The organism is Streptomyces sp. NBC_01525 (assembly GCF_045040405.1).
GTDB lineage: Bacteria > Actinomycetota > Actinomycetes > Streptomycetales > Streptomycetaceae > Streptomyces > Streptomyces benahoarensis.
This window is the reverse complement of sequence record NZ_CP109397.1, coordinates 3676997-3733095: the sequence shown is the minus strand read 5'-3', so window position 1 is coordinate 3733095 and position 56099 is coordinate 3676997. Positions and strand designations below refer to the sequence as shown.

At 72.5% G+C, this 56099-nt stretch carries 54 protein-coding genes, 1 tRNA gene and 3 pseudogenes (1 of these 58 cut by a window edge); 33 read left to right on the top strand and 25 right to left on the bottom strand.

All coding sequences use genetic code 11. The features are described from left to right. The 7 genes from OG422_RS16755 to OG422_RS16725 all read right to left on the bottom strand — a co-directional run. Positions 1 to 1821 carry the 5' portion of a protein kinase domain-containing protein gene (locus OG422_RS16755; RefSeq protein WP_405743553.1) on the bottom strand. It extends 417 nt beyond the left edge of the window, so the window shows 1821 of its 2238 coding nt (coding positions 1-1821); the start codon lies at positions 1819 to 1821; its stop codon lies off the left edge, out of view. A gap of 281 nt (positions 1822 to 2102) precedes the next feature. Then, positions 2103 to 3728 carry a toll/interleukin-1 receptor domain-containing protein gene (locus OG422_RS16750; protein ID WP_405743552.1) on the bottom strand — a complete coding sequence of 542 codons (1626 nt, stop codon included), beginning with the start codon at positions 3726 to 3728 and terminating at the stop codon, positions 2103 to 2105. A gap of 172 nt (positions 3729 to 3900) precedes the next feature. Continuing rightward, a complete protein-coding gene (locus OG422_RS16745; RefSeq protein ID WP_405743551.1) occupies positions 3901 to 4569 on the bottom strand; it encodes a potassium-transporting ATPase subunit C in 669 nt (222 codons plus the stop codon). A gap of 8 nt (positions 4570 to 4577) precedes the next feature. Then, a complete protein-coding gene (kdpB, locus tag OG422_RS16740) occupies positions 4578 to 6698 on the bottom strand; it encodes a potassium-transporting ATPase subunit KdpB (RefSeq protein WP_405747830.1) in 2121 nt (706 codons plus the stop codon). A gap of 86 nt (positions 6699 to 6784) precedes the next feature. Beyond that, on the bottom strand, positions 6785 to 8449 hold the full coding sequence (kdpA, locus tag OG422_RS16735) for a potassium-transporting ATPase subunit KdpA (protein WP_143943812.1): 1665 nt from the start codon (positions 8447 to 8449) through the stop codon (positions 6785 to 6787). 32 nt (positions 8450 to 8481) lie between these two features. Next, positions 8482 to 8580 (bottom strand): K(+)-transporting ATPase subunit F, encoded by a 99-nt coding sequence (gene kdpF, locus OG422_RS16730; protein ID WP_030285908.1) that lies wholly within the window; start codon positions 8578 to 8580, stop codon positions 8482 to 8484. Beyond that, the gene (locus OG422_RS16725; protein WP_285421855.1) at positions 8577 to 8705 is read right to left on the bottom strand and encodes a hypothetical protein; all 129 of its coding nucleotides are present in this window, start codon (positions 8703 to 8705) and stop codon (positions 8577 to 8579) included. The genes kdpF and OG422_RS16725 overlap by 4 nt, the downstream gene beginning before the upstream one ends. A gap of 347 nt (positions 8706 to 9052) precedes the next feature. Here OG422_RS16725 and OG422_RS16720 point away from each other — a divergent pair, with 347 nt between their 5' ends. Next, complete coding sequence (locus tag OG422_RS16720; protein ID WP_405743550.1) at positions 9053 to 9613, top strand: hypothetical protein; 561 nt, start codon at positions 9053 to 9055, stop codon at positions 9611 to 9613. Here OG422_RS16720 and OG422_RS16715 read toward each other — a convergent pair. Next, positions 9591 to 11663: an APC family permease gene (locus tag OG422_RS16715; RefSeq protein WP_405743549.1), complete on the bottom strand. Its 2073-nt coding sequence runs from the start codon at positions 11661 to 11663 to the stop codon at positions 9591 to 9593. The genes OG422_RS16720 and OG422_RS16715 overlap by 23 nt on opposite strands. A 319-nt stretch (positions 11664 to 11982) precedes the next feature. Here OG422_RS16715 and OG422_RS16710 point away from each other — a divergent pair, with 319 nt between their 5' ends. Beyond that, on the top strand, positions 11983 to 14406 hold the full coding sequence (locus OG422_RS16710; protein ID WP_405743548.1) for a SpoIIE family protein phosphatase: 2424 nt from the start codon (positions 11983 to 11985) through the stop codon (positions 14404 to 14406). 430 nt (positions 14407 to 14836) lie between these two features. Here OG422_RS16710 and OG422_RS16705 read toward each other — a convergent pair whose 3' ends face one another. Continuing rightward, on the bottom strand, positions 14837 to 15895 hold the full coding sequence (locus tag OG422_RS16705) for a hypothetical protein (RefSeq protein WP_405743547.1): 1059 nt from the start codon (positions 15893 to 15895) through the stop codon (positions 14837 to 14839). Positions 15896 to 16070: 175 nt separating this feature from the next. Here OG422_RS16705 and OG422_RS16700 point away from each other — a divergent pair. Continuing rightward, positions 16071 to 16295: pseudogene (locus OG422_RS16700) on the top strand (TetR family transcriptional regulator); the annotation flags it as partial. Here the strand turns inward: OG422_RS16700 and OG422_RS16695 are convergent. Both OG422_RS16695 and OG422_RS16690 read right to left on the bottom strand, forming a co-directional pair. Then, entirely contained in the window at positions 16286 to 17305 is a 1020-nt protein-coding gene (locus OG422_RS16695) for a GDP-mannose 4,6-dehydratase (RefSeq protein ID WP_405743546.1), read from the bottom strand. The pseudogene OG422_RS16700 and the gene OG422_RS16695 sit on opposite strands and share 10 nt — an antisense overlap. A 28-nt stretch (positions 17306 to 17333) precedes the next feature. Beyond that, on the bottom strand, positions 17334 to 18461 hold the full coding sequence (locus tag OG422_RS16690) for a UDP-N-acetylglucosamine--N-acetylmuramyl-(pentapeptide) pyrophosphoryl-undecaprenol N-acetylglucosamine transferase (RefSeq protein WP_405743545.1): 1128 nt from the start codon (positions 18459 to 18461) through the stop codon (positions 17334 to 17336). Positions 18462 to 18525: 64 nt separating this feature from the next. On the opposite strand from OG422_RS16690, the gene OG422_RS16685 reads away from it, so the two are divergent. Next, positions 18526 to 19206: a response regulator transcription factor gene (locus OG422_RS16685; protein WP_405743544.1), complete on the top strand. Its 681-nt coding sequence runs from the start codon at positions 18526 to 18528 to the stop codon at positions 19204 to 19206. After that, positions 19203 to 20657, top strand: a complete 1455-nt coding sequence (locus tag OG422_RS16680; RefSeq protein WP_405743543.1) for a sensor histidine kinase — start codon at positions 19203 to 19205, stop codon at positions 20655 to 20657. Before OG422_RS16685 ends, OG422_RS16680 begins: the two co-directional genes overlap by 4 nt. Positions 20658 to 21131: 474 nt before the next feature. Here the strand turns inward: OG422_RS16680 and OG422_RS16675 are convergent, their stop codons facing one another. Then, a complete protein-coding gene (locus OG422_RS16675; RefSeq protein WP_405743542.1) occupies positions 21132 to 22211 on the bottom strand; it encodes a LysR family transcriptional regulator in 1080 nt (359 codons plus the stop codon). A gap of 66 nt (positions 22212 to 22277) precedes the next feature. On the opposite strand from OG422_RS16675, the gene OG422_RS16670 reads away from it, so the two are divergent. Then, positions 22278 to 23564, top strand: coding sequence for an MFS transporter (locus OG422_RS16670; RefSeq protein ID WP_405743541.1), 1287 nt, complete (start codon positions 22278 to 22280; stop codon positions 23562 to 23564). A 59-nt stretch (positions 23565 to 23623) separates the two neighbouring features. Here OG422_RS16670 and OG422_RS16665 read toward each other — a convergent pair whose 3' ends face one another. Next, a complete protein-coding gene (locus OG422_RS16665) occupies positions 23624 to 24424 on the bottom strand; it encodes a RimK family alpha-L-glutamate ligase (protein WP_405743540.1) in 801 nt (266 codons plus the stop codon). 716 nt (positions 24425 to 25140) lie between these two features. Between OG422_RS16665 and OG422_RS16660 the strand changes: the two genes are divergently transcribed. From OG422_RS16660 to OG422_RS16640, 5 genes are all read left to right on the top strand, one after another. Beyond that, positions 25141 to 25782, top strand: coding sequence for an Lrp/AsnC family transcriptional regulator (locus tag OG422_RS16660; protein ID WP_405743539.1), 642 nt, complete (start codon positions 25141 to 25143; stop codon positions 25780 to 25782). Between the two features lie 387 nt (positions 25783 to 26169). Next, on the top strand, positions 26170 to 26943 hold the full coding sequence (gene ddaH, locus OG422_RS16655; protein WP_405747828.1) for a dimethylargininase: 774 nt from the start codon (positions 26170 to 26172) through the stop codon (positions 26941 to 26943). After that, the gene (gene rocD, locus OG422_RS16650) at positions 26940 to 28178 is read left to right on the top strand and encodes an ornithine--oxo-acid transaminase (protein ID WP_405743538.1); all 1239 of its coding nucleotides are present in this window, start codon (positions 26940 to 26942) and stop codon (positions 28176 to 28178) included. The genes ddaH and rocD overlap by 4 nt, the downstream gene beginning before the upstream one ends. A gap of 187 nt (positions 28179 to 28365) precedes the next feature. Further along, positions 28366 to 28599: a hypothetical protein gene (locus tag OG422_RS16645; protein ID WP_143944886.1), complete on the top strand. Its 234-nt coding sequence runs from the start codon at positions 28366 to 28368 to the stop codon at positions 28597 to 28599. 73 nt (positions 28600 to 28672) lie between these two features. Continuing rightward, positions 28673 to 29851 (top strand): flotillin family protein, encoded by a 1179-nt coding sequence (locus OG422_RS16640; RefSeq protein ID WP_405743537.1) that lies wholly within the window; start codon positions 28673 to 28675, stop codon positions 29849 to 29851. A 104-nt stretch (positions 29852 to 29955) separates the two neighbouring features. Here OG422_RS16640 and OG422_RS16635 read toward each other — a convergent pair whose 3' ends face one another. After that, the gene (locus OG422_RS16635) at positions 29956 to 30432 is read right to left on the bottom strand and encodes a MarR family winged helix-turn-helix transcriptional regulator (protein ID WP_143944842.1); all 477 of its coding nucleotides are present in this window, start codon (positions 30430 to 30432) and stop codon (positions 29956 to 29958) included. A 286-nt stretch (positions 30433 to 30718) separates the two neighbouring features. Here OG422_RS16635 and OG422_RS16630 point away from each other — a divergent pair, with 286 nt between their 5' ends. From OG422_RS16630 to OG422_RS16615, 4 genes are all read left to right on the top strand, one after another. After that, positions 30719 to 31945, top strand: a complete 1227-nt coding sequence (locus OG422_RS16630; RefSeq protein ID WP_405743536.1) for a cytochrome P450 — start codon at positions 30719 to 30721, stop codon at positions 31943 to 31945. 209 nt (positions 31946 to 32154) lie between these two features. After that, positions 32155 to 32364: a ferredoxin gene (locus tag OG422_RS16625; protein ID WP_405743535.1), complete on the top strand. Its 210-nt coding sequence runs from the start codon at positions 32155 to 32157 to the stop codon at positions 32362 to 32364. A 58-nt stretch (positions 32365 to 32422) separates the two neighbouring features. Then, positions 32423 to 32995 (top strand): PadR family transcriptional regulator, encoded by a 573-nt coding sequence (locus tag OG422_RS16620; RefSeq protein ID WP_405743534.1) that lies wholly within the window; start codon positions 32423 to 32425, stop codon positions 32993 to 32995. A 271-nt stretch (positions 32996 to 33266) separates the two neighbouring features. Then, on the top strand, positions 33267 to 33617 hold the full coding sequence (locus tag OG422_RS16615; protein WP_143944320.1) for a hypothetical protein: 351 nt from the start codon (positions 33267 to 33269) through the stop codon (positions 33615 to 33617). 31 nt (positions 33618 to 33648) lie between these two features. Here OG422_RS16615 and OG422_RS16610 read toward each other — a convergent pair whose 3' ends face one another. Next, positions 33649 to 34551, bottom strand: a complete 903-nt coding sequence (locus tag OG422_RS16610) for a helix-turn-helix transcriptional regulator (RefSeq protein ID WP_405743533.1) — start codon at positions 34549 to 34551, stop codon at positions 33649 to 33651. A gap of 162 nt (positions 34552 to 34713) precedes the next feature. On the opposite strand from OG422_RS16610, the gene OG422_RS16605 reads away from it, so the two are divergent. After that, positions 34714 to 35769 carry an NAD(P)-dependent alcohol dehydrogenase gene (locus OG422_RS16605; RefSeq protein ID WP_143944322.1) on the top strand — a complete coding sequence of 352 codons (1056 nt, stop codon included), beginning with the start codon at positions 34714 to 34716 and terminating at the stop codon, positions 35767 to 35769. A gap of 76 nt (positions 35770 to 35845) precedes the next feature. On the opposite strand, the gene OG422_RS16600 is transcribed toward OG422_RS16605, so the two are convergent. The 3 genes from OG422_RS16600 to OG422_RS16590 form a co-directional block, all read right to left on the bottom strand. Next, positions 35846 to 36172 (bottom strand): DUF397 domain-containing protein, encoded by a 327-nt coding sequence (locus OG422_RS16600; RefSeq protein ID WP_405743532.1) that lies wholly within the window; start codon positions 36170 to 36172, stop codon positions 35846 to 35848. Positions 36173 to 36320: 148 nt separating this feature from the next. Next, complete coding sequence (locus tag OG422_RS16595; protein WP_405743531.1) at positions 36321 to 36527, bottom strand: DUF397 domain-containing protein; 207 nt, start codon at positions 36525 to 36527, stop codon at positions 36321 to 36323. Next, positions 36524 to 37357 carry a Scr1 family TA system antitoxin-like transcriptional regulator gene (locus tag OG422_RS16590; protein ID WP_405743530.1) on the bottom strand — a complete coding sequence of 278 codons (834 nt, stop codon included), beginning with the start codon at positions 37355 to 37357 and terminating at the stop codon, positions 36524 to 36526. Before OG422_RS16590 ends, OG422_RS16595 begins: the two co-directional genes overlap by 4 nt. A gap of 106 nt (positions 37358 to 37463) precedes the next feature. On the opposite strand from OG422_RS16590, the gene OG422_RS16585 reads away from it, so the two are divergent. From OG422_RS16585 to OG422_RS16550, 8 genes are all read left to right on the top strand, one after another. Then, entirely contained in the window at positions 37464 to 37721 is a 258-nt protein-coding gene (locus OG422_RS16585; RefSeq protein WP_405743529.1) for a hypothetical protein, read from the top strand. Then, positions 37718 to 38182, top strand: coding sequence for a hypothetical protein (locus tag OG422_RS16580; RefSeq protein WP_405743528.1), 465 nt, complete (start codon positions 37718 to 37720; stop codon positions 38180 to 38182). The genes OG422_RS16585 and OG422_RS16580 overlap by 4 nt, the downstream gene beginning before the upstream one ends. A gap of 14 nt (positions 38183 to 38196) precedes the next feature. Then, complete coding sequence (locus tag OG422_RS16575; protein WP_405743527.1) at positions 38197 to 38382, top strand: hypothetical protein; 186 nt, start codon at positions 38197 to 38199, stop codon at positions 38380 to 38382. Between the two features lie 196 nt (positions 38383 to 38578). Further along, positions 38579 to 39112 (top strand): LPXTG cell wall anchor domain-containing protein, encoded by a 534-nt coding sequence (locus OG422_RS16570; RefSeq protein ID WP_405743526.1) that lies wholly within the window; start codon positions 38579 to 38581, stop codon positions 39110 to 39112. A gap of 26 nt (positions 39113 to 39138) precedes the next feature. Next, a complete protein-coding gene (locus OG422_RS16565; protein WP_405743525.1) occupies positions 39139 to 39831 on the top strand; it encodes an RNA polymerase sigma factor in 693 nt (230 codons plus the stop codon). Next, entirely contained in the window at positions 39828 to 40385 is a 558-nt protein-coding gene (locus OG422_RS16560; RefSeq protein WP_405743524.1) for a hypothetical protein, read from the top strand. The genes OG422_RS16565 and OG422_RS16560 overlap by 4 nt, the downstream gene beginning before the upstream one ends. A gap of 172 nt (positions 40386 to 40557) precedes the next feature. Further along, positions 40558 to 40854: a type II toxin-antitoxin system VapB family antitoxin gene (locus OG422_RS16555; RefSeq protein WP_052855611.1), complete on the top strand. Its 297-nt coding sequence runs from the start codon at positions 40558 to 40560 to the stop codon at positions 40852 to 40854. A gap of 120 nt (positions 40855 to 40974) precedes the next feature. Then, the gene (locus OG422_RS16550; protein WP_405743523.1) at positions 40975 to 41613 is read left to right on the top strand and encodes a LytR C-terminal domain-containing protein; all 639 of its coding nucleotides are present in this window, start codon (positions 40975 to 40977) and stop codon (positions 41611 to 41613) included. Between the two features lie 332 nt (positions 41614 to 41945). Here the strand turns inward: OG422_RS16550 and upp are convergent, their stop codons facing one another. Then, entirely contained in the window at positions 41946 to 42581 is a 636-nt protein-coding gene (gene upp, locus OG422_RS16545) for a uracil phosphoribosyltransferase (RefSeq protein WP_143943224.1), read from the bottom strand. A 95-nt stretch (positions 42582 to 42676) separates the two neighbouring features. On the opposite strand from upp, the gene OG422_RS16540 reads away from it, so the two are divergent. The 7 genes and pseudogenes from OG422_RS16540 to OG422_RS16510 all read left to right on the top strand — a co-directional run. Beyond that, a complete protein-coding gene (locus OG422_RS16540; RefSeq protein ID WP_405743522.1) occupies positions 42677 to 42925 on the top strand; it encodes a hypothetical protein in 249 nt (82 codons plus the stop codon). A 255-nt stretch (positions 42926 to 43180) separates the two neighbouring features. Further along, positions 43181 to 43714, top strand: coding sequence for a hypothetical protein (locus OG422_RS16535; RefSeq protein ID WP_405743521.1), 534 nt, complete (start codon positions 43181 to 43183; stop codon positions 43712 to 43714). Positions 43715 to 43790: 76 nt separating this feature from the next. Next, positions 43791 to 44324: a nucleoside deaminase gene (locus OG422_RS16530; protein WP_405743520.1), complete on the top strand. Its 534-nt coding sequence runs from the start codon at positions 43791 to 43793 to the stop codon at positions 44322 to 44324. A 55-nt stretch (positions 44325 to 44379) separates the two neighbouring features. Continuing rightward, positions 44380 to 44466, top strand: a tRNA-Ser gene (locus tag OG422_RS16525). 1462 nt (positions 44467 to 45928) lie between these two features. Further along, on the top strand, positions 45929 to 46432 hold the full coding sequence (locus tag OG422_RS16520; RefSeq protein ID WP_405743519.1) for an FG-GAP-like repeat-containing protein: 504 nt from the start codon (positions 45929 to 45931) through the stop codon (positions 46430 to 46432). 570 nt (positions 46433 to 47002) lie between these two features. Next, positions 47003 to 47533, top strand: coding sequence for a hypothetical protein (locus OG422_RS16515; RefSeq protein WP_405743518.1), 531 nt, complete (start codon positions 47003 to 47005; stop codon positions 47531 to 47533). 136 nt (positions 47534 to 47669) lie between these two features. After that, positions 47670 to 47893, top strand: a pseudogene (locus tag OG422_RS16510) (IS630 family transposase); the annotation flags it as partial. A 252-nt stretch (positions 47894 to 48145) separates the two neighbouring features. On the opposite strand, the pseudogene OG422_RS16505 reads toward OG422_RS16510, so the two are convergent. Then, positions 48146 to 48376, bottom strand: a pseudogene (locus OG422_RS16505) (hypothetical protein); the annotation flags it as partial. A 176-nt stretch (positions 48377 to 48552) separates the two neighbouring features. Continuing rightward, positions 48553 to 49020, bottom strand: a complete 468-nt coding sequence (locus tag OG422_RS16500) for a hypothetical protein (RefSeq protein ID WP_143943229.1) — start codon at positions 49018 to 49020, stop codon at positions 48553 to 48555. 478 nt (positions 49021 to 49498) lie between these two features. Here OG422_RS16500 and OG422_RS16495 point away from each other — a divergent pair, with 478 nt between their 5' ends. Next, positions 49499 to 50185, top strand: a complete 687-nt coding sequence (locus OG422_RS16495) for a DUF4232 domain-containing protein (protein ID WP_405743517.1) — start codon at positions 49499 to 49501, stop codon at positions 50183 to 50185. 73 nt (positions 50186 to 50258) lie between these two features. Here the strand turns inward: OG422_RS16495 and OG422_RS16490 are convergent, their stop codons facing one another. The 3 genes from OG422_RS16490 to OG422_RS16480 form a co-directional block, all read right to left on the bottom strand. Further along, positions 50259 to 50690: a hypothetical protein gene (locus OG422_RS16490; RefSeq protein ID WP_251076777.1), complete on the bottom strand. Its 432-nt coding sequence runs from the start codon at positions 50688 to 50690 to the stop codon at positions 50259 to 50261. A gap of 262 nt (positions 50691 to 50952) precedes the next feature. Then, positions 50953 to 51651: a hypothetical protein gene (locus tag OG422_RS16485; protein WP_405743516.1), complete on the bottom strand. Its 699-nt coding sequence runs from the start codon at positions 51649 to 51651 to the stop codon at positions 50953 to 50955. 857 nt (positions 51652 to 52508) lie between these two features. Next, the gene (locus tag OG422_RS16480) at positions 52509 to 53177 is read right to left on the bottom strand and encodes a hypothetical protein (RefSeq protein ID WP_405743515.1); all 669 of its coding nucleotides are present in this window, start codon (positions 53175 to 53177) and stop codon (positions 52509 to 52511) included. A 310-nt stretch (positions 53178 to 53487) separates the two neighbouring features. On the opposite strand from OG422_RS16480, the gene OG422_RS16475 reads away from it, so the two are divergent. Then, on the top strand, positions 53488 to 53997 hold the full coding sequence (locus tag OG422_RS16475) for a hypothetical protein (RefSeq protein ID WP_405743514.1): 510 nt from the start codon (positions 53488 to 53490) through the stop codon (positions 53995 to 53997). 81 nt (positions 53998 to 54078) lie between these two features. Here OG422_RS16475 and OG422_RS16470 read toward each other — a convergent pair whose 3' ends face one another. Continuing rightward, entirely contained in the window at positions 54079 to 56049 is a 1971-nt protein-coding gene (locus tag OG422_RS16470; protein ID WP_405743513.1) for a serine/threonine-protein kinase, read from the bottom strand. Positions 56050 to 56099: the final 50 nt, after the last annotated feature.

Here is a 56099-nt window from a genome sequence, read left to right as displayed (position 1 = left end):
GTCTGCGCGGCGGACGACGAGGGCGAAGCCGGAGCGGAAGTAGTCGATCAGGTCGACGTCGCGCTGCCGTTCTGCGGTGTCGGTGAGGGCGGAAAGGACCAGGTCGTAGCGGCCCGAGGCGAGGCCGGGGAGGAGGGCGTCGAGGGCGCCGTTCACGATCTTGACGCCGACGCCCAGGTCCCGGCCGAGGGCCTGCGCCAGCGCGATGTCGAGGCCGGCGGGCCTGCCGCCCTGAAGGAACTCCATCGGCGCGTACCTGAGGTCGGATCCGACGGTGAGGCTGCCCCGGGCGCGGATGTCGGCCGGTAGCGCGACGGGCTTGGACCCGCTGGGGGACGGCTTCCGGGCGGGTGGCGTGGCGCCTACGGAGGGGTCGCGACCGCTGTCGTTCGCGTGGGGCCACAGGGTCCAGGCGAGGGCTCCGGCGCCGAGGACGGACAGGCCGGCGAGCGCCCGTCGTCGCGTCGCCCCGGTGCCGGTGCGCTCTCCGGTGGCGGTCTGCTTCCCGGGGGCGGTCTGCTTCCCGGGGGCGGTCTCCTCTGTGCCCGTGGGGTACGGGGGCGGGTGCTGCCCGGGGTCGCCCTGGGGCGGCATGACGGGTGCCGGGCCGTACTGGCCCTGTGGGGGTGTGGCCGTGGAGGGGGAGGGGGCGGATGGGGCGGTGGGTAGTGCGTGGTGGGGGACGGGGGTGCCCGGGGCAGCGCCCGGAGCAGCCGCGGGCGGGGTGGCGGCGCCCGGAGCAGCCGCGGGCGGGGTGGCGGCGCCCGGAGCAGCCGCGGGCGGGGTGGCGGCGCCCGGGGCGAGCGGGCCCGGCGTCCGCTCCGTACCGTCCGGCGAGCGGTCCGTGCCCTCCGGGCCGTCCGGCCTCGGGCCCGTACCGTCCGGAGTCCGGCCCGGGCCGTCCGCACCGCCCGGACCCCGCAGGCCCGCCCCCGGCTTCCTCGGGTCCCGCAACCGCTCGGACAGACCGCGCAGTTGCGCCGTCACCGGTTCCGGAAGCCAGTCCCCGTACGGGCCCGGTGCCCCCACCCGGGCCGCGAGGTCCGCCACCGCGGGCCGCCGCTCCGGCTCCTTCGCCAGGCATGGCGCCGCCAACGCCCGGACCGCATGCGGCAGTTCGTCGAGTCGTGGCTGCTCGTGGACGGTGCGGTACATGAGGATCTGCGGTTCGGCGTTGCCGTACGGGCCGCTGCCGGTTGCCGCGTGGACGAGTACGCCGCCGAGGGCGAAGACGTCGGCGGCGGCGGTGATGTCGCCACCGGAGAGGGTGAGCTGTTCGGGTGCCATGAAGCCCGGGGTGCCGAGGGCGGTGCCGGTGACGGTCAGGGCGGTGTCGGTGGCGGAGTGGGCGATGCCGAAGTCGATGACGCGGGGGCCCTCGGCGGTGAGCAGGATGTTCGACGGTTTGAGGTCCCGGTGGACGAGGCCCTGCGCATGGACCGCGGCGAGCGCCTGGAGCAACCCGGCCGTCAGCGCCCGCACCGTGGGCACCGGCAGCGGCCCGGTGTCGTGCACGGCGTCGCTGAGCGAGACGCCCGGCACGTACTCCGTCGCCATCCAGGGGATCTCGTCGTGCGGCGCCGCGTCGACGACGGGCGCCACGAACGGCCCGCCGACCCGCTGGGCGGCCGCCACCTCACGGGCGAACCGCTTGCGGAACCCACGGTCGTCGGCGAGTTCGGCCCGCGCGGTCTTCACCGCCACCGTCCGCCCGTCCGCCCCGCGCCCCAGATAGACCCGCCCCATCCCGCCGCCCCCGAGCAGCCCGACGATCCGGAACGGCCCGATCTGCTGCGGGTCCCCCTTGCCCAGCGGACGCACCGATTCTCCCTGCCTGTGGCGTCAGTTGCGTAGGCAGTATCGCGGACGGGGCGGGTCGGGGGCGGTGCCGGGGCGCTGACGTCTCAAGGTCCTGGCCAAGGTCCTGGCCCACGCCGGGCGGCGTGCCACGGCATGGGCCGGGACGGACGGGGACGGGCCCCACCGCAGTCGGTGGGGCCCGTCGTGGCTTCCGTCGGCCGTGGCGCCCCTTGGGGGGCACGGGTGTGGGTCATCAGAAGCCTGGGGTGTGAGCGCCGCCATCGAGGGACCGGCGGCTGGCGTCACCCGGCGCCGAACGCGCCACCTTCGGAAGCGGGAGGGGACACGGGCCCCTCCGGGTGGCCCGGTACGGGCGACGCTTCCGCCTCGGGTGAGGCCCACCGACGGGTGGCAAAACGCTGCCGGATCCGTGCCGCGGCGGCGCTCCGGCCGACCTCATCGGTGGAACGGGCGAGGCGTTCCACATAGGCCGCACGCTCCGGGGAACCCTCCGCCAGGCCGAGTTCGTCGAGCAGCCGGACGACGTGCTCGGCCGCCTCGTCGTCCGGGTCCGTCGGGGTGGGGCCCTGACGGGTCGACGGGGCCGGTGTGCCGAACGTGCCATCGACCTGCGTGCCGCCGGGGAAGGGCCGGGTGCCGGTGCGCCCGGACGGCGGGCCCTGTGGTTCCGGGGCGGGTGCCCCGTGGCCCGGGGCGGCCGTCCCGTACGGCACATCGCGCGCGCAGGCCGCGGCGGGGAAAGGCGCGCGGGCGGGACACTCGGCGCCGGGGTGCCGGAACGCTTCGGGGATCTCGGTGTCGTTGGCGGCGGCCGACAGCTGGGCGAGCGGGCCGATCATCCTCACCGCATCCTCGACCCGTTCACCGTGGCGGGCCAGCCACCACACGACGGCGCTGCCGGGGGTCTTGAGCACCTCGTCGCCCAGGTAGGCGCGCCGGTTCCGTTCGAAGTGGCGGTGACGTTCCCAGGCGTCCTCCTCCTTCCGGAGCCGGGACAGCTGCGCCAGCCGGGCGCGGTCGTCCTCGTTCAGGGTCAGGCCTATGTCCTCCGCGAGGACGGTGACCCGGGCCGAGGGGTCGGTGTACCGGCAGCCGAGCTCGCCCCGGAGCCGGAGGCGAACCGCCTCCCAGCGCTCGGGGGCCTCCTGGCCGACGACGACCTGGGCCCGGGACACCACGGTGGACACGGCGAGGTCGGCGAGGCCCGGGTGCGCGGGTTCCGCTTCGCCACGGGTGGGACGCCACCGCACGGTGGCCGAGAACAGGAACGGGTAGTCGGGCCGGGCACTGTCCAGGCGTATGCCCTCCAACCGGCGTTCCCTGAGGGGCCGTTCGGTCGGGAGCGCGGGGCCGGTCGGGAGGAGCGGGGCGGCGCACGGGCCGCTTGTCATGACGGCGGGGTGCCGCGTTCTCTCCCCGGCCCGGAGCCGGTCGACGGCGGCGAGTGACGGGACCAGCGCGGCCAGGTCGTCGGCGATGCGCCGGAGGTCGGCGTCGGCGTTGCGGTGATTGAGCCGCCGGTACTGGAGGTCCGCGAGTCCGGCAAGCGCTTCGGGCAGCTCGGCGCGACGGAGCCGGGCGGTCGGGCCGACCAGCACCGGAATGATCCGCGTGGCCGATCCGGTCGCCTCCAGGAGCTCCCGTCGCGTCCAGTCCCCGGGATCGCCCAGCGCTCTGCGGCCGTCGCCGGTGCGCGCGTCCGCCCAGCGCGGACCGATCACCGCCAGCAGGACGTGACACCGCCGGACGGCCGTGAGCAGCGCCTGCGGGAAATTCTGACCCGCTCCGATGGACTTGCTCGCGCGGAAAATCCGTTCGGTTCCGAAGCGCCGGGACAGCTCGCGTTCGAGCAGGGTGGCGGTGGCCTCCTCGTCGCCGGTGCGGTAGTTGATGAAGACGTCGGGCACGGTGGGTTCCCCTTCGTTCCGCTCAGGAGCGATCCGCTACGGGATCGGCAGATCGGAACGTGAACGGGCCGGGGGAAGCGCGGAGTTCAGACGCTCACCGCCACCCCACGAACCCCACCGCGCCCGCCCGGCACCACCTCGGCCGGACGGGCGACGCGCAACGCATAACGGCTCACCCCTTCCGCGCCGCCTCCCCCAACGCCACGTTCAGCTCCAGGACGTTCACCCGGGGCTCCCCCATGAAGCCGAGGGTGCGGCCCGTTGTGTGGGCGGCGACGAGGCGGTTGACCTCCGTCGCGGAGAGGTGGTTGCGCGCCGCGACCCGGTGGACCTGAAGGCGGGCATAGGCAGGGGAAATGTCAGGGTCCATGCCTGATGCGGAGGAGGTCACCGCGTCGGCGGGGATGTCCGACGGCTTGGGGGTGTAGCCCGGCGCGGTGTTGTCGGCGAGGACGGCGGCCTTGGCGTCCTCGACCGCCTTGATGAGGTCGGGGCTGTCCCCGGCGCGGTTGGTGGCGCCGGAGACCAGCAGCTTGTACTGCGTGTTCACGGTGTTCTCGGTGAGGCCGCCGGACGGGCGGGGCTGGAACCAGCGGAGGTCGGGGGCGGGGGTGGACTCGCCCTTCTTCAGCGGCAGGTCGTAGCGCTGGCCGATGAGGGACGAGCCGACGGCCTTGCCGTTGCTGCGGAGTTCGGAACCGTTCGCCTGGTAGGGGAAGAGGCCCTGGGCGAGGCCGGTGACGGCGAGGGGGTAGAGGACGCCGCACAGGACGGTCAGGGCGAGGAGGGCGCGGAGTGCGGCGCCGGTGAGGCGGGCGGTGTTGGTCAGGGAAGTGTTCATGGTGGGCGTCACCCGATGCCAGGAATGAGGGTCAGGAGCAGGTCGATGAGCTTGATGCCGACGAAGGGCGTGATGAGGCCGCCGAGGCCGTAGAGGGCGAGGTTGCGGCGGAGCATGCGGTCCGCGCTCATCGGGCGGTAGCGGACACCCTTCAGGGCGAGCGGGACCAGCGCGACGATGACGAGGGCGTTGAAGATGACGGCCGACAGGATCGCGGACTGCGGGGACGTCAGGCCCATGATGTTGAGCTTGTTCAGGCCCGGGTACGCCACCGCGAACATCGCGGGGATGATCGCGAAGTACTTGGCGACGTCGTTGGCGATGGAGAACGTCGTCAGGGCGCCGCGGGTGATCAGAAGCTGTTTGCCGATCTCGACGATCTCGATGAGTTTGGTGGGGTCGGAGTCGAGGTCGACCATGTTTCCGGCCTCTTTGGCGGCGGAGGTGCCGGTGTTCATGGCGACGCCGACGTCGGCCTGGGCGAGGGCCGGTGCGTCGTTGGTGCCGTCGCCGGTCATCGCGACGAGTTTGCCGCCCGCCTGCTCCCGCTTGATGAGGGCCATCTTGTCCTCGGGGGTGGCCTCGGCGAGGAAGTCGTCCACGCCCGCCTCCGCCGCGATGGCCTTGGCGGTGAGCGGGTTGTCGCCGGTGATCATGATGGTTTTGATGCCCATCCGGCGCAGCTCGTCGAAGCGCTCCCGCATGCCGTCCTTGACGACGTCCTTGAGGTGGATGACGCCCAGAACCCGGGCGCCCTCCGCATCGTCGACCGCGACGGGCAGCGGGGTGCCGCCCGCCTCCGCGATGGCGGTGGCGATCCGGTCGACGTCCGCGGCGACGGTGCCGCCGCGCTCGGCCACCCACGCGGCGACGGAGGCGGTGGCGCCCTTGCGGACCTTACGGGCGGGGCCCGCGGCGCCGTCCGCGGGGAGGTCGACGCCGGACATCCGGGTCTGGGCGGTGAACTCGATCCACTCGGCGCCGGTCAGCTGGTTCTGCTGCCGGGCGGCGAGGCCGTACTTCTCCTCGGCGAGGTCGATGACGGAACGGCCCTCGGGGGTCTCGTCGGCGAGGGAGGAGAGCTGCGCGGCGTCGGCGAGTGCGGTCTCGGTGACGCCGGGGACGGGGACGAACTCGGCGGCCCGGCGGTTGCCGTAGGTGATGGTGCCGGTCTTGTCGAGGAGGAGGGTGGAGACATCGCCCGCCGCCTCGACGGCGCGGCCGGACATCGCCAGGACGTTGCGCTGCACGAGCCGGTCCATCCCGGCGATGCCGATGGCGGAGAGCAGCGCGCCGATGGTGGTGGGGATCAGGCAGACCAGCAGCGCCGTCAGGACGATCATGGACTGTTCGGCGCCCGCGTAGACGGCGAACGGCTGGAGCGTGACCACGGCGAGCAGGAAAACAATGGTCAGGGAGGCCAACAGAATATTGAGGGCGATCTCGTTGGGCGTCTTCTGCCGGGCGGCGCCCTCCACCAGGTTGATCATCCGGTCGATGAAGGTCTCGCCGGGCTTGGTGGTGATCTTGATGACGATGCGGTCGGAGAGGACCTTGGTGCCGCCGGTGACGGCCGAGCGGTCGCCGCCCGATTCGCGGATGACCGGCGCCGATTCGCCGGTGATGGCGGACTCGTCCACGCTGGCGACGCCCTCGACCACATCGCCGTCGCCGGGTATGACGTCGCCTGCCTCGCAGACCACCAGGTCGCCGATGCGCAGGTCGGTGCCGGGGACGCTCTCCTCGGTGGTGCCGGTCAGGCGGCGGGCGACGGTGTCGGTCTTGGCCTTGCGCAGGGTGTCGGCCTGCGCCTTGCCGCGGCCCTCGGCGACCGCCTCGGCGAGGTTGGCGAAGAGGGTGGTCAGCCAGAGCCAGGCGGTGATCGCCCAGCCGAACCACGCGCCGGGGTGGAGCAGCGCCAGCACGGTGGTGAGCACCGAGCCGACCAGCACCACGAACATCACCGGGGACTTGATCATCACCCGGGGGTCGAGCTTGCGGAACGCGTCGGGCAGCGAGCGCAGCAGCTGCTTGGGGTCGAAGAGCCCGCCGCCGACGCGGCCGCCTTCGGGGTGGGCGGGGGCGGGCGCGTCCTGGTGCGGCGCCCGGTCCTGGGTGACGGTGGACATCGCATCGTCCTCGTGCTTCTCGGAGGGGGTGGGCGCCTGCGCGCCCGAGGATGGCGGCGTACCGGTGGGTCTCTTCGTACCGGTGGTCATGACGCCAGTCCTTCGGCGAGCGGGCCCAGTGCCAGGGCGGGGAAGTAGGTCAGACCGGCGACGATCAGGATCGTGCCGACCAACAGGCCGGAGAACAGCGGCTTTTCCGTACGCAGGGTCCCTGCGGTTTTCGGTACGGGCTGCTGCTCGGCGAGCGAGCCGGCGAGCGCCAGCACGAAGACCATCGGGACGAAGCGGCCCAGCAGCATCGCGAGGCCGATGGTGGTGTTGAACCACGGGGTGTCGGCGGAGAGTCCGGCGAAGGCGCTGCCGTTGTTGTTGGCACCGGAGGTGTACGCGTAGAGGATCTCGGAGAAGCCGTGCGCGCCGGAGTTGAGCATCGAGTGCGGCGGGGTGGGCAGCACCAGCGACGCGGCGGTGAAGCAGAGCACCAGCGCCGGAGTGACGAGGATGTAGCAGGCGGCGAGCTTGATCTCGCGGGTGCCGATCTTCTTGCCGAGGAACTCCGGCGTCCGGCCGACCATCAGCCCGGCGAGGAACACCGCGATGACCGCCATGATCAGCATGCCGTAGAGGCCGGAGCCGACGCCGCCGGGCGCGATCTCGCCGAGCTGCATGCCCAGCATCGTCAGCCCGCCGCCGAGCCCGGTGTACGAGGAGTGGAAGCTGTCCACGGCGCCGGTGGAGGTGAGGGTGGTGGCGACGGCGAAGAGCGACGAACCGCCGATGCCGAAGCGGGTCTCCTTACCCTCCAGGGCGCCCCCGGCCAGCTCGAACGCCCGGCCGTGGCCGCCGAATTCGGCCGCCCACATCAGCACGGTGAAGCCGATCCAGATGACGGCCATGGTGCCGAGGATCGCGTAGCCCTGCTTGAGGGAGCCGGTCAGCCGGCCGAAGGTGCGGGTCAGCGCGAACGGGATCACCAGGATCAGGAAGATCTCGAAGAGGTTGGTGAAGCCGTCGGGGTTCTCGAAGGGATGGGCGGAGTTGGCGTTGAAGTAGCCGCCGCCGTTGGTGCCCAGCTCCTTGATGACCTCCTGGGAGGCGACGGCGCCGCCGTTCATCTGCTGGTGCCCGCCGAGGAACTGGCCCACCTCGTGGATGCCGGAGAAGTTCTGGATCGCCCCGCACGCGACGAGGACCAGCGCGCCGACGACGGAGATCGGCAGCAGCACCCGGACGGTGCCGCGGACCAGGTCGGCCCAGAAGTTGCCGAGTTCGCCGGTACGGGACCTGGCGAAGCCGCGGACCAGCGCGACGGCGACGGCGATGCCGACGGCCGCGGACACGAAGTTCTGCACCGCGAGCCCGGCGGTCTGCACGACGTGGCCCATGGCCTGCTCACCGGCGTACGACTGCCAGTTGGTGTTGGCGACGAACGACGCGGCGGTGTTGAACGCCTGGTCCGGGTCGATGGAGGCGAAACCGAGGGAGCCGGGCAGGCTGCCCTGGAGGCGCTGGAGCAGGTAGAGGAAGAGGAGGCTGACGGCGGAGAAGGCGAGGACGCCGCGCAGATAGGCGGGCCAGCGCATCTCGGTGTGCGGGTCGGCTCCGATGGCCTTGTAGATCCACTTCTCGACGCGCAGATGCCGGTCGGAGGAGTAGACGCGGGCCATGTGGTCGCCGAGCGGGCGGTAGGCGAGCGCGAGCGCCGCTATGAGGGCGAGCAGCTGGAGCACCGCGGCGACGGCGGGGCTCAGCGCGCCGGAGGCGGCAGCGAGGGAGTTCACCGTCAGAACCTCTCCGGCTTGATGAGGGCGAGGACGAGATAGCCGAGCAGGGCGACGGCCACGAGCAGCCCGATCACGTTCTCGATGCTCTGGGCACTCACAGCTTCGCCACCCCCTTGGCGATGACGGCCACCAGCGCGAAGACCGCGAGCGTGGTGACGACGAAGGCCACGTCGGCCATCGTGAACTCCTGGGAGGAAGGGACAAGAGGGACGACCGGGTGCAAGGACCCGGCCGTGTGGACCCCTCGACAAAACCTCTTTTCGGCCATCCGCCGTAGTCCGTTGACGGGTCCCTTACGGCCCCGGGCTCGCTCTTTACGCGTCCCGTACGCCAGCTTCGGCCAGGGGTGGGACGGGGGCGGTCCGGGGGCGGTCCGGGGGCGCGGTAAGGGGCGCGGGCCGTGCTCCTCGGTGGGGCGCCGCGCGGCTCGGGGCGCCCGCCCCCGGCCGCGCGGCTCGGGGCGCCCGCCTCCCGGCGGCCCGTATGAGGTCCGTCAAGGCGCGCCCCCGGCCCGTCAGCACCGTGTCAACGGCCCGCCCGGCGGGCGGTGCCGGGCCTAGCGTCGGCGGCATGGGACTACGTGGCACACGCGCCGCCGCGCGCGCGGCGGCCGTCACCGTACGGCGCCCGGAGCGCACCGCATCCGACGACGACTGGCCCGCCGCGCTGCGCGAGGCGGTGGTGAGCGGGGTGCTGCTGCTGGGGGCGTTGGTCGCCCTGGACGCCGCCGCCGGGAGCCTCGACGCGCTCCGCGGCGGACTGTGGGCGGCGCTGGCGGCGGCGCTGTTCGGGCTGTTGCTGCCGCCGCGGGTGACTGCCGGTCAGGGCTGGCTGGCAGCCCGCGGGCCGCTGCGGCGGCGGACGGTCCGCACCGACCGGCTGGTGTCGGTGCGCTGGTCCGAGGGGATCGCGCAGCGGCTGGTACTGCGCGACGACGCAGGGCGGCGGGTGGTCCTCGACCCGCGGGTGCTGCTCGCCAACCCGGCGCTGTGGCACCTCTTCGCGACCGGCGCCCGCACCGCGCAGGAATCCGGCGTGTTGCTGTGCGGGGCGACGGCGCTGCGGCAGCTGACCGAGCGCGCCGAGGAACGGACCGCGCGGACGCTGCTCACGGGGAGCGGTCCGGCGTAGCCGCCGGGCCCGGTCCCGGTCCGGAGTCGCGGGGCGGGTGGACGGCGCCGGGCCCCAGGGCGGGCGCCCCGCGGCGGACCGCGCCCGCGCCCCGTACGGCGGGGCGGGCGTGCGCCGAGGACGTCAGCTGCCAGGGGACGGACGTGACCATCACGCCGGGCGTGAACAGCAGCCGGCTCTTGAGCCACAGCGCCGTCTGGTTGTGCAGCAGGTTCTCCCACCAGCGGCCCACGACGTACTCGGGGATGAAGACGCCGATGACGTCCCGGGGGCTGGTGCGGCGGGCGTGGCGGACGTACTCGATGACCGGGCCGGTGATCTCCCGGTACGGCGAGTCGATGACGGTCAGCGGGACGTCCGTGTCGAGGCGCTGCCACTGCTCCTCCAGGCGGGCGGTGGCGGCGCGGTCCACGTCGACGGTGAGGGCCTGGAGCCGGTCGGGATGGAAGGCGCGGGCGTAGGCGAGGGCGCGCAGCGTCGGCTTGTGGACGGTGGAGACGAGGACGAGCGCCAGCACCCGGGACGGCGGGGTGAGGTCGGCGCGCGGGTCGGTGACGGTCAGCTCCGCGGCGACGGCGTCGTAGTGGCGGCGGATGGCGCGCATCGTCAGCCACAGCACCACCGCCGCGAGGACGGCGAGCCAGGCGCCTTCGAGGAACTTCGTCGCCAGCACGACGACCAGCACCAGACCGGTGACGAGCGCCCCGGTGGCGTTCACCACCCGCGCCAGGTGACGGCGGCGGCGCAGCGCCGGGTCCGGGTCGGTGCGCAGCGCGCGGTTCCAGTGCCGGACCATGCCGGTCTGGGAGAGCGTGAAGGAGGTGAACACTCCGAGGATGTAGAGGTGGATGAGGCTGGTGACGTCCGCTTTGAAGCCGAACAGCAGCAGTCCGGCGACGACGGCCAGTACGAGGATGCCGTTGGAGTACACCAGCCGGTCGCCGCGGCTGTGCAGCTGGCGCGGCAGGTAGCGGTCCTGCGCCAGGATCGAGGCGAGCAGCGGGAACCCGTTGAACGCGGTGTTGGCGGCGAGGATCAGGACCAGCGCGGTGGCCGCCTGCACGAGGAAGAATCCGGCGGAGTCCGGCCCGCCGAAGACCGACGAGGCCAGCTGGGCGATGACGGTGCGCTGGGCGTACCCGGCGCAGTCGGCGAGGCCGATCAACCGACAGGGATCCTGCACGATATGGACCTTCGCGACGATCGCTAGGGTGGTGACCCCCGCGAACATCGCCACGGCGATGGCACCCATCGCCGCCAGCGTGGACGCCGCGTTTTTCGGCTTGGGGCGGCGGAACGCCGGGACGCCGTTGGAGATCGCTTCGACGCCGGTCAGCGCGGTGCAGCCGGAGGAGAACGCGCGCAGCACCAGCATGACGAGGGCGAGGCCGGTCAGCTGGTCCGAGCCGGGGGTGGGTTCGATGCCGTAGCGGGCGCTCTCGGCGACCGGCGCGTCCCCCATGAGGTACCGGATCAGGCCCGTCCCCACCATGATCAGGACGGCGCCGACGAAGAGGTACGTGGGGGCGGCGAAGGCGCGGCCGGACTCGCGGACGCCGCGCAGGTTCATGGCGGTGAGCAGCGCCACGAAGCAGAGCGCCAGCAGCACCCGGTGCCCGGCGAGCGCCGGCAGGGCGGAGATGACGTTGTCGACACCGGAGGCGACCGACACCGCCACCGTCATGACGTAGTCGACGAGCAGCGCCGCGGCCACCACCAGACCCGCCGACGGCCCCAGATTGGTGGAGGCCACCTCGTACGAGCCGCCGCCGCTCGGATAGGCGTGCACGACCTGCCGGTACGAGAGGACGACCACGGTCATCAGGCAGATGACGGCGACGGCGAGCCACGGCGTGACGTACACGTAGGCGAGGCCGCCGAGGGTGAGGACCAGCAGGATCTCCTGCGTGGCGTACGCGACCGACGACAGCGGGTCGGAGGCGAAGACCGGCAGCGCGAGTCGCTTGGGCAACAGCGTCTCGCCCAGCTCCTCACTTCGCCGGGCCCGGCCGAGGAGAAGGCGCTTGAACAATCCGGTCACGGTGGCCACGGGCCGAGCGTAGGCAGCGGCACGCCCCTGGCAGCGGCGGCGCGGGCGGGGGGACAGCGGATGGAGCAGCGGAGCGGGGCGGACGGCGCACGGCAGGCGGCGCGGGCGCGGGCCAGGGCGGCCGGGGGCGCGGGCCATGTCCCCGCGCGCCGGGGACGGGCGGCAGAGGGCCGGGGCGCGCGCCCAAGCCCCGCGCGCCGGGGCCGGGCGGCAGCCCGCCGGGCCCCGGCGCGTTCCCGACCGGCTGCCAGCACTCGTTCGATCCGTGGGAGGAGGGCACACTGAGGTGATCGGTCCGTTCGACGTACGGAGTGTCCCCATGGCCGTGCCACGGCCGGAGCCGCCGGCGCCGATGAATGGCGTCGTCGCGGTCGTGATCGACGAGAACGGCCTGGTCACGCACTGGACGCGGTCCGCCGCGCAGCTGCTGGGCCATGAGCCGGACGCGGTGCTCGGCACGCCCGCCCGCGCGCTGGTCATGCCGCGGTCCGCGTGGCCCGTCCCCCGTACGGGGGAACCCTCCGGCCGTACGGGCGAACCCTCCGGCGCCCCCGGCGGCCGCGTCCTCCCACTGCGCCACCGCGACGGGCACGCCGTCCCCGTATGGGTGCGGCTGTTGCCGCTGGCCGGTGTGGGGGTGCTCGCCCTGGGGCTGCCCGCGGCGGCGCTCGCGGCGTGGAGCGACGAGACGGCGGTGGGCCGGGCGCTGCTCTCCCAGGACCTGTGGCAGCTGGCCGTGCACGGCCTGGACCTGCGCATCCGGCAGGCCAGCCCGGCGGTCGGCCGGGCCGGGCGGCTGACCTCCGACGGCCACGACCCGCTGTGCGCGATGCCTGGCCTGGAGGGCGGCCGGACCGGCGCGGAGCTGCTGCGGCACGTGATGGAGAGCGGCGAGCCGGTGGTGGACGCGTCGGGGGTGCTGCGCGCCGAGACGCCCGGGCGCCACGACCTGGTGTACTCGCTGACCGCGGCGCCGCTGCACGACCTGTGGGGCCGCACCAACGGCACGCTGACCTCGCTCGTCGACATCACCGAGCGGTACCGCTCCGCGCGCCGCCTCGACCTCGTCTACCGGGCGACGCGGTCCCTCAGCGGCAGCCTGGAGGTGGAGCGCACCGCGCAGGATCTCGTCGATCTGCTGGTGCCGTCGATGGGCGATCTGGCGTCGGTGGAGATCGCCGAGGCGACGCTGCGCGGGGGCGAGCCGCCGCGCAGCGTGGAGGGCGTGCACGGCGACTTCCGGCGGCTGGCCGTCAAGCACGCGCACGGCCCGTGGCCGGCGGGGCTGCTGCAGGCGGGCGAGCTGCTGCCGGACATCCCCGACCGGCCGGGCTTCCGCGATCTGGAGCAGGGCCACGTGCTCGTCGTCAACGAACCCGACACCTATGCGGCGTTCCTCGGCGACGATCCGGCGGCGGCGCGGATGGTGCCGGAGGGGCTGCGCGCGTCGATCGGGGCGGCGCTGGTCGCGCGCGGCCTGGTGCTCGGCTACGTGCAGGTCTACCGCGCCCGGCAGCGCACGCCGTTCGACGGGCAGGACGCCAAGCTGCTCCAGGAGGTCGTCACCCGCGTCGCGCTCGGCATGGACAACGCCCGCCGCTACACCCGCGAGCACCGGATGGCGGTGATGCTCCAGAACAGCCTGCTGCCGCCGGTGTCGCGCTCCACGGCGGCGGCGGAGACCGCGGGGATCTACCTCTCGGCGGAGGGCGACGCCGGGGTGGGCGGCGACTGGTTCGACGCGGTACCGCTGTCGTCACTGCGGACCGCGCTGGTCGTCGGCGACGTCATCGGCCACGGGCTGGGCGCGACCGCCACCATGGCGCGGCTGCGCACCGCCGTGCAGACCCTCTCCGACCTCGATCTGGGCCCGGACGAGCTGCTGACCCGGCTGGACGACCTGGTGCACCGGATGGCGGAGGAGGCCGAGCACCCGGACACGATGGGCGCGTCGTGCCTGTACGCGGTGTACGACCCGGTGGACCGCCGGTGCCAGGTGGCGAGCGCCGGGCATCTGCGGCCCGCGGTGGTACATCCGGACGGCACGGCCCGGTTCATCGAGGTGGTGCCGGGCCCCGGGCTGGGCGTCGGCGGGATGCCGTTCGAGGTGACGGAGGTGGAGATCCCGCCGGGCAGTGTGCTGGCGCTGTACACCAACGGGCTGATCGAGGCGGAGCGCCGGGGCACGTCCGCGTCGCACGAGGAGGCGGAGGCGACGGTGCTGCGGCGGCTGGCCGGGGCGGCGGGCCCCGAGCGGTCGCTGGACGCCATCGGGGAGGAGCTGGTGGCACCGGTCCGGTCGGCGCCGCACCGGCCGGACGACATCACGGTGCTGGTGGCCCGCACCCGCGCGATCCCGGCGACCTCGCTGGCCGCCTGGCAGTTCCCCGCCCGGCCCACGGCGGTGGCGCTCGCCCGGGGGCTGGCCACCGAGCAGTTGCAGGAGTGGGGCCTGGACGCGCTGGTGTTCAGCACCGAACTGGTCATCAGCGAACTTGTCACCAACGCGCTGCGGTACGCGCGCGGCCCGATCGGCGTCCGGCTGGTCCGCGACCAGGTCCTGGTCTGCGAGGTCACCGACTCGTCCAACAGCCAGCCGCGGCTCCGCCAGGCCCGCGAAACCGACGAGGGCGGCCGCGGCCTCTTCCTCGTCGCCCAGCTCACCACCCGCTGGGGCAGCCGCTACGGCGCGACCGGCAAGACGGTGTGGACGGAGCAGGCGCTCGAAGGGGCGGAGGGGTGACCGGGCGCGTGTCCGCGAGGTGACCGAAGAGGTCGGTGGCTATGGCGTGCTGCGCTGGCGAGGCGTCGACCGCATCGACGCGGGCGATACGCTTGACCTGGCGTGGCCGGCTCGCAGTTCGCACTCTCGGCACGAAGCTCGCTGGCCAACGCCAAGACCCTTTTGGCGGGACTCCGTTGCCGACCGATCCGCGAGACGATCGCGGACACCTGGACTTGGTTGAGTGCCGGCGGGCCCCCTGTCGCCCACCCTCGGTGAGCATTCGCCGGACCCGCGTCGCGCCAACCGGGGGCCCGGCGATCACCTTCCGGCGACGCCTCCCAGATCAGGGACAGCCGCGTACACAGGTACGGCGACTGGGACGAAGCTGCAACCTGAGGTGGGAAAGGGCTCACTCATCCGGCTCTGAGCAGCCGCACTCCTACGCGTGTCATGCCGCAGGCCTCTGCAGCCAGTCCGCCTCAGTGGTCCAGAACATGGCGCGCGCGCCGAGGTAGTCGTGAGCGAAGTCCGTGAATCGCTCGCGGGTGTACGGCTTACCGGTCTTGGGGTCCTTGGCGTTGATGTCGGGTTCCTGGACGGCCATGGCGACGAGAGGAAGCGAATCCTTGTATTCATGGAGGAACTTGTAGGAGTTCTCCATCTGGTACTGCCGGTCCGGCAGGGTGTCCGGTCCGCCGATGCCGATCTTTTTGTCCCGGGCGAGGTCGAACATCTCCTTCATACGCTTGTGGTCGTCGTCGTCCGGCAGGAAGTTGATGTACTGGATGAACTGTGTCTTGGTGAAGACCCTCTTGCCATAGCGCATGTTGTCGATCTCGGCATCGATGTAGGACTTCGAGGTGTACTTGGTCTGATCCTTCTTGGTGTCCACCTCGACCGCGGTCTCCGGAAGGTTCACCCCGGCGAGCTTGCCGTCGAACTTCTCCGCCATCGCCTTCAGCATGGCCTGGAAGTCTGCTCGCACCTCTTTGTTCCACTGCGCGACCAAGGCCCCATGGGTGGTGGGGTTGTCAGGGTTCTCATCGACCGTCGGCGCGACCCCGCCCTTGTCCTTCACGTATTGGGGAACATTGGCGTCCTTCATGTCTACGTCGAAGAACCGGTCCTGAACCTGGACGAACAGCTTCTTGTGATGTTCGTGGAGATACTTCAAGGCATTGTCGAGCCGCGACCACTTGTACTCCCCCTTCCGCCCCTCAAGGGCCTTCCAGGGCACCACCACCTGCACGCCACCGATGTCCGTACGGTCGATCATGGCCTTGACCTTCGGGTTCTCGCCGGACGTGGCCTCCTCGAAGGTGCCGAGCGGCATGTACAGATTGTCCGTCACCTTGCTGTGGGACACCGAGGCGGCGGCCTTGCCGGGGGCGGGAGCCGCGGCGGCGGCCCCGGCCGGGGCCGTCAGGGCAACGGCCGTGAGGGCCCCGGCCGCGAGGGCCCCGGCCGTGAGGACAACAGATCCGACTGCACCGCGTTGCATCATCATGAGCAAGACGCTACGAGGACGTTCTTAGTGAAATCTAAGAGCGTCTGCCAACGGGTGCGGGCACCTTCGGCCCCACGCCGGGCAGCGGCTTCGTTCGCCTGCCCGAAACCGGAGTTGGCGCCGGTGATCAGCCAGACCTTGCCGGTTGCGGAGCGGGTGGGGGTGGCGGCGGGGGCAGAAGCACCTGGTCGTCCTCGGCCGGTAACGCGCCCAGGCCCGCGGCGAGCTGTCGTACGGGGACGATGCCGAGGCGGCGGCCCACAACGCGGACCTGATCTTCGATGTGATCGCCGGTGCCGTGGTGCACCGGACGCTGGTCAGCGCCGAGCCGGTGGACGCCGAGTGGGCGCGCAGCTTCACCTCTCTGCTGCTGCTCGGGCTGGCCGGGGCTCAGACCTGATAGCGCCCCGGCGCGAAGAGGTGGAGGTTCTTCTCCACCCAGGCGGAGGTCCGCTCCAGGCCCTGCTCCAGGGGGACTTCGGGCCGCCAGCCCGCCCACTCGCGGGCCCGGGTGTTGTCGGACAGCAGCCGCTGGACCTCGCTGCCGGAGGGCCGCAGCCGCGCCGGGTCCACCACCACCTCCGCGTCCCGGCCGGACGCGGTGATCAGGGCTTTCGCCAGGTCCCCGACCGAAATCTCCCGGCCGGTGCCGAGGTTGACGCTCTCGCCCAGGGCCCGGTCGCAGTCGGCCAGCGCCAGGAATCCGGCCGCGGTGTCGGTGACGTACGTGAAGTCCCGGGTGGGGGTCAGTGAGCCGAGGCGGATCTCCCGTGCGCCCGCGTGCAGTTGGGCCAGGATCGTGGGGATCACCGCTCGGGCGGACTGGCGCGGGCCGTAGGTGTTGAACGGGCGGACGACGGTCACCGGAAGCTCGAAGGCGTGCCAGTGCGAGAGCGCCATCATGTCGGCGCCGATCTTCGAGGCGGAGTATGGAGACTGCGGCTGGAGCGGGTGACTCTCGCTGATCGGGGCGGTCAGCGCGCTCCCGTACACCTCGCTGGTGGAGGTGTGCAGCAGGCGGCGCACCGAGTGGCGGCGGCACGCCTCGGCGATGTTCTCGGTGCCGACGACGTTCGTGCGGACGTACGCGGCCGGCGCGTCGTAGCTGTACGGGATGCCGACGAGCGCAGCGAGGTGGAAGACCGTGTCGCAGCCCGCGACCGCGTCCATCACACGGCCCGCGTCACCGATGTCCCCGGCGATCATCTCGACGGGGCTGTGCGGGTCGTCGAGGTAGCGGGCGAGGTGCCCCTTCTCGGCATACGGCTTGTAGTGCACGAACGCGCGGACGTGCGCGCCGCGTTGGACGAGCAGGTCCACGAGGGTGGAGCCGATGAAGCCCTCAGCGCCGGTGACGAGGACCGTGCGGCCCTTCCAGTCGATGCTGCGGCCGTTGCGGTCGGTGCTCATGCGGTGAATTCCTTTGCGGTGGGTGGTGTTACGGGGCGGTGGCGAGGCGGATGACGGTGGCGGCGAGCAGGTCGGCAGCCCGCGCATGGTTGCCGGGGTCGGCGGCGCGGCCCATCGCGGCGAGCCTGCCGGGGTCGGTGAGCAGCGGCTCGACGACGGCGGCGAGCCGGTCGGCGGTGGCTTCGGCGTCCGGCACGAGGTATGCGGCGCCCACTTCGGACAGCACCCGGGCGTTGTGGGTCTGGTGGTCGCCGGGGGCGTGCGGGTAGGGCACGAGGACGGCGGGCACCCCGGTGGTCGCGAGTTCGGCGATCGTGGCGGACCCGGCCCGGCAGACCACCAGATCGGCCACGGCGTAGGCGAGGTCCATCCGGTCCAGGTAGGGGACGGCCTGCGCGACCGGGCCCGCGCCCGCGTCGGCGAGCCGCTGTCGGGTCTCCGCGAGCGCCGCCGGACCCGTCTTGATCAGGAGGTGGACGTCCCGGCGGTCGCGCCAGCGGGTGGCGAGGCCGACCGCGGCCGCGGTGAGCCGGGCCGCGCCGAGGCTGCCGCCGTTGAAGAGGACGACGCGGGCTCCGGCGGGTATTCCGAAGGTGCCCCGGGCCTCGTCGCGGAGCGCGGGGCGGTCCAGGGCGGCCAGCGAGGCGGCGATCGGCATGCCGACGGTCCGGGCCCGCTCTCCGCCCGCCAGGTGCGGGCGGCTGCCGTCGAAGGCGACCGTGAGGTGTTCGGTGAGCCGGGCAGCGAACTGGTTGGCGCGGCCGGGGACGGCGTTGGACTCGTGGATGACGCTGGGCAGCCCGGCCATCCGGGCCCCGAGGACGGCGGGGGCGCTCGGGTAGCCGCCCATGCCGACGACGACCTGGGCCCGCTGGGTGCGCAGGATGGACCGGCACTGGGCGCCGGAGCGCAGCAGGGCGGCCGGAAGCAGGAAGCGCTTGGCTCCCAGCGCGGGGTCGAAGGGGATCATGTCGACGGTGTGCAGCCGGTATCCGGCCGCCGGGATCAGGGTCGTCTCCAGGCCCCGCTCGGTCCCGACGAAGGAGATGGCCGCGTCCGGGTCGGCGCGGCGCAGGGCCTCGGCGAGAGCGAGCCCTGGGTAGATGTGGCCGCCTGTGCCGCCCGCACCGATCACGACGGAGAGTGGTGTGCGCATGGCCACCACTCTCGGGAAGCGGCTTAAGAAGGTTCTAAGAGTCCGCTTTGGCATCCTTCGGGGTATGAACAGGATTCTGGTGGCCGACGACGAGCCGGAAGTACGGGCCGCCGTCGAGGACGGGCTGAGCGTAGAGGGGTACGAGGTACGAGGGGTCGGCGACGGCCTGGCCGCGCTTTCGGCGGTGGCGTCCTGGCAGCCCGACGCGCTGGTCCTGGACGTGATGATGCCGGTCCTGGACGGGCTCGCGGTGTGCCGCCGGCTGCGCGCGATGGAGGACAGGACCCCGGTCCTGGTCCTCACCGCCCTGGCCTCCGTGAGCGAGCGCGTCGACGGCCTGGACGCGGGCGCCGACGACTATCTGGTGAAGCCGTTCGCGCTGGACGAACTGGTGGCCCGGGTCAGAGCCCTGCTGCGGCGGGCGGCCCCGCCCGCGGCGGAGGGGGCGGAACTGTCCTTCGCGGACCTGACACTGGATCCGGTGGCCCGCACGGGGCGACGAGCGGGCCGCCCGCTGGAGTTCAGCCGCACCGAGGCCGCCCTGCTGGAACTGCTCCTGCGCCACCCGGGCCAGGTGCTCCCCCGCGCGATGATCCTGGAGCTCGTCTGGGGGCAGGACTTCGGGCCGGACTCCAACTCGCTCTCGGTATACGTGAGTTACCTGCGCCGCAAACTGGAGGTGGGCGGCGAACCGCGGCTCGTCCACACGGTGCACGGTCTCGGATACCGGCTGGACGTGGCATGAGCGGGGTGCGCCGGCTGGGCGCCCGGTGGCGGCGTCGGCGCCCGGTGCGTACACGGCTGGCGCTGGCGGCCTCGGCGGCGGTGGCACTGGTCGCGGTCGGGGTGTGCACGGCCGCCTTCTTCGTGATCCGCTACGAGCTGCTGCACCAGCTGGACCTGAATCTGACGCAGTCCGCGACGCGGCTGATCCAGGAGAACCGGGGCGGCGGCCCGCAGGTGCTGGCCGGCGAGTGCCGGTACCTCTCCGCGCCCGCTTGCGCGCAGGTGGTCCCGGCCGCCCCGGCGGCGGACCCGGGCGAGGCGTATCCGCTGCTGCCGGTCTCCGCTCCGGTACGAGAGGTGGCGGCGGGCGACCGGGCCCCGTACTTCAGCAACATCACCCGCTTCGGGCAGCCCCTGCGGATGCTCACGACTCGCTTCGGTGACGGGCGGGCGCTCCAGGTGGCGCTGCGCTCGGACCCGGTGGAGAAGGGCGTCCGGCAGGCTGCCGCACTGCTGGCGGCGGTCGGCGGGGCGGGCGTCCTGCTGGCGGCGGCGCTCGGTTACGGGGTCTCCCGCACCGGCCTGGCACCCGTGGCCCGGCTCACCTCGACCGCCGAGCGGATCGCGGCCACCCGGGACCCGCGCCACCGCATCGAGCTGCCGCCGGGGCTGCCGGGACGCCAGGACGAAGTGACCCGGCTGGCGGCCAGCTTCAATACGATGCTCGGTGAGCTGGAGCAGTCGGTGACCGCCCAGCGCCGGCTGGTCGCGGACGCCTCGCACGAGCTGCGGACCCCGCTGACCGCGCTGCGCACCAACGCGGAGCTGCTGGCCCGGGCCGACCGGCTGACGCCGGCGCAGCGCGACCGGGCGGCGAAGGCGCTGGGCCGGCAGATCCGCGAGGTGACAGGCATGGTGAACGACCTGATCGAGCTGGCCAGGGACGAGGAGCCGCTGCCGCTGCTGGAGGAGGTGCGCATCGCGGACCTGGCCGGGCATGCGGTGACCACGGCCCGAACACACTGGCCGGAGACCCGCTTCCTGCTGGAGATCGCGCCCCCGGCGGCGGAGGTGACCAGGCCCGGCGTGCCCGCCCGCCTGAGTCGGCTGCTGACCAATCTGCTGGACAACGCGGCCAAGTTCAGCCCGCCGGGCGCCCCGGTGGAGATCGGTCTGACCGCGTTCGGGGACGGGCTGGAGGTGACGGTCCGCGACCACGGTCCCGGGATCGCGGCGACGGACCTCCCGTACGTCTTCGACCGCTTCTACCGCGCTGACGCGGCCCGTGCGCTGCCGGGCTCGGGGCTGGGGCTGGCCATGGCCCGGCAGATCGCCCGGGCTCATGGCGCGGACCTGACGGCACGGGCGGCGCCGGGCGGCGGAGCGCTGTTCATACTGACATTCGAAGGTGGGGACCCGCCGGGCGGCGGGGCCCCCCGCGCCCGTCAGAAGCCGGGCGGCTCCGTGTAGGCGCCCCACTCGTCGCGCAGAACCCCGCCCCGGCCGCCTTGAGCTGTTCCTCCCACGCGATGTGCCGCGCGTCGTCGTCCAGCTTCACCCCGTCGGCCATCGCCTGGGGACGACCACCTGGGACACCACGGAACGCTCCCACGTGCCGGTCATCAAGACCGAGCAGGACATCCGCGCGCTGTGCGAGGCCACCGGCGCCGCCTCCGCCGCGCACCTCATCACCCGCGCCCGGCAGCTGAACATCTGGCTATCACCGCAGGCTCCCCCCACCCGTCCACCCCTCCCGCCACCGCGCCGCGGTCTCACCGCCCGCCCTTACCAGGAAGGACCGCCTCCGGGGCAGCCGCTACGGCGCGACCGGCAAGACGGTGTGGACGGAGCAGGCGCTCGAAGGGGCGGAGGGGTGATCCGGCCGGGGACGGCCGGGCCTCGATCGGCCGGGCGTGCGGCCCGGGCGCCGGGCCCCGCGGCAGCTCACCCCGCCGCGCCCGCCCCCACCCCGAAGCACTCCTGCGCCCGCTCCTCCAACAGCGCGATGAAGTCCGCGACGGCGGGCGTCGGCGTACGGGCCGTGACGCGGGTCAGGCCGACGGTGCGGTGCGCGGACGGTTCGCCCATCGGGAGGTCGACGAGGCCGGGGACGGGCACCGGGGACGGTGGCAGCACCGCGACGCCCAGGCCCGCCGCGACGAAGCCGCGGATGGTGGCGATCTCGGCGCCCTCGAACGCCACCCGGGGCGTGAACCCGGCGTCCGCGCAGAGGCCGTTGACCAGGCGGCGCAGGCCGTAGCCCGAGGTGGCCATGACGAAGTCCTCGTCGGCGGCGTCGGTGAGGCGGACCCGTTCGCGCGCGGCCAGGGGGTGACCGGCGGGGACGACCAGCCGGAGCGGTTCGCGGGCGACCGGGACGGTGGTGATGCCCGCCTCGTCGGGCAGCGGTGACGTCAGGCAGAGATCGACCTCCCCGGCCCGCAGCCGCGCCAGCAGCCCCTCGGCGTTGTCCTGCACCAGCTGGAACCGGGCCTGCGGATGCCGCTCCCGGAACCAGCTGACCAGCAGCGGAACGGGCGCGGCGCCGAGCGCGGGCAGGAAGCCGAGGGCGACGGTGCCGGGCACATCCGTGGCGAGCCGCAACTCCTCGCAGCCGGTGGCGATCTCCGCCAGGCCCCGCTGGACTCGGGCGAGGAACGCCCGGCCGTGCCGGGTCAGCCGCAGCCCGCGCCCCTCGCGGTCGAAGAGCGGGGTGCCGACGGCCGCCTCCAGCCGGGCGATGCCGCGGCTGACCGTCGACTGCGGCGCGTCCAACTCGTCGGCGGCGGCCGAGAGATGTTCCAGCCGGGCGACCGCCACGAACCGCACGAGATCCGGGCAGACCGCCGCCAGCGGCCCGGCCGCCCGCAGGCCGGGCAGGCCCCGCAGCCCCGGCAACCCCTTCGGGCCGGGCACGCCCCACGGCTCCCGCGTACCACCGGCCACCGGCGCGGACCGCGGACCGTCGGTGGCCCGCCGCGCCCGCGCCGACGCCCCACCACCCCACTCGCTCATCTGTTCCATATTCGGAACATACCTCGCCGATCCATGCATTGGACGCATCATTTGCCCCGTGCCTACCGTCGCCGGGTGACCGACGCAGCCCCGATACCCGCCGCACACACCCGAGGCACCCCCGGCTTCCGGCGCGCCACCGGTGCGCTCTTCGCGGCCGGGCTGACCACCTTCATGACGCTCTACTGCGTCCAGGCGCTCCTGCCCGCCCTCTCCTTCGACCTGCACCTCTCCCCCGCCGCATCGTCGCTGACCGTCTCCGTCTCGACCGCGTCGATGGCGCTCGCCGTGGTGCCGCTGACCGCGGTCTCCGACGCCTGGAGCCGGACGGGCATGATGACGCTCGCGCTGAGCTGCGCCGCCCTCCTCGGTATCGCCGCCGCCTTCGCCCCCACCTTCCCGGCGCTGCTGGTGATCCGCGTCCTCCAGGGCCTCTCCCTCGCCGGGCTCCAGGCCACCGCGATGTCGTACCTCGCCGAGGAGGTGCACCGCGCGTCGCTGGGCCAGGCGATGGGGCTGTACGTCGCGGGCAACGGCATCGGCGGTATGGCGGGGCGGCTGCTCGCCGACGGGGTGCTGGAGGTGACCGGCAGCTGGCGGTGGGCGATCGGCGCGGTCGGGGTGGCCGCGGCGGTCTGTGCGGTCGTCTTCCGGCTGACCATCCCGGCGTCGGTCCGCTTCGTCCGCCGTGAGCCGCGCCCGCGCGCACTGGCCGCCGGGATCGGCCGGGCGCTGCCGGACAGCGGGCTGCTGCGCCTGTACCTCATCGGCTTCGTCGCGATGGCCGCGTTCGTCACCGTCTACAACTACCTGGGCTTCCGCCTCATCGCGGCGCCGTTCCACCTCTCCCAGACCGCCGCCGGACTGCTCTTCGTGGCGTACGCGGCCGGGTCGTTCTCGTCGGCGGCGGCGGGCCGTCTCGTCGACCGGTTCGGCCGCCCGCGGGTGCTGATCCCGGCGCTGCTGACCACCGTCGCGGGGCTGGTGGTGATGCTCGTACCGCAGCTGGGTGCGGTCGTCCCGGGGCTGGTGGTCTTCACCGTCGGGTTCTTCGCGGCGCACGCGGTGGCCAGCGGCTGGGTCGGCGGCCGGGCCACCGCCCTGGGCGCGCAGGGCGCCGCCGTCTACCTCTTCTTCTATTACATCGGCAGCGCCGTCGGCGGCACGGTCGGCGGCGTCGCCTACTCCGCCGCCGCCTGGCCGGGCGTCACCCTCTACTGCCTCGCCCTGATCGCCCTGGCCCTGATCAGCGCCGTCACGCTGCGGCACCTCCGCCCGGCCGCCGGGCCGGAGCCCGCCGGGGAGCTGGCGGCACCCGGGACGGCCGCGACGACGGAACCGGAGACGGGGCGGGGCGCCTGAGGGAGGCCGCACCACGCGAAGCCGCGCGCCCGTCGAGGGAGGCGAGATGCGGACGGCGTTCAGCCATGGCGGGCGCGGGCGTCAGCGGTCGCACTTGAGGGGCGCGTGCCGGTCGTCGCCGGTCCACGAGCCGCGCGCCCCGGCGCCCGCACCGCCCGCGCCCCCGCCGCCGCCCGCAGCGTCAGCGCCGCCAATGCCTCCGGGGCACCCGCCTGGCCGCGGACACCAGGGAAGGCGTTGATGTCAACGATGACCGGGGTGCCGTCGCCCGCGTCCAGGAGGTCGACTCCGTAGACGTCGAGGGCGAAGACCTCACCGACCCGGTGCACCAACTCGGCCCAACCGGCGGGCAGTTCAGCCAGATCGACGGTGGTGGTGCCACCACGGCCGCCAGGTGCCAGCTCGGAGCGGCGGACGGCGGCGAAGAGCTGCCCGTCGATCGCCCACAGCTTGTGGTCCCAGCCGCCGTTCGGCGTGAACTCCTGGACGACGACGGGCTCATCGGGCCAGGCCGCGGCGAGCGCACGCAGGTCGGCGGCGGTATCGGCGCGGGCGACGAGGTCACCGCGGCGGCTGCGGCGGCTCTTGACGACCAGCGGGACGGACGGCTCCCCGGCCGCCGCCAGCGGCCCGAGCCGGTCCAGTGTCCGGGTCGCCGCGAACGGCAGCCCCGCCGCCCGCGCCACCGCCGCCATCTCCGTACGGTCCTGGCACAACGCGGTCGCCGCCGCGGAGTTGACCACCGCGGCGCCGCCCTTCGCCAGCCGCGCGGCGAGCGCCAGCGCACGGGGCGTGTGCGCCTTGAGGAGGTAGACGTCGGCGGCGGGCACCCCGGCCGCCACCGGGACCTCGCCGTTCACCTTCGCCCCCTCCGACGCCCCCGGCCTCGCGCCCCCCTCGTCCGGTACGAGTACGGGTGCGGGGACAGGTACCGGCGCGGGCGCGGGTACGGGCGCGGGGACAGGTACGGGTACGGCCTCCGCATCCGGGTCGTACGCCACCACCGTGCCCCGCTCGGCCAACAACGCCGACGCCGCCACCAACAACGGATGGCCCGGCTTATCCGTGAGCAGACAGACCCTCACCGGGCACCCCCTACGGGCGCGGGCCCAGCCACCCGCCGCCACCTCCACAACCGGCCCGGCCGGACAGCCTCCCCCCGGCGGCGCCCCGCGCCCGATCCCCGCACCGCACCCCACGGCATGCCGTCACACCGCACCCGCCCCGCCACCCGCAAGCCCCGCCCCATCCCGCACCTCATCCCTCCGAAACCCGCCGCCCCACCGCGCGCCGGCCCGTCTCCTCGTCCTCACACATCCACGCCGCGGAACGTACAGGAAGCCTTCCTGCACGAAGCCGCCCGCGCAGAGCCCGGAAGGCCGCACGCCGCGGAATGCACAGGAAGCTTCCCTGTACGAATCCCCCGCGCAGGGCTCCGGCCCGTACGGCCCCACCCCGCAGAACCCGGACGACCGCACCCCACACAACGCACAGGAACCCTCCCTGCACGAAGCCGCCCCGCAGGGCCCCGCCCCCTCTCGATACCGTGCCCCGACACCACCCACCGGGAGGCCCCGTGACCAGCAAGCCCACAAGAAACGGCACACCCCAAGACACCACCCACGCCACCGCACACGGCAGCACACGCGACACCACACACGGCACCACCACGAGCGCAAGGAAGCCCCCAGGCGCCACCCCCCGCCCCGCCTCCTTCGACGAGCTCGACCGCAAGATCGTCGCCGCCCTCATCGACAACGCCCGCACCAGCTTCGCGGAGATCGGTACGGCGATCGGCCTCTCCGCCACCGCGGTCAAGCGGCGCGTCGACCGGCTCCGTGACGCCGAGGTGATCACCGGGTTCACCGCGACCGTGCGGCCCTCGGCGCTGGGCTGGCTGACCGAGGCGTATGTCGAGGTGTACTGCGACAGCGCCGCGCCGCCCCGGCGGCTGGCCGAGGTGGTCCGCAACCACCCCGAGATCGCCGCCGCGATGACCGTCACCGGCGCCGCCGACGCGCTGCTGCACGTCCGGGCCACCGACGTCGCGCACTTCGAGGAGGTGCTGGAGCGGATCCGCGACGAACCCTTCATCCGGAAGACGATCAGCTACCTCGTGCTGTCCCATCTGCTGCCCGACTCCCCGGAGGCGGGCGCCCGGCAGGCCGCCCCCGACGAGCCTCCGACCGGCGCAACGATCCTGCCCCGAGGAGCCTGATCACGCAGCGATACTGCGTCCTCGCGCAGCATGTTCGGCTTGTCGTGTGTGACGGGCGCTCCCTACCGTGGAGACGTATCCGGCAGTCCCGCGGCCGCCCGCCGCGGGCCGACCGGTCGTGCCCCGTAGGAAGCGGAGGTTCCTGCCGTGCCGACGAGTCATGCGCCCGCCCCGAAGAGCCACGAGCCCGCACCACCCGACCCCGCCACCGGAACGGCCGTGGCGGCGTACCCCACCGGCCCCACCGGCACCGGCCCCACCGGCACCGGCCCCGCCAGCCCCCTCGGCCCGGCCGGTGGCACCACGCTGCCCGGTGGCACCACGCTGCGCGCCACCGTGGACGCGCTCCCCGCCCCCCGCCGCGCCGCCCGCCCGCGCCGCTTCCTGATGTGCCCGCCCGCGCACTTCGACGTCCGCTACGCCATCAACCCCTGGATGAGCGGCGACGCGCCCGTCGACTCCGTGCGCGCCGCCCGGCAGTGGGAGGCGCTGGCCGCCGCCTACCGGGCACACGGCCACACCGTCGAGACCGTGGCGCCCGAACCGGACCTGCCCGACATGGTCTTCGCCGCCAACGCGGCGCTCTGCCTGCACGGCAAGGTCTTCGGCTCGTCGTTCCACGCCCCGGAGCGCCGCCCGGAGTCCGCCGCGTACGAGAAGTGGTTCGCGGCGGACGGCCACACGGTGCGCCGCCCGGAGTCGTCGTGCGAGGGCGAGGGCGATCTGGTGCCGGTCGGCGGCCTGATCCTCGCCGGTACGGGCTTCCGCACCAGCCGCGCGGCGCACGCCGAGCTCCAGGAGTTCTTCGGCGTTCCGGCCATCGCCCTGCACCTGACCGACCCGTACTTCTACCACCTCGACACCGCGCTGTTCGCCCTCGACGACGAGAACGTCGCGTACCACCCGGAGGCGTTCTCGGCGGGCAGCCGTCAGGTGCTGGAGCGGCTGTTCCCGCGGGCGGTGCACGCCACCCGCGACGACGCGATGGCCTTCGGCCTCAACTCCGTCTCCGACGGCCGTCATGTCTTCGTCGCCCCGCAGGCCACCGGGCTCATCGACCGGCTGGCCCAGGAGGGCTATGTCCCCGTCCCCGTCGACCTGTCGGAGTTCCACAAGGCCGGCGGCGGCATCAAGTGCTGCACCCAGGAGATCCGCTCATGACCGCTCCCGCACAGACCGGCCCCGCGTCCGGTGCCGCCCCCTCTTCGGCGTCCGTCATCGCCGCCGAGACGCCCGTCCTCGCCCACAACTACCACCCGCTGCCGGTGGTCGTGGCGCGCGCGGAGGACGTCTGGGTCGAGGACGTCGAGGGCCGCCGGTACCTCGACATGCTGGCCGGCTATTCCGCCCTCAACTTCGGCCACCGCCACCCGGCGCTGACCGCGGCCGCCCACCGCCAGCTCGACGCGCTGACGCTGACGTCCCGCGCCTTCCACCACGACAAGCTCGCCGGGTTCGCCGCCGGGCTGGCCCGCCTCACCGGCCTGGACATGGTCCTGCCGATGAACACCGGCGCCGAGGCGGTGGAGAGCGGCATCAAACTGGCCCGCAAGTGGGCGTACGAGGTCAAGGGCGTCCCGGCGGACCAAGCGACGATCGTGGTGGCCGCGGACAACTTCCACGGCCGCACCACCACCCTCATCAGCTTCTCCACCGACCCGGTCGCCCGCGACGGCTTCGGCCCGTTCACGCCGGGCTTCCGCATCGTCCCGTACAACGACCTCCCCGCCCTCGAAGCGGCGATCGACGAGACCACCGCCGCCGTGCTGATCGAGCCGATCCAGGGCGAGGCGGGCGTCGTGATCCCCGACGACGGCTACCTCACCGGCGTCCGTGAGGCGACCCGCCGCGCCGGGTGCCTCTTCATCGCCGACGAGATCCAGTCCGGCCTCGGCCGCACGGGCCGCACCCTCGCCGTCGACCACGAGGGCGTCGTCCCCGACGTGCTGCTGCTGGGCAAGGCGCTCGGCGGCGGCATCGTCCCGGTCTCCGCCGTCGTCGCCCGCCACGACGTGATGGAGGTGTTGCGCCCCGGCGAACACGGCTCGACGTTCGGCGGCAACCCGCTGGCCGCCGCGGTCGGTTCGGCCGTCGTGGACCTGCTGGCCACCGGCGAGTACCAGCGCCGCGCCGCGGAACTGGGCGAGGTGCTGCGCGCGGGGCTGTCCGCCCTCACCGGCCGCGGCGTCGTCGCGTTCCGCTCCCGCGGCCTGTGGGCGGGCATCGACATCGACCCGTCCCTCGGCACCGGCCGCCACATCAGCGAACTCCTCATGGCCGAAGGCATCCTCGTCAAGGACACCCACGGCTCCACCATCCGCCTCGCCCCACCCCTGACGATCACGCGGGAGGACCTGGAGGGGGCGCTGGCGTCGCTGGGGAAGGTGCTGGGTTAACCCCGGTTCGTACGAACGGACGCGGCCCGGCGGGTGACATCCGCCGGGCCGTACGGCTGTGGCGCCCCGCCCCTCCCACGTCACAGTCAGGTAATGCCCGCCCCGCCCCCCGCTCCCCCATGGGTGAACCCCCTGGCCGGAGGCTAAGGTCGGCAGCAGGACCACCAAGGCGAGGGGGAAGCCGTCGATGGCGCGGGACGAGGCCGTGATCGGCTGTACCGGGGTGCTGCTCATCGGCACCCGGGGCGAGGCCGGTCCCGGCGAGGTCCAGGTGCGGGTCAGGGGCGGGTCCGAGACGTTTCTGGCCTGGTCGGCGGAGCCGCTGGCGACCGGCACGGAGGTGCTGGTGATCGCCTCGCGCGGCACCCGGCAGGTGGACGTCCTCGCCTGGTCCGATCCGTTGGACGCGCTGAACGGTTAGGGGGCCTTTGTTCGCGTGCGCCACGCGCCGCGAACCACCCCCGGGCCGGCAGCGCCGGTTGAGGAGACGAGAGATGTTCGGTTACCGCGTACCGGCCCCGGATGAGGCCATGTTGATCTCGGGCGGCCGTCGGGGGCACGGCGACGCCCCGTTCCGCGTGGTGATCGGCCACGGCAAGTTCGTGCTGCCGGTCTTCCGCAAGACCCGGTTCCTGACGTTGGCGATGTGCGAGTCGGAGGTCGCGGAGACCTGCGTGACGAAGCAGGGCATCGCGCTGACCGTGCGCGCCGTGATCGCGTTCAAGGTCGGCAACGACACCGAGTCGATCGTCAACGCCGGACAGCGCTTCCTGTCCGACCAGGACCAGATGTCCGTGCTGACCGGGCGGATCTTCGCCGGTCATCTGCGGTCCATCATCGGCTCGATGACCGTCGAGGAGATCGTCACCGAACGGCAGAAACTCGCCACCGAGGTGCTGGAGACCTCCAAGACGGAGATGGCGAAGATCGGCCTGATCGTCGACTCGTTGCAGATCCAGTCGATCGACGACGGCGAGACCGGCTACATCGAGGCGATGTCCTCGCCGCACAAGGCCGCCATCCAGCGGCAGGCGCAGATCGCGCAGGCGCGGGCCACCCAGGCGTCGGCCGAGGCGCAGCAGGAGGCGGCGCGGAACCAGGCCGAGTACTCACGGCAGACGGCGGTGGTCCAGGCGCAGTACAACGCCGAGGTCGACCGGGTGCAGGCACAGGCCGCGCAGGCGGGCCCGCTGGCCGATGCCCACGCCCAGCAGGAGGTGCTGGCCGCCCGTACGGAGCTGGCCGAGCGGGCCGCTTCGCTGCGCCAGCAGGAGCTGGTCGCGGAGGTCGTCAAGCCCGCCGAGGCGGAGGCCGAGCGGATCCGGCTGCTGGCGCTGGCCGATGCGGAGCGGATGAAGATCCAGGCGGCGGCGGCGGCGTCGTACGACCGGGTGGCGCTGGACCGGATGCTGATCGACCAGCTGCCGCAGATCGTCAAGGAGGCATCGGCGGGCCTGTCCGGCGCCAACGTCAACGTCCTCAACGGCGCGGACGGCCTGGGCGAGATCGCCGCCGGTCTGGTCGGCCAGGGCCTGACCATCCTCGACTCGGTCCGCCGCAACCTGGGCGCGTCCGACGCCACCGGGGAGCCGGCCGGGGACGCCGGGTCCCGGAAGGGCGCGTCGGCCGACTCCCGCCGCCCGAAGGAGGACGGGCGGATCGGGATCGAGTAGCCGCCGACCGGCCCCGTTCGGCCCCGTCCGGCCCCGTACGACGGGGCTGGGCGGGGCCGCGCCGCGTACGGGGCCCGTACGGGAACGGGCCCCGCCGAGGCCCCTCACCCCTCCCCCGCCTCCCGCTCCCGCACATGCTCCGTGAGCCGGTTCAGCAGCTCGGCCGTGATCGCCACATCGCGGGCGTCGAAGCCTTCGAGGGCCCGGTGGAGGGTGAGTTGGCGGGCGTCCTGGAGGCGACCGAGGACGGTGCGGCCGTGGGGGGTGATGGCGACCTGGCGGGCCCGCCGGTCGCGCGGGTCCGGGGTGCGTTCGACGAGGCGTTCCGCCGCCAGCCGGCCGATCTGGCGGGTGACATGGGACGGCTCGACCATCAGATGCTCGGCCAGATCGCCGACCCGGCTGACGCCCCCGACGCCCTCCAGCGCCATCAGCAGCCACAGGTCCGACCGCCGGGCCGAGACCCCGGCCCGCTCCGCGAGGCGTTCGTGCGCCTGCGAGCGGGTGAGCAGGTAGGACAGCGTGACCAGCGCCCGTTGCAGCGCGACGATGGGCTCCTGGTCCGGCACGGGCTCCGACATGCAGGAACCCTAACCGTCCCCCGCCAACGGCCCCTTACAGAACGGGAATCGGCCACCGCCGAAGCGGCCGGAACACACCCTTACGCCCCCGCCGCGGGAGAGTTAGCGTGACCTAATAGTTGCTTTAGTCAGGTAACAGTCGAGCCAGGTAAGAGCCGAGCCAGGTAACTCACGTCAGAGAACAGTCGGCAGCCGGATACCGGTCACCCGGTACCGCCCGCGTGCCGACGGCATCACCCGCACCGTTCACCGCGGCGCCCCGCGCCCGAACGTGGAAGGACCCGCCATGACGACCGCACCGCACACCGACCCCGCAACCACCGCACCGCACCCCGTCGCCGTCCCCGCCACCCGCGCGCCCGGCTGCCCCTTCGACCCGGCGCCCGCCGTCGACCGCGCCCGCGAGGAGGCGCCGGTCGTGCGAGCCACCCTGTGGGACGGCTCGCCCGTCTGGCTGGTCACCCGGTACCAGGACGTCCGGGACGTACTGAGCGACCCGCGGTTCAGCGCCGACGCCAGGCGCCCCGGATTCCCCTTCCTCACCGCCGGTACCCGGGTGCTCGCCGAGGACCGTTCGTTCAGCTTCATCCGCAAGGACGATCCGGAGCACGCCCGGCTGCGCCGCATGCTGACCGCCGACTTCATGATCAAAAAGGTGGAGGCGATGCGGCCGCAGGTGCAGGAGATCGCCGACGGTCTCCTTGACCGGATGACCGACGGCCGCACCTCCGCCGACCTCGTCACGGAGTTCGCCCTGCCGCTGCCGTCCCTGGTGATCTGCCTGCTGCTCGGCGTCCCGTACGAGGACCACGCCTTCTTCCAGGACCGCAGCCGCGTCCTGCTCGCCCTCCGCTCCACCGTCGAGGAGGTCCGCGCCTCACAGAACGAACTCCTCGACTACCTGGAACGGTTGGCGGCGAAGAAGCGCCGGGAGCCGGACGACGGGATCATCAGCCGACTGGTCGCGCGCGGCGAACTCTCCGACAAGGACATCGCCGGGATGGGCCGGCTGCTGCTGATCGCCGGGCACGAGACCACCGCGAACATGACGGCCCTCGGCACCCTCGCGCTGCTGCGCAACCCGTCCCAACTGGAGCGGCTGCGCGCCGAACCCTCCCTGATCAAGGGCGCGGTGGAGGAGTTGCTGCGCTATCTGACGATCATTCACAACGGTGTGCCCCGCGCCGCCACCGAGGACGTCACGGTCGGCGGGACCACCATCCGGGCGGGCGAGGGCGTGCTCTGCACCCTGAACGCCGCCAACCGCGACGAGGCCGTCTTCCCCGGTGGCGACTCCCTCGACGTGACCCGGGACGCCCGCCGCCATGTCGCGTTCGGCTTCGGCATCCACCAGTGCCTGGGCCAGCCGCTGGCCCGGGTGGAGATGCAGATCGCCCTGGAGACGCTGCTGCGCCGCCTGCCGGACCTGCACCTCACGGTCCCCTTCGAGGAGGTCCCGTTCCGCCACGACATGGGCATCTACGGTGTCCACGCCCTCCCGGTCGGCTGGTGACCGGTCCCCCTCCCCCGCACCGGCCTCCCGCACCGGCCACCCCACCCGTCCCGGCCGAGGCCCCATACCCCGCCAACCACGCGACCGCGTACGGTACTTCGGCTCGTCGTACCACCGATCCACCCACCGGCGCGGCGGCCGGTCCCAGACGCCGCGCCACCACCGGCACCGGGCGGCCCGCCGCCCGGCCCCACCCGAGGAGCAACGTCATGCGAGTCACCGTCGACCAGGACAAGTGCTGCGGCGCCGGTAGCTGTGTGCTGTCCGCACCGGACGTCTTCGACCAGCGCGACGAGGACGGCATCGTGGTCCTCCTCGACGCCCTGCCGCCCGCCGCGCTGCACGAGGCGGTCCGCGAGGCCGCCGCCGTCTGCCCCGCGGCCGCCATCGCCCTGGAGGAGGCCACCGAACGCGTCTGACCGGGCGGGGCGGGCCGCACGGCCTCGGCCCGCCCCGCCGCATCCGAGAGGAGTCGCGATGACCCTGCGGCACGCCGTGCTCGCCGCGCTGCTGGACGGGGAGTGCAGCGGCTATGAGCTGGCCAAGGAGTTCGACGCCCGCGTGGCCAACTTCTGGTACGCCCGCCCGCAGCAGCTCTACACCGAACTGTCCGGGCTGGAGCGGGACGGGCTGGTCACCGGCCGCCAGGTGGTGCAGGAGATGCGCCCCAACAAGCGGCTGTTCACGGTCACCGAGGCGGGCATCGGCGAGCTCCAGCGGTTCGCCGCCGCCACCGTCCGGCCGTCGTTCCTCCGCGACGACCTGCTGGTCAAGGTGCAGGCCGTGGACCGGCTCCCGGCCGCCCCGGTGATCGCCCAGCTCACCGAGCGGGCCCGGATCGCCGACGGGCGGACCGAGATCTTCGGCCGGGTCCTGGAGCGGCTCCGCGGCGACCTCGACGAGGCCACCTTCCTCGTCCGCTCCACCCGCATCGGCCCGTATCTGACCTGCCTGCGCGGCCTCACCTTCGAACGCGAGACCCGCGCCTGGTGCGACCGGATCGCGGCGGTACTGCGCAGCCGGGAGACGGCGGCGCGGCCGGTGACGTGACGGTGGAACGACGGCGCCCCACCGCGCAGTTGGGGCGCCGCCGCCGTACGAGCTGCCGGGCCGCCTCCGTACGAGCTGCCAGGCCCGCCGCCGTACGGGCCGCCGGGCGCCCTCGCCCCACCGGCCGGGCCCGCCCCCGTACGGCCTTCCGCCCCCCGCACTCCTTCGTGTGACGCGCCCCGGGGACGCACATCACGCTGTACGGGATGGGCAGTTCCTCCCGGCACGCGTCCCGCTACGGGGCGCGTTTCGTTCCTGGAAGGAAACACCCATGCGCCTTCGCCACACCGTGGCCGCCGCTCTCGGTGCCCTCGCGCTCGCCGTCGCCCTGCCCGCCTCGTCCGCCCAGGCGGCGACCGGCTCGTTCACGTACCTCATCGACGCCCAGGACGGCGCCGTACACGTAGGGACCCTGGCAGATCCGCCGAGCGGCGTCTGCATGACGCTGCCCGAGGTGGCGCAGGACTGGGTGGCGCCCGCGCACACCCCGCGCAACGACACCGGCGACTTCGTGACGGCGTTCACCGGGCCGGGCTGCGACGGCGACTCCTTCACCCTCCGCCCGGACGGCGGCCACGCCACCGAGCGGCTGAAGCTCCGCTCGGTGCTCTTCTTCCACTAGGGGCGACTCCTGGGGGCGACGCCGGGAGCCGCTAAGGCCGCGCCTGCGTGTCGTCCCCGGTCCGCGCCCCGGTCTCCTCCCCCTCCGGCCGGGGCCGGGCCGGTTCCAGCGTCCAGGAGGCCAGCAGCCGCAACGACTGCGCGGACGGTGAGCCGGGCTCCGCGTGGTAGGCGATCAGATGCTGTCCGGGGTCGGCGGGCAGGCTCAGCGTCTCGTACGCGAGGGTCAGCCGGCCGACCAGCGGATGCCGCAGCGCCTTCGTGCCGAACCCCTTGTCCTGGACGTCGTGCGCGGCCCACAGCCGCCGGAAGTCGTCGCTCTTGAGGGAGAGTTCACCGATCAGCGAAGCGAGCGCCGGATCGTCCGGGTTGCGTCCGGCGTCCCGCCGCAGATAGCCGACGACGTCGGCGGCCTTGGCCTCCCAGTTCTCGTACAGCGCGCGGGCCGCCGGGTCCAGGAAGACCTGCCAGGCGAGGTTGCGCTCCTTGCGCGGCTGCGCGGGGAAGTCGCCGAGCAGCGCGCAGGCCAGCCGGTTCCAGGCGATGATGTCGAGCCGCCGCCCGATGACGTACGCGGGCACCGCCTCCATCGTGTCCAGCAGCTGCTGGAAGGCGGGCCGTACCCGCTGCGGGCGGACGGCCGGGCGGGCCCGGCGCGGCACCGGGCGGGCGAGATGGGCGAGGTGGTCGCGCTCCGCGCCGGTCAGCCGCAGCGCGTCGCCGATCGCGTCCAGCACCGCGGCGGAGACGTTGCCGACCCGGCCCTGCTCCAGCCGGATGTAGTACGCGACGCTGACCCCGGCCAGCTGCGCCAGCTCCTCACGCCGCAGCCCGGGCACCCGCCGCCTGCCGTACGCGGGCAGCCCGACGTCCGCCGGCCGCAGCCGGGCCCGCCGCGAGCGCAGGAACTCGCTCAATTCGGTGCGCTGGTCCATACCGAAAGTATGCGCAATCAGGGCGGGACCGGGAAAAGCGTCCGGCGCCCGGTGGGTGGTCCCGGGCGCGCTCCCTGGGTGGTCCTCCCGTTGGTAGGAACGCCGGTCATACGTTGCAGGGGGCACTGGCTACGGTCCGCCGGCCCTTGCATCCTCGGGAACATGACCCACACCTCTGTCGCCGCGTACGCCGCACCCGCCCCGAAGGCACCGCTGGAGCGGACCACCATCCCGCGCCGCGAGCTGGGTGCCCACGACATCCTGATCGACATCAAGTTCGCCGGTATCTGCCACTCCGACATCCACACCGCCCGCGCCGAATGGGGTGAGGGCGGCCACTTCCCGCTCGTCCCCGGCCACGAGATCGCCGGTGTCGTCGCCGCGACCGGCTCCGCCGTCTCCCGCTACGCGGTGGGCGACCGCGTCGGCGTCGGCTGCTTCGTCGACTCCTGCCGCGAGTGCGACAACTGCCGCGCCGGGATCGAGCAGTACTGCACCGGTGAGCTGGGCAACGTCGGCACGTACAACGCCGTCGGGCGGGACGGCGAGCCCACCCAGGGCGGCTACTCCACCCACCTCGTGGTGGACGAGAACTACGCCCTGCGCATCCCGGAGAGCATCCCGCTGGACGCCGCGGCGCCGCTGCTGTGCGCCGGGATCACGGTCTACTCGCCGCTGGCCCACTGGCAGGCGGGCCCCGGCAAGAAGGTCGCCGTGGTCGGTCTCGGCGGTCTCGGCCACATGGGCGTCAAGATCGCGCACGCGATGGGCGCCGAGGTGACGGTGCTCAGCCAGTCGCTGCGCAAGAAGGACGACGGTCTGCGCTTCGGCGCCGACGCGTACCACGCGACCTCGGACCCGGCCACGTTCGAGGCGCTGGCCGGCACCTTCGACCTGATCATCAACACGGTCTCCGCCGACCTCGACCTCAACGCGTACCTCTCGCTGCTGCGCACCGACGGCACCCTCGTCCAGCTGGGCGCCCCGGAGAAGCCGCTGACCGTCGCACCGTTCGCGCTGATCGGCGGGCGCCGGTCGTTCGCCGGTTCGCTGATCGGCGGCATCCGCGAGACGCAGGAGATGCTCGACTTCTGCGGTGAGCACTCCATAGCCGCCGACATCGAGCTGATCAGCGCCGACCGCATCAACGAGGCGTACGAGCGCGTCCTCGCCAGCGATGTGCGCTACCGCTTCGTGATCGACACGTCGACGATCTGACGCGGACGGCACGGAAGCCCCGCCCGGCCCCCGCACGGGAGGCTCGGGCGGGGCTTTCGTCGCACGCCGGACCAGCTCAGGCCCGGAACGCGTCCGCCTTCACGCCCGCGACGAAGGACGCGAAGGCGGTGGCGGGGACGCTCAGCCGCGGGCCGTCCGGGTCCTTGGAGTCCCGGACGGGGACCACACCGCGCGAGGCGACGAGGACAGCGGCCACCTCGATGCAGTTGCCGCCGTTGTCGCTGTGCGAGGACTTGAACCAACGGTCGGCGGCGATCTCGATGCAGTCGCCGCCGTTGTCGCTGTACGAGGACTTGAACCAACGGTCGGCGGCGATCTCGATGCAGTTGCCGCCGTTGTTGCTGTACGAGGACTTGAACCAGCGGGGGGATTCGGTCGTCACGGCATACCCTTTCGCAGCTTGTCAGCACGCTCATGGTTCGGTCCGAGGGTAGGACCGGGACGGCGGCGCCGCGAGAGGGCCGGACGAAAGCCCCGCCCGGCCTCCAACGCGGAGGAACGGACGGGGCTTTCACCGTACGCGGACCAGCTCAGGCGCAGAACTCGTCCGCCTTCACGCCCGCCACGAAGGACGCGAAGGCGGTGGCGGGAACGCTCAGCGCCGGGCCGTGCGGGTCCTTCGAGTCACGGACGGGCACGACGCCACGCGAGGCGACGAGGTTGGCGGCGACCTCGATGCAGTCGCCGCCGTTGTTGCTGTACGAGGACTTGTACCAGCGGGGGGATTCGGTCGTCACGGGGTGCCCTTTCTCAACTGGCTGATCATGGCCACGGTCTCCGCCTGGGAGAGCGCTTGGGCCTGTAGCTGATGGTAGGTCGTCAGGACGGGCATGACGGAAGTTGGTTCGCGGTCGAAGAACCCTTGGGCCTGAGACTCCGCGTAGTACATGACGGACCGGTCGGACATCGTCAGCAGGTTCACCGGCAGGTCGAACGGTCGGTGCTCTCCTATCACAAAAGGCGCCACCTGGAGAACGGTGTTGGGCCAGTTGGCGAACTCCATCAGCCGGTCGAGCTGCGGCTCCATGACCTCATCGCCGCCGACCCATCGCCGAATGCAGCTCTCGTCCATCACCACCATCACCATGGGCGGGCGGGACCGCTCCAGCGCGGCCTGACGCTCCGCGAGGAAGTCGACTCGTTCGAGGGCCTGCTCGGGCGAGATCGCGCCTCGGCGCACGGCGCTCTCCGCCAACACCCTTGCGTATTCCGGTGTCTGTACCAGTCCAGGGATGATTCCGATCTGGTACAGCCGCAGCTCCACCGCCCGCCCCTCGTACCCCACGTACTCCGGGAAGCCCTCCAGCAGCGAGCCCTGCCGGAGTTCGCGCCACTGGCGGTCGAAGGTGTCCGCGCCCTCCAGGCCGAATGCCCTGTCCGCGCTACGCGAAAAGCGCAGAGTAGGAGGCTTCCGCGCAGTTTCCACGGCCGAGATGTGCACGCTGGAATAGCCCATCAGCTCGGCCAGATGATCCTGTGTCCAGCCACGCGCCTCCCGCATGCTGCGCAGACGGGCGCCGTAAGCCGCCCTGAGCGAGGCGTCCGGGTGCAACTCCTTGATGTTCAAGGGCTTTCACTGACCTTTCGTCCTCTTCCGGCAGGTTGAACGCCCTTCCGACTCTAGGTCACGCTGCATCTCCCTGGTAGTGGAATGACTACAGAGAGGAACCATCGTGTCTGTCGAACGCGGGTCCGAGGAACGCGATCAGGTCCCTTACCGCCCGGCACTCGGTGAACTCGTCGGGGACGCCGACCGCCGATGCCTCGGCGTCGTCAAGGGGGAGTTGTGCGGGGCGTGGTCCCTGCGGTCGGTGACGGGCGGCGTGGAGTGGATCGCCGACGCCGCGCACATCCGCCGCGCGTCCCGCGCCGAGCATCTGATCGCCGGGATCGCCCTGGTCAACGCGCGCAGCCGGGGGGAGATCCTGTGACCGGCTACCTCGCCGAAGTACGCCTCGAAAAGCGGACGTCGGGACCCAGCGGCGGGGCCGCGCACACCGTCGGGGCACTGTGGACCGTCTCCCCCGTGCTGGCCGTGCGGTGGCTGCGCGGGCAGGCGCTGCGTCTGGCGGAACGGGTCGAGCCCGAGCCGGTGCGGTCGCCGTGGGCATGGCTGACGCGCGGGGCGGCGGACCGCGACGTACCGGACCACGCCGCGAAGGTGCGGGCGTGGGCATGGGACGCGAGCGAGGAACGGGCCGCGCGGGAGCACATCAAGCGCGGGCACGCCCTGTTCGTCACCGTCCCGGACGCCGACCGCACCCACACGCTGAGCATCTGGCCCGGCCAGCCGCCCGGCGACGCGGGCCAGGCACCACCGGAGCCGTTCCACCACCGCATCGGCGGGCTCCGCCACCCGCTCCACGTCCTCGCCGAAGACCCGTGGAGGTAGCCGTGGAGGCAGCCATGGACAGCCTTCCTGCGCACGGGGACGCTCCCCGTACACCGCCCCGCTCCGGCACCGTCGGCGAGGACGTCCTGCGCGTCCACGCACTCGTCGGCACCGACGACCCGCGCCCCCAATGCGGCGCCGGAGAAGGCCAGCCCGTCGACGAATGGCTGCGGGCGGTCAACTGCCCGGACTGCCGGTAGCGGGCGGGCGGCGCGTGCCGCGGGCGACCGGCCCCGACCCCGGCCCCAGCGCTCCCGGCACGGCCGCGCGCACCACGATTTCCCCTCCTCCGAAAAAAACTTTCCCGCCCCCGGCAACCCCCGCCCCCGCCGCACGTCGTGAGGGGTGAGGGCGCCACCGGGCGCCGCCCATCGACTCGACCGTGGAGCAGTACCCGTGAACCTCTTCCGCACCGCCCCCACGCAGTCCCCCGCCGCCACGCGCCGCCGGATACGTGGCGCCGCCACCGCCGGGCTGCTGGCCGCCTGCGCGCTCACCGCCCTGTCCACGGCCGGTTCCGCGTACGCCGACGACACCGACTCCGCGCGGACCGCCCGCCCCGAGCCCAGCGTCAGCGCGCCGAGCGACCACCGGCCCACCGCCGTGCCCACGATGCCCGGCCGCGGCGAGGCGTCGCCCTCGACCGGCCGCGACGCGACGCAGCGGCCGTCCGTGGAGCCCACCCAGCCCCCCGGTCACCGCTCGTCCGCCGAGCCGCGCCCCGTCCCGAGCGTGAGCCGCCCCGGTGACGCGGGACGCGGCGCCGACTCGACCCCCGCGCCCGCCACCGGCAGGGACGCATCCGGCAAGGACGAACTCGCCCACACCGGTGCCTCCGAGACCACCACCCTCCTCATGGGCGCGGGTGCCGCCGCCCTGCTCGTCGCCGGTGGTGGCACCCTGTACGCGGTCCGCCGCAACCGGGCCTGACGCTCCCTCCCCGGCACCAGGAACCGATGGAAACCCTCGTACTCCCGCTCGCCCCGGCAGGGTTCGCCCTGCCGGGGCCGCGGCATTCCCGGTGGCAGTGGCTGCGCCGCGCCGCCCGTACGGCGACCCGCGCCGCCCGGCCCGCGTCCGCCACCCGGCCCGCCGGCCCGGCCGCCCCCGCGGGTGCCCCGGCCTCCGCCACCCCGTCCGCGTACGGGACGGGGATGCCGGAGCGGCCGTCGATCGGCGAGCTGTACCACGCGCACCGGCTGGCGATGGTGCGCCTCGCGGTGCTGCTGGTCGACGACCGGGCCAGCGCCGAGGACGTCGTCCAGGACGCGTTCACCGCGCTCTGCCGCCGCCACGGCGAACGCCTCGACGAGGTCGACAACGCCCTCGCCTATCTGCGCACCGCCGTCGTCAACGCCGCCCGCTCGGTCCTGCGGCGGCGCCGCAGCGCCCGTAACTACACCCCGCCGCACGAGGTCGACGCCCCGTCCGCCGAGGAACGGATCGTCCTCGACGAGGAGCACCGCGAGGTCCTGGCCGCACTCGGCAAGCTCACCGCCCGCCGCCGCGAGGTCCTCGTCCTGCGGTACTGGGGCAACCTGTCCGAGGCGGAGATCGCCCGCACCCTCGGCATCAGCCGGGGCGCGGTGAAGTCCCTCGCCAGCCGCGCCCTGGACGCGCTGGAGAAAATCCTGAAGGAGCGGTCATGAGCACCGGCGACCACCACCGGACCGCCCGCCCCTCTTCCGACGGCCCCGAGCGGCCCGTCGAGGACCGGCTGCGCGCCGCCCTCGCCGCCCGCGCCGCCACCGTCGAACCCCGCGATCTGCGCCCCGCGGCCCCGCCCCGGGCGGCCCGCCGCACCTCGTGGCTGCGCGGCGCCCCCTGGAGACGGTTCGCGCTGCCCCTCGCCGCCGCGGCCGCCGCCGCTGCCATCGGCTACGCGGTGTTCGCCCCCGGCACCACACCGCCGCGCCCCCTGCCCGCCACCCCGCCCCACCCGCTGCCCAGCCCCACACAGGACGGCCGCCCGATCCCGTCCCCGTCGGCCCCGGACAGCCACGAGCCGCCCGGCCCGACCCGTACGCGGACGCCGGACGGCCGCACCGTGTCGCCCAGCGATCGCCCGCCGGGCGACGCGGAGAACTGGACCCCGAGCGTCGACGGCCGGGCCTCGCACAACCGGGGCAGGCCGTCCGGAACGCCGTCGTCCACGCCGACGTCCCGCCCGTCGGAGTCCTCGGCGGCGGGACAGCGGCCGTAGGACGGGCCGCGGCGGCGGGCCCTCCGGACGGGCGGGCCCCCTCCCCGGCCCGCCCGCCGCACCCCGGCGCACGCCCCCGCGCGCGGGTTCCCTGAGTGCCGCGCCGGGCCCGGAGTGGCCGATACCCGTGGCACGGCTGGGCCCGCGGCCGCTCGCCCGGTAGGCTTTCCGTGTGATCTTCAAGCGCATCGGAAATGGGCGTCCGTACCCCGACCACGGCCGGGAGAGCACCCGCCAGTGGGCGGATGTCGCCCCGCGCCCGGTACGCCTCGACCAGTTGGTGACGACCAAACAGCAACTGGACCTGGAAACCCTCCTCGCCGAGGACTCGACGTTCTACGGCGACCTCTTCGCGCACGTCGTGAAGTGGCAGGGCGACCTCTACCTGGAGGACGGCCTGCACCGCGCCGTCCGCGCCGCGCTCCAGCAGCGCCAGGTGCTCCACGCCCGCGTCCTGGAAATGGGCTGACGCCCGCCGCCCGGACCGTTCCGCCGTCCGTACGGATCGGTTGCCCCTTTCGGGTCGCCTCACCGGCCATGGATTGATCATCTAGTAGGCACGCCTCCTGGGCGGCACTACGCTGCGGCCATGAGCATGCTGACGCCCCCAGGCATGGGCGGTAAGAAGTACCGCGTGACGGGCGACAGGCATCCCCGGATGCGCCGCCCCCGCCACCGCCGCCGGATCGTCCTCGCCGCCGCCGCGGGGATCTGCGCCCTCGGCCTGGTGGGCTGGGGCACCCTCCAGCTCATCGACGTCTTCGGCGGCACCTCGGGCAAGGCCCAGGCCGCAGAGAAGGGCACGGACGCCAAGCAGAAGTGCGCGACCGCCACGCCCACCCGGCCCGCCGCGGCCAAGCCGCCCGCGCCGTCCGACATCACCGTCAACGTCCTCAACGCCACCCCGCGCGGCGGGCTCGCCAAGCGCACCGCCGACGAGCTGGAGAAGCGCGGCTTCGACATCGGCAAGGTCGGCAACGCCCCCGCCGCCTACGACAAGAAGGTCAAGAACAACGGTGTGCTGCTCGGCCCGTCCGGCGCCGACGGCCCGCTGAAGGTCCTCGCCACCCAACTCGCCGGGACCCGCCAGGAGACCGACGGCCGCAAGGACCGCTCCGTCGACCTGATCATCGGCGACACGTTCCAGGACCTGACGAAGGCGAAGGACGCCGAGAAGGCCCTGGCCGCCCTCGCCCACCCGCCGCGCCCCAAGGCTCCCGCCTGCTGACCGCCCCGTAAGGGGTGTCTTCCCGATCTCCGCGGGGCCGTGACGCCTGGCACCGCCTGATCCACGAAGAGCGGAAAGACACCCCTAAGGGCTGTCCCGTAATCCTTGGTGGATCAGCGCACGGCGTCAGATGCGGTGCATCGCAAGGCGGAGGGACGTCCGGATACTGGGTGTATCCGGACGTTCCGACAACGCGGCGAGGTGCCGTAGCTGTCGTCGCGCGCCCGCCAAGGATTACGGGACAGCCCTTAGGCATGCCGCGGGCCCCCGCCGGAAACCGGCAGGGGCCCAGAACGTTTCGGGCGGGCACCCGGGACGGGCGGCCCGCGGTGTCAGCCGGCGGTGCCGTACATCCGGTCGCCCGCGTCACCCAGGCCCGGCACGATGTACCGGTCGTCGTTGAGCCGCTCGTCGACGGCGGCGGTGACCACCGTCACCGGCGCACCGGCCAGCTCCCGCTCCATGACGGCGACGCCCTCCGGCGCGGCCAGCAGGCAGATCGCGGTGACGTCGTCCGCGCCGCGGTTGATCAGCTCGCGGATCGCCGCGACCAGCGTGCCGCCGGTGGCGAGCATCGGGTCGACGACGTAGACCTGCCGGCCGGAGAGGTCGTCCGGCATCCGCGTGGCGTAGGTGTGCGCCTCGTAGGTCTCCTCGTTACGGACCATGCCCATGAAGCCGACCTCGGCGGTGGGCAGCAGCCGCACCATGCCGTCCAGCATGCCGAGACCGGCGCGCAGGATCGGGACGACCATCGGCCGCGGGTGCGACAGCCGGACGCCGGTGGTCGTCGTCACCGGGGTCTCGATGTCGACCTGCTCGGTCCGTACATCGCGGGTCGCCTCGTACGCGAGCAGAGTGACCAGCTCGTCGGCGAGCCGCCGGAACGTGGGGGAATCGGTGCGCTTGTCGCGCAGTGTGGTGAGTTTGTGCGCCACCAGCGGGTGGTCGACGACGTGGATCCGCATCCCTCGACAGTAACCGAGAGTGCGGGCGGAGGCGTCCGCCCGGCCCCCGGACGCACTGGCGCGACCGCCCCGGGGCGCGGGAGAGTGGGCCCCAGATGCCTGTCCGTCCGGCCCGCCCGGGCCGGTCCCCGCCCGAGGCGGTGTGCCGCGTGTCCGACCCCCAGCACCCCGACGGGCCCGGCGCCGCGCCCGGCCCGGAGAGCGACGCGGCGCGCCGTCGGCGCCGCGACCGGTTCCTGCGCGAACTGCACGAGGCCAAGGCGCTGCGGGAGCGGGTCCAGCCGCGCCGCGCCCGGGCGGCCCGGATGCGGCAAGCGCTACGGAGGCGCACATTCCGCTGGTAGGCGGCCCGTACGGGTCCGGAGCCCGGCGCCCGTCGGGAGGGCGCGACCCGCCGCCGTCCGCGCCCGGAACATCCCGCTTTCCGGCGCCGCCACTCCGGCACGCGAGCGACTTCTCCGACAACCTCCGCACGACGCAGCGCCGAAGACCCCCCGCGGACGCGTTGTTTCTGCCACGATTCCGACGGGGGCGGGACCAGTGGCGCATCCGCGCCGCCCCGCCCGGCCCGGCAGCCCAAGACCAGTGGGAGAGTCACGGTGTACTTCGCCGCACTGCTCGCGCGCACCGAAGACGGGTGGGAAGCGAGCGATACGGAGCTCGACAATGTGGAGACCCTGACCGATCTGGCCGATCTGGCCCGAGAGGCGGCGGTGGACGACGACACGGTGGTCGTGTACATCGAGCAGGAGGGCGCCTGGTTCGGCGTCATCCGCGTGGACGGCGAGGACGACCCGCGCGTCTTCGTCTCCCACGCCGCCGCCGCCGCACGAAGTTCGTACGGCGCCATGCTCACCGACGAACTGCTCGGTTCCGACGACGACGGCGCGTCCGACCTCGACAGCCTCGACCTCGACGGCACCGAGGACGGCGAACCCGACCCGGACCCGGACGACAACGACCTGAGCGACGCGGCCACCTCCGGCCCCGTCCCCCCCGGCCCCCTGGGCGACGTCGAACTCCTCACGGACCTGGGCGTGGGGCCGGAGGGCCTGCTGGTGCTCGACACGGATGCGTTGGCTCAGATCGCCGATGCGCTGGGGTGCACGGATGTGTTGGAGGCGGTGCGCTGAGGGGCGGCCGTACACGCCCCGGGCCCACCCGGGGCACCGGGTCCCGCCCCGTGGCACCGTCCCCGACACTGGGACCATGACCGTGTCACCCCCCGCTCCCCCGCCCGCCGCCGTGCCCGATCCGCTGCGGGATCCCTGGACCGGACCGATGCGGCGGGCGCTGGCGGAAGCCGCGCTCGCCCCGGCGACCGGTGATGTCCCCGTCGGCGCCGTCGTCCTCGCCGCCGACGGCACGGTCCTGGGCACCGGCCACAACGCGCGCGAGGCGACCGGCGATCCGACGGCGCACGCCGAGGTCCTCGCACTCCGCGCCGCCGCCGAGGCACTGGGCGCGGGCGCCGGACCCGCCGACCGCCGCCCCGGCGACTGGCGGCTGACCGGCTGCACCCTCGTCGTCACGCTGGAACCCTGCACGATGTGCGCCGGCGCGATCGTCCTCTCCCGCGTCGACCGCGTCGTCTACGGCGCGTACGACGCGAAGGCGGGCGCGGTCGGCTCCCTCTGGGACGTGGTCCGCGACCGCCGGATCAACCACCGCCCCGAGGTCATCACCGGCGTCCTGGAGCCCGACTGCGCCGCCGCCCTCACCGCCTTCTTCCGCTCCCGCTGACCGCCCCCGGGATCCGATTTCGGAACACGGCCCCCCTTGGGCTAAGCTCTCTCCCGGTAGCGTGTCCGAGCGGCCGAAGGAGCGCGCCTCGAAAGCGCGTGAGGGGGCAACTCCTCCGTGGGTTCAAATCCCACCGCTACCGCTCATAAACACCCCTCTGATCTGCGGAAACGCGGTCAGGGGGGTGTTTTGCTCGCTGCACGTGCAGCGAGATTCGCTGCGCAGCGCTCCCGACGAGACCGCAGCTGCCCTCAACTCCCCGGCACGCATCCCCCGGTGGGGCCCCGCCATGGCCCTCTCCACCGGCACGGAGCCCCAGCCGTCCAGCCCTCTCACGCAGCAGTGGTCACCGATTGCAGTCGATGACTTGCGCGACGTGATCCGTAAGGGAAGCCCTGGGTGCCCGGACAGGACACCCCCGGCGATGGGGTCGAGGATCACCCGCGGCACCGAGTACGCCGACCTCGGCGGCGAATGCTTCCTCGAACGCGCTGGCACATTCGTGCCACCCGCGGCCTTGTCAGTCAGCTCGTCCGGCTCGGCTGCCGGGTCAAGCTTCCGCCTGCGGCGGTCACACGATGGTCTGACCTGCACCGGCGGAGGATTTTCGGGCGGGACGCGCTCGGGAAACCACTGCCGCACCATCTCCTGTTTCCCGACCGGGCCGGAAGAAGACAACGTCAGCTCGTTATTTCGAAGTTCGGCCCGACGTGGTGCAACACCAGGCCAGAGCGGCTTTCCCGGGAGAATTCGGAGCCGTGATGCCGAGCCGCCGAGGCCGGTGGACGTGCTGAGCGCGTGGTCCATCCGCCCTGGCCGGTCGGCTGTCGAATGGTACGGAACGCGTGGTGCGAGGTGGGGCCGGATAGCGATGGTCCGTGAACCGTGTGCGTCGCTCTGGCGTCTCCTCCGGTCGGCGGGGCCGGCGACCGCTCGCTCGGTATCCGTGAACACGGTGCCACTACGGCGAGTCGGCGGCCCCGGCGGGTCGCCCGTGCCGTCCGGCGCGGTGCCGGAGCCGACCACGTACCGGTGGAGTTCCCCCGGGAGGGGACGCCGGACCAGCCGTCCGTGCCGTCCCTCAGCCACGACGTCACTGTGACCGCGTTGCGGCGCACCAACCGGGGAATTCAGCGCAACGTGAACGGCACATGGGGGGTGGGCGACCGCCCAACCCGCCTCCGCATGCGCAACACGCGCGCGGGTGCCCAGGTCCTCAGGTTCCTCGGCGGCGGCAGCGGAGGTGCCCGCTCCGCTCGCAGCGCCGGGGAGATCTGCGCCTCCCTCAGCCCTGACGCCCAACAGGACCAGACCTCCCGGATCGTGGACGGTCCGTGTGACAACCCGCGGGCGCAGTGGACGCTCACCGACGCCATCGAGGACGTGGACGTGGGGCGGAACGAGATCAGTGAGGGGGCGCAGCGGTGGCGGAACGTGGCCATCCCTTATCTCTGCATGGGCCGGTACGCCGAGCAGGTGATCGCGGAGACGTGCACCGATGACCCCCACCAGCACTGGCGGGACAACCCCGTCGGCCCGCCCGAGGACTGGTCGACGGACGCCGACGACATCCGCCTGGAATCGCCTTGTACCACGGCAGTCGTGTGGCCCGCATCACAGACTCACCCGGCGGTCGCCATACGGCCAACCCGGCAGGTGACGGTGTCCCGCAGGAGGCCATCCGGTTCGCCGATGTCAACGGGGACGGCCGCGACGACCTTCTCAGGGTCGGCGAGAACGGCTCCATCCACGCCTACTACAACCTTTCCGGGGACAGCAGCAGCGGGTGGCGTTGGGAGGAGCACCGCAACTGGGCGCCCGGCGTCTTTTACGGCTCCCGGAGCATGCTGCGTCTGGCGGACGTCAACGGTGGCGGCAGGGCCGACTACCTCATGGTCGGCAAGCGCGGGGCCGTGCACGCCTACCTCAACAACGGCGACAAGGCCCGCCGGCGCTTCACCGAACACCGGTACTTCGTCAAGGAGACCGGATACCCCGGTGACAAGGTGGCGTTCCGCGACATCAGCGGTGACGGCAAGGCCGACTACGTCGTCGTCTACGGCGGCGGTTCCGTCCGGGCCTGGCTCAACCGGGGCGGCAACATGTAGCGCCCACACCGGATGAACCCTCCCGGCCGGGGCCTGGTGGCTGCATGCACCAGGCCCCGGCCGGGGCCGTCCTGGCCCTTCTCCCGTGCAGAACGCCAACGTCTGGCGAAACGCGTACGGCGGGCACAGGTCGAAGGACCGCCTCTCCCCGCCCCCGGCCAACAACCCTCGCCCGGCGCCGCCGACTTCTCCTACGGCGGATACGAGATCCACTGGCCCTAAGGGCTGTCCCGTAATCCTTGGTGGATCAGCGCGCGGCGTCAGATGCGGTGCATCGCAAGGCGGAGGGGCGTCCGGATACTGGGTGTATCCGGACGTTCCGACAACGCGGCGAGGTGCCGTAGCTGTCGTCGCGCGCCCGCCAAGGATTACGGGACAGCCCTTAGCGGTCACACACAGCCTCAAGTGCCGGATCAGGCAACCTTTACCCTGTCGCTGCTGTGGCCCGAACGGGGATTCGGGTCCCAGAGCACAGCTCCGGCTGCACCACGGGGATTCTTGACCCGCGGCGGCCCTCGCCAAGTGAAGAAACCCGATCGGCGGGCTGCTGCTCCGTCTAGGGTGTCGATCATGTTCAAGTCAGGGGTGGGGTTTCTCGCGTTGTTCGGGCTCGGTTGGTGGCTGCTGGGCACGAGCGCATTCGAGGGGTTGGTGTGGCCGGTCGTGTCTGGTTGCGCCGTAGCGGTGGGGCTGATGTTCGCCGCACGCCGATTTCTGCCCGCGTCGGCGGGCGCGCCGTTCCCCGCCGATCGGGGCCGGAAGTTCCATCAGATCAACGGTCTTCAGTGGCTGCTGATCGTTGTCATCGCCGTTGTGTGCGGTCGAGCAGGGGTGCCGGTTCTCATTCCTCCGATGGTCGCGCTCGTCGTCGGGCTCCACTTCCTGCCGTTGGCCTCGGTGTTCGAGCAGCCCCGACTGCGGGTACCGGCAGCCCTGCTGATCGCGGCGGGGGCGGCGGGCATGACCGTGTGGCTTGCCGACGGCCCGGACAAGACCGTCCGCCTCGTGGTGGGCCTCATCTCCGCGCTCTCCCTGTGGGGCACGGCAATCTGGACAGTGATGGGGGCGGCATCCGCTGCCTCACATGGTGTCAGGGAGTGAGAGTGCCGGGCAGCAGGTGATGGGCATCCTGCCTGGGTGGCAGAACGGGTGCGGGTCCGAGAGATCGATGACGATGAGGGGCGGCTGCTGCGGATCATTCGCAGGGGCACCGGGTCGGTGATGACCTGGCGGTGGGAAGGCCCGGGTCGAGCACCTCTACGCGATCGCCGACGGCGAGGTCATACCCGAGGACGGCGAGCCCGAAGTCGTCTTCTGCATGGACGAGTTCGGGCCGCTCAACCTGATGCCGCCCCGGGCAGGCAAGGGGCCGAGCGCGGCGGCAAGCACAAAGACCCGGGCCGTGAACCACGCCGACGACCAACGCCTACGCGCCGTCGTCAACAGGGCAAACGTTGCCTGATCTGGTACTGGTCACAATCCGTGACCAGAGCGAGGGCGGCGAACAGGCTTTTCCCGTTCTCGGGAAAGTCGCTTGCTCCTGCACATATTCGCGGCTGCGAGGCTCCCCGTACCGCGGCACACGGATGTAACGAGCTGTGTTGCATATGCAGCACGGACCGTGATTGAACGGCATCGAACACCACCCAACGACACCCCGGCGGAGCAAGGTTCACCGATCAGCTCTGCCTCGGCGGTGACCCAGCATGTGAGCTCGGTCTTGCGGATCCCGCCACCGACGACCACGACATCCCACGGGCGATGGGTCAACGAGGCGACCAGGGTGGACTCGGCTGTTTCGTCCGGCACCACCAGCGTCATGGCTGCGTCGATGCCGTGCTCGCCGAACCGGACCAGCTCCGCATCGAGAGCCGTGCGAAGAGCCTCCCCGTCGACACCGGGTATCGCTTGCGGGTCGTAACCAACAACAAGTGCAGAGGACATGCGGGCAACCTACCGAACCCTGCCCGAGCGTGATCCGCCGGAAACGCCCTGGGTGGGACCGCCGCATACAGCTCCCAGCAAGGTGAGCTCGAAGAGCAAGGCAGGTCTCCCGCGGCCGGTGAGCCGAACCGAGTTTTGCCGGACCGGGAGTAGCCCGCCCCGGCAAAACTCGCAGTTCAGCTTCGGCTCAGAACCTTCCCACCGGGAGTGACCCGAATACCGGTGCCCTTGATCTTCTTTCCACCTGTGGCGTTGACCCAAAAGTCAACGTACTTCACACTCTTGTAGGATTTTGCAGCTACGGCCGCATCGAAGCCGCCATTTCCCTTGTTCTTCTTTCCTGACACATGAGTGGTGACGCCCTTGGTGTTGACGTAGGTGACGGTGACCTTCGGCGTGCATGCGCCATTCGTCAGCGCACCCGACCCGTACAGCATGGCGCCGATGAAGACGTGCTTCCCGTGGTATCCGGGGTAGCCCAGCGTGTCGGCGGTGGCGTAGTTGTAGGCACAGAACCCGTTGCCTTTTACCGCCCCCTGGTGCTGGGCGTAGTGCGGTCCCTCAGCGAAGGCCGAGGTGGCCGTGCCGAAGACGGCTGCGGCGCCGAGTGCAACTGCGGCGAGCGCCTTCTTTTTCCCGTTCATGGAACAGACTCCTGGGCTGGTGACCGGCTTCTCAAAGGCCCACTTCAGGGAGATCCGAGATTCCCGTATTTCGCATGCGCCTCTCGCGACTTACCGATCCCCCTCGGTGGACATGGCTACGCTATGCGCGACTCGACATGCCTCAACAGGATTTGATGAAAACCTGAGATTCTTTTATGGCCCGACCCCTGGCAGTGCGCCTTTCCCAGCCGACGGCGCTGACCGAGGGTGGGAAAGTCCTGTGCAACGGCGACGCTCCGGGCAGACGGGTTCTCGACCAAGATCCCCCGTGCCGCGGTAGGAGATCGGGACGCGGTGGCGGCATCCAGGACGCCCGCAATCGTCGTGCTCGACCGCGGAGCGTCCGCGGGACGTGAGTGAGGCGTTTCCAGAACGTCAGTGGCCCCGGGAAAAGTGGTGTGCACACGGCGGGAACGACCGAAGAAAAGTCCCGCACACAAGCGCAGGGGACCCGATCATGCGTACTTCCCGGATTCGTACCGCCGCTCTGGCCACCGTCACCGCCGCGCTGGCGCTGGGCCTGACCGCCTGCGGCGGCGCCGACGGCGGCTCGAAGGCGGCGGGCGGCGACAACGCCGCCGGTACCGCGCAGAGCCGGTCCGCGTCCACCGGGGACGTCAAGGGCGGCGCCAACAGCGGCGGTGACACCAAGGAGAACGCCCGCTCGACGACCGCCTCGGGCGGGACGGACGAGGCCGGGGGCCAGGACGCGGCCGACGCCCAGCCGTGCGTCGGCGACGAGCTGATGGTCACCGCGGAGCACCGGTTCGCCGGGCAGCAGGGCGACCACCTGCTGGTCACCGCGTCGAACGAGGGCGACAAGCCGTGCTGGGTGACCTCGTACCCGTCCGTGAAGCTCGGCGATGACGTCGACGGCGCCGCGCTGCCGCACTCGAAGAAGGACGACCAGGGCGGCGACGCGCACCTCACGCTCCAGCCCGGCGGCAAGGTCTACAGCGCGGTGAACCTCTTCGACTACGGCTCGAACCACCACACCGCCACCTCGTTCGCCATGGCGCTGCGCGGTGCGGACGGTGCCGACGGCCCCTCCTACTCCGTCGACTCCAAGGGCGAGAAGCCGCAGTTCAGCTGGAGCGAGGCCGACGTGCTGAACTGGAACACCAAGAAGCCGTACGACTTCTGACAGGTCGCCAGTTGGCACCGACCATGAGGCCCCGTGCTGCCTGGGCAGCACGGGGCCTCATGGTCGGTGCCGTTCAATGGGCGCTTCTGGCCCCGGGATGGGCCGTTCTGGCCAGTGTCCAGAGGATGAGGAGGTCGAAGACCATCATGATGATGGACCAGACCGGGTAGTACGGGACGAACATGAACTGGGTGACCACGCTGATTCCCGCCAGTGCGATACCGGCGCCGCGGCCCCACGCCTTGTGGAGGAGCACGCCGATACCGGCGATGAAGAGGCCCACGCCGATCACCAGGTGGATCCAGCCCCATGAGGTGAGGTCGAACCGGTAGGCGTAGTGGGGCGGGGAGAACATGGTGTCGCTCGCGATACCGGTGACCCCTTGGAGAATGCTGAGCGGGCCGCTCACCGTCAGCGCCACACCGGCGAACATGGCGCCTTTGTCCGCGACCGCTGCATCGTCGTAGGCACTCGGCCGCCGCCCTTCGTCGGGCATCGCTGCCATGCCGCCACCTCCCTGTCCGGCGCGGTCGCCGGCGCACACCGCATGTGTGAGGCGAGCCACGCTCTCCTGCCAGCGTCGCGTCAATCCTCCGAAGCCGCGACCGCAGGCCGCCCGGGGGCGCGTACAGCCGCCGTACGGATACTCCATTCGGGGTACCCGTACGGGATGCGGGCACACCGGCACCAACGGAAAGAACCGCCCCCGACCTGCGAGAACAGGTCAAGGACGGTGGGGCGCGGCCGGGTGGGGTTCCCCGGGGCGGTCAGGGTGCGGGGGTCAGGGCGGACTCGAAGTGGTGGTTGGTGCGGCAGCCGAGGTTCTCGTAGCTGTTGACCTTGGTGTCGGGGTCGGTCTTCACCAGGCGGTACTTGCAGGCGCGCTTGATGTACTCACCGCGGATGCCGCCGGGGAAGTCGATTTCCTTGTTCCACAGGTACGGCGACTCGTAGCCGTTGAGGTGGGCGGTGGCGTTCACGTCGATGCCGCCCGGGGCCTCGATCTCGTAGACCCAGCCCGTCTTCTCCGCGCCGTACGTGGCGAACTTCTCGGCCACCCACTTCTCGCAGCTGGTGCTGAGGTGTGCGGTGTTCTGGCCGCCGCCCTTGACGATGTACTCGGCCAGCGGCGTGAGGCTCTCGCCGCGCGGGGTGAAGCCGTCGTCGAAGATCTGCTGGGTGTTCTCGCGGGTGTCGCCGCGCCACAGGGTCTGGCTGTCGTCGCGCCACTGCCAGTTCTCGTCGCCCTCGGCATGCCGCACGGCCGGGAAGATGGCGGGCTCGGCGGTCGTACGCCACCAGTCGAACGCGCGGAAGCCGTGGACCGGGCCGCACGGTCCGGTGTCGGGGGCCGGGGCCTTCGCGGCGACCGTGCGGGCGGCGGTCGCGTCGGCGGGGGCGGTGAAGGTCAGGGAGGCGGCGGCGAGAGCCGTGGCGGAGAGGACGCGCAGAGCGGCCTTCAACATGGTGAGAGCCCGTCAGTCGATCAATAGGACGGGCTCTTTATAGATTCCGCGTCTCCCGGGCCGCCGGGAATGGCGACCGCGTCACCCCCAAGGGGGAACGGCGATACCGGCCCACCCCGAGGCGTGGTAGCGGGCCTCACGCCCGCTTGTCGTGGTAGCCGTCGCCGTTGGCGAGGCCGATGCGGTGCGGGAGAGGCCACTGCCGGGCCGTTGCCCTCCGGGGAGCGCGAACTGCCCGCTCTCCGGACCGGAGGCCCTCACGCGACACGGTGACCTCGCAGGTGTGCGGGCGGGGCCGCGACCGCCCCGCCCGCACATGCGGATGAACCGCGATGTTCCGTTGACGCTCACTCCTTCTCGTGAACGGAAACTCCGCATACCTCTATCCGGCTTCCGATCCGACGCTTTGCCGGGCCCGATCCGGCCGATTTCGCCACCAGCCCCAGATCGTGATCCTGTTCAGCCCTCTGCGCCGTCGTGCACAGCTCCCGCACTCCTGGATTCGAGCACGGCGGGTGAGGGCCGCGATCGCATCTCCCAGACCGACCGCGCGCTGACGCATCTGTGGAGATCCCGAATGCGGGATTTGACTTTCCAGACCTTCCCACGTCAGGGGAAGTCCGGGGACGGGCTGGATCCGCTCTCTTTCGCTCGGGCTCAGCTTTCGTACGTCAGGATGGGCGAGGAGTTGCTCCATCATGCGCTGATCCGCAATTCCTACGTACGCGGTCCGGGTCCCGTGGACGAGGACCGCGTTCCCGACCTCGTACTTCGTCACCCGCGCGAGGCTCTCGCCGGCCGGCTGTTGAATGGGAACTTCCAGCCAGTGAATGGTACTCACGTGACTCTCTCCCGGTTCAGTTGTTGCAGCATCCGACAGCGATCCGGCACCACCACGTGCAGTCGCATGTGGCGCAGGCTGCGCACTTCACGACGCACAGGCCGCATCGCCCCGCGAGGCAGGCGAGGTATACGGCCCAGGTGGCCGGCGGGCACGTCATCGCGGCGCTGATGCACTGGCCCCCGCAGTCCGAGGAGCTGAGGCACGACTTCAACGCGTCCCACCAGCCGTCCACAGCCACCAACTGCCCACCGGTGTCGGTGACATGCTCCTCGACGTCGGTGAGGAAGTGGTCGGTTGTCGTGGTGAGGAGGAATACACGGTCCTGGCTGACGCCGGCGGGGGTTCCCTGCGTGGTGGCCACACACTCGGCCAGTTGTTGGTCTCCGACGGTGTGAGATTGCACAATCAAGCTGGAATGGATGCTGAGCACCTCTTGGGCGGGAGGGCTGGCCACTTCCTGGGGCACGGGAACGGGGGCGTCGAGATGGAACGTTCCGCTGGTGCCGAAGAACTGGGGTTCGGGCAGATCGGCAACGCTGCTCACACCGAGACGATCCAGCAGCGCGCTTCGCATGCTGGACATTTGCGAGTTTCCGCTGGCCAGGCGATTCCACTCCTGGCTCGCCTGCTCGGTGGAGAGGATCGCCAACTGATGCTCCCTCACCGTGGGGGTATTCGTCATGGAAACCTCATCTTTCCTGCCCAACCGGGCTGTTGCGGGTCGCCGGTGATTCCGACCTCTTGCTCAGAATGCACCCGACCCGAACACGCCGCATTTCGAACAACTCCGCATCGCTACAAGGCATTTGATGAGCACAGTTTGCAAACTAAGTTTTCGGTGATCAGGTCATGAATCCATGAATGGCGCGGGCACCGTTCCCGTGACGGCACGCCTGGAGTACGGCACGCGAACAAAGCTGCGCGAGTTGTTGCACCGTCAACGCGCTCGGAGACGCGAACTGGCAGCTGACGAGCGGTGGAGCACCAGGGGGATGGGTCGCCGCGAGGCGTCCGCGGTACGCGTCGCCTGGCGGCACGAACTGGCGGAGATGAGGGAACGCGGTCAGCTCTTGGACTCACTTGACGCCCTGGCCACCCTGGGCGTCCGTCGCGAGTTGGAGGCCCGGGACTGGGACCGCCCCTGGCCGGCCTGTCCGCCACAGGCTCGCGACCTCGGGCGGTGGCCGGGATCGGCGGACGGCGGCTTTCCCGAGCAGCTGCCACTGCGGCTGCCGACGAGCCTGGAGAACCAGGTGCGTGCGGCGTGCTGGTACACGTCGTTCGAGGCGATCGAGGCACTGGAGGACTGGCGACGTCGATACCCCCGGGTCATACCGCGCCGGAGATGGGCGCCGGCCGGACTGGAGAGTGCTCTTGACGCCTATGACCAGCTGGCCGTGCGGGTGACCACAACCGGCGAGATCTGGCGCGCCGGGATCAAGCGCGGCATGGACGCCGCGGCCGGGCGCGAGGCCGTTGGTTCCGGGGGACGCCCTCGGTGAACCCGCCCTCGGCATCGGCATCGGGGCGGGCACCGCGCATCGGGGCAGGCGCCGCGTACCGGGGCGGGCGCCGCAGGAGGCTCACGCGCGCTTGTAGTAGTAGCCGTTGCCGCTCGCGGCGCCCACGTTGTGCTGGATGCCGCTGCCGTTGACGGTGAAGTACGACGGGTCGAGTTGGGCGGAGCAGTAGCCGGGGTTGGGGCCGACGAGCTTCGCGGCGCCGACGTTGATGCGGCGGCTCGTCGCGGAGGTCACCTCGGCCTGGTAGGGGCAGCTGTTGTAGGGGAAGTCGGACATGCGGACCGTGCCCGAGCGGGAGATGGTGAGGGAGCCCGGCTGTCCGGTGTTGTACGACTCGCCGAAGGTCCAGCTGCCCACGAAGGACGACGGGACCGTGCTGCCGCCGCCCGCGCCGCCGCCGCCGGAGGTGCCGGACCCGGTCCCGCCCGGCGTGCCGCCGCCACCGCCGCCGGATGAGGTGTCCGAGCCGGAGCCGCCGCCCGCCGGGGTTGCCGCACCGGCGTCCGCATCCCGCCCGTTCCGGCCGTCCCTGCCGTCCTCGCCCTTACCCCCGTCCTTCGTGTCGCCCCCGCCTCCCTTACCGGGGTCGTTCCCGTCCTTCCCCTTGGGCGCGTGGGAGCCCTTGTCGCCCTTGCCGGGGGAGCCGCCCGATGCGGACGGCGACGCGGGGGTGGTGGTGGCCGGTGCGGCGGCAGAGGGCGGGGGCGTGGAGCGGCCGAACGGCTGAAGCACCGCGAGCGTGCCGCCGCCCACCGCCAGGACCATGACCACGGGGACGGAGACGGTCCACGCGCGGCGGCGTTCCCGCTCGGGCTTCCCGGGCTTCCCTTCGGGTTTCCCGGTGGCCGCCTCGTCCGCCGCGGCGACCGCGGGCGCCCCCGCCGGGTCCTGTCCGGGCTCCCGTACGGTCGCCGCGGGCGCGGGGACGTGCGCAGGCGCCGCCGGATGGAGCCCGACGGTCTGCCGGTCCGGGGCCTCCTCCCGTACCGGCGCGGCCTCCGCGTCCAGGAGCCGCGCCGACTGCCGGGCGAGGCGGCCCAGCACCTCCGGCGGCAGCCACGACGCCCCGGCCGGACGGCGGGACGCGGGGCCGGAGCCCGAGCCCGAGCCGGAACGGGGATCGGAGCCGGGCCCGCCACCGGCCCCACCACCGGACCCCCTCTCCGCCAACAGCTCACCCACAGAAGGCCGTTGCTCCGCCTCCTTGATCAGGCACCGGCCGATCAGCGCACGCAGCCCGGCGTCCCGGACCTCGTCCAGATCGGGCGTGCTCTCCACGATGTGGAACATCACCGCGTGCTGGTTGCTGACATCGCGGCCGAACGGGAGCGTGCCGGTGGCCGCGTATGTCAGGACGCAGCCGAGGGTGAACACATCGCTCTTGGGCCCCGCGGCGTTGCCGAGTATCTGCTCGGGGGACATGAAGCCCGGGGAGCCGATCACCATTCCCGTGCTGGTCAGCAGGGATTCGACGGAGGTGCCGACGGCGCGGGCGATGCCGAAGTCGATGACCTTGGGGGCGTCGGCCGTGAGCATGACGTTCGAGGGCTTGAGGTCGCGGTGGACGATTCCGGCGCCGTGGATGCCGTCCAGGGCGCGCAGCAGTCCGTCGGCGAGGGCGCGGACCGACGCGCCGGGGAGCGCGCCGTGGCCGCGGACGACCTGGTCGAGGGAGAGCCCGGGGACGTAGCCGGTGGCGACCCAGGGGAGCGGCTCGTCGGGGGCGGCGTCCAGTACGGGGGCGGTGTACCGCGCGCTCACCCGTCGCGCCGCGTCGATCTCGCGGCGGAAGCGGGCGCGGAACTGCCGGTCCGCGACGTGTTCCTCGTGGACGACCTTGACCGCGACGGTGCGGCCCGCGGCGGAGCGGGCGAGGTAGACGCGGCCCATGCCCCCGGCGCCGAGCCTGCCGAGCAGCAGGTAGGGGCCGATGCGGGCGGGGTCGGCCGCCGTCAGCGGGGTGAGGCCGCCGTCGCGGGCGTCCGCACCGTCCTCGCTGCCCTCGTGCGCGCCGTTGTGGACGTCGGTCATGGCCGTGTGATCCCCCGGGTCGTCCCCGCCGCCGAATCGGTGGGGAGAGG

Bases quoted from the DNA above. Each gene is read 5' to 3' on its own strand.
- OG422_RS16745 (WP_405743551.1), bottom strand. From the start codon at position 4,569: ATGAACACTTCCCTGACCAACACCGCCCGCCTCACCGGCGCCGCACTC.
- kdpB (WP_405747830.1), bottom strand. From the start codon at position 6,698: ATGTCCACCGTCACCCAGGACCGGGCGCCGCACCAGGACGCGCCCGCC.
- OG422_RS16720 (WP_405743550.1), top strand. From the start codon at position 9,053: ATGGGACTACGTGGCACACGCGCCGCCGCGCGCGCGGCGGCCGTCACC.
- OG422_RS16710 (WP_405743548.1), top strand. From the start codon at position 11,983: ATGGCCGTGCCACGGCCGGAGCCGCCGGCGCCGATGAATGGCGTCGTC.
- OG422_RS16705 (WP_405743547.1), bottom strand. From the start codon at position 15,895: ATGATGATGCAACGCGGTGCAGTCGGATCTGTTGTCCTCACGGCCGGG.
- OG422_RS16695 (WP_405743546.1), bottom strand. From the start codon at position 17,305: ATGAGCACCGACCGCAACGGCCGCAGCATCGACTGGAAGGGCCGCACG.
- OG422_RS16690 (WP_405743545.1), bottom strand. From the start codon at position 18,461: ATGCGCACACCACTCTCCGTCGTGATCGGTGCGGGCGGCACAGGCGGC.
- OG422_RS16685 (WP_405743544.1), top strand. From the start codon at position 18,526: ATGAACAGGATTCTGGTGGCCGACGACGAGCCGGAAGTACGGGCCGCC.
- OG422_RS16680 (WP_405743543.1), top strand. From the start codon at position 19,203: ATGAGCGGGGTGCGCCGGCTGGGCGCCCGGTGGCGGCGTCGGCGCCCG.
- OG422_RS16675 (WP_405743542.1), bottom strand. From the start codon at position 22,211: ATGGAACAGATGAGCGAGTGGGGTGGTGGGGCGTCGGCGCGGGCGCGG.
- ddaH (WP_405747828.1), top strand. From the start codon at position 26,170: ATGTGCCCGCCCGCGCACTTCGACGTCCGCTACGCCATCAACCCCTGG.
- rocD (WP_405743538.1), top strand. From the start codon at position 26,940: ATGACCGCTCCCGCACAGACCGGCCCCGCGTCCGGTGCCGCCCCCTCT.
- OG422_RS16645 (WP_143944886.1), top strand. From the start codon at position 28,366: ATGGCGCGGGACGAGGCCGTGATCGGCTGTACCGGGGTGCTGCTCATC.
- OG422_RS16640 (WP_405743537.1), top strand. From the start codon at position 28,673: ATGTTCGGTTACCGCGTACCGGCCCCGGATGAGGCCATGTTGATCTCG.
- OG422_RS16635 (WP_143944842.1), bottom strand. From the start codon at position 30,432: ATGTCGGAGCCCGTGCCGGACCAGGAGCCCATCGTCGCGCTGCAACGG.
- OG422_RS16630 (WP_405743536.1), top strand. From the start codon at position 30,719: ATGACGACCGCACCGCACACCGACCCCGCAACCACCGCACCGCACCCC.
- OG422_RS16625 (WP_405743535.1), top strand. From the start codon at position 32,155: ATGCGAGTCACCGTCGACCAGGACAAGTGCTGCGGCGCCGGTAGCTGT.
- OG422_RS16620 (WP_405743534.1), top strand. From the start codon at position 32,423: ATGACCCTGCGGCACGCCGTGCTCGCCGCGCTGCTGGACGGGGAGTGC.
- OG422_RS16615 (WP_143944320.1), top strand. From the start codon at position 33,267: ATGCGCCTTCGCCACACCGTGGCCGCCGCTCTCGGTGCCCTCGCGCTC.
- OG422_RS16610 (WP_405743533.1), bottom strand. From the start codon at position 34,551: ATGGACCAGCGCACCGAATTGAGCGAGTTCCTGCGCTCGCGGCGGGCC.
- OG422_RS16605 (WP_143944322.1), top strand. From the start codon at position 34,714: ATGACCCACACCTCTGTCGCCGCGTACGCCGCACCCGCCCCGAAGGCA.
- OG422_RS16575 (WP_405743527.1), top strand. From the start codon at position 38,197: ATGGACAGCCTTCCTGCGCACGGGGACGCTCCCCGTACACCGCCCCGC.
- OG422_RS16565 (WP_405743525.1), top strand. From the start codon at position 39,139: ATGGAAACCCTCGTACTCCCGCTCGCCCCGGCAGGGTTCGCCCTGCCG.
- OG422_RS16560 (WP_405743524.1), top strand. From the start codon at position 39,828: ATGAGCACCGGCGACCACCACCGGACCGCCCGCCCCTCTTCCGACGGC.
- OG422_RS16550 (WP_405743523.1), top strand. From the start codon at position 40,975: ATGAGCATGCTGACGCCCCCAGGCATGGGCGGTAAGAAGTACCGCGTG.
- upp (WP_143943224.1), bottom strand. From the start codon at position 42,581: ATGCGGATCCACGTCGTCGACCACCCGCTGGTGGCGCACAAACTCACC.
- OG422_RS16540 (WP_405743522.1), top strand. From the start codon at position 42,677: ATGCCTGTCCGTCCGGCCCGCCCGGGCCGGTCCCCGCCCGAGGCGGTG.
- OG422_RS16530 (WP_405743520.1), top strand. From the start codon at position 43,791: ATGACCGTGTCACCCCCCGCTCCCCCGCCCGCCGCCGTGCCCGATCCG.
- OG422_RS16515 (WP_405743518.1), top strand. From the start codon at position 47,003: ATGTTCAAGTCAGGGGTGGGGTTTCTCGCGTTGTTCGGGCTCGGTTGG.
- OG422_RS16500 (WP_143943229.1), bottom strand. From the start codon at position 49,020: ATGAACGGGAAAAAGAAGGCGCTCGCCGCAGTTGCACTCGGCGCCGCA.
- OG422_RS16495 (WP_405743517.1), top strand. From the start codon at position 49,499: ATGCGTACTTCCCGGATTCGTACCGCCGCTCTGGCCACCGTCACCGCC.
- OG422_RS16490 (WP_251076777.1), bottom strand. From the start codon at position 50,690: ATGGCAGCGATGCCCGACGAAGGGCGGCGGCCGAGTGCCTACGACGAT.
- OG422_RS16485 (WP_405743516.1), bottom strand. From the start codon at position 51,651: ATGTTGAAGGCCGCTCTGCGCGTCCTCTCCGCCACGGCTCTCGCCGCC.
- OG422_RS16480 (WP_405743515.1), bottom strand. From the start codon at position 53,177: ATGACGAATACCCCCACGGTGAGGGAGCATCAGTTGGCGATCCTCTCC.
- OG422_RS16475 (WP_405743514.1), top strand. From the start codon at position 53,488: ATGGGTCGCCGCGAGGCGTCCGCGGTACGCGTCGCCTGGCGGCACGAA.
- OG422_RS16470 (WP_405743513.1), bottom strand. From the start codon at position 56,049: ATGACCGACGTCCACAACGGCGCGCACGAGGGCAGCGAGGACGGTGCG.